General features: G+C 68.2%; 66 protein-coding genes and 1 tRNA gene (1 of these 67 only partly in view). 56 read left to right on the top strand and 11 right to left on the bottom strand.

Annotated features, from left to right (window positions below):
* Positions 1–61: 61 nt before the first annotated feature.
* From ASG73_RS14360 to ASG73_RS14350, 3 genes are read right to left on the bottom strand one after another with little or no spacing between them, the layout of a single operon-like run.
* Complete coding sequence (locus tag ASG73_RS14360) at positions 62–1,111, bottom strand: adenosine deaminase (RefSeq protein WP_055996678.1); 1,050 nt, start codon at positions 1,109–1,111, stop codon at positions 62–64.
* Entirely contained in the window at positions 1,108–1,614 is a 507-nt protein-coding gene (locus ASG73_RS14355; RefSeq protein WP_055996675.1) for a DUF5709 domain-containing protein, read from the bottom strand. Before ASG73_RS14355 ends, ASG73_RS14360 begins: the two co-directional genes overlap by 4 nt.
* 2 nt (positions 1,615–1,616) lie before the next feature.
* Positions 1,617–2,921: an aminotransferase class I/II-fold pyridoxal phosphate-dependent enzyme gene (locus ASG73_RS14350; RefSeq protein WP_055996672.1), complete on the bottom strand. Its 1,305-nt coding sequence runs from the start codon at positions 2,919–2,921 to the stop codon at positions 1,617–1,619.
* A gap of 157 nt (positions 2,922–3,078) precedes the next feature.
* Between ASG73_RS14350 and ASG73_RS14345 the strand changes: the two genes are divergently transcribed.
* The 7 genes from ASG73_RS14345 to rplL all read left to right on the top strand — a co-directional run bounded on the left by ASG73_RS14345 (position 3,079) and on the right by rplL (position 7,146).
* A tRNA-Trp gene (locus ASG73_RS14345) sits at positions 3,079–3,151 on the top strand.
* Positions 3,152–3,204: 53 nt separating this feature from the next.
* On the top strand, positions 3,205–3,462 hold the full coding sequence (gene secE / locus ASG73_RS14340) for a preprotein translocase subunit SecE (RefSeq protein WP_082567270.1): 258 nt from the start codon (positions 3,205–3,207) through the stop codon (positions 3,460–3,462).
* Positions 3,463–3,532: 70 nt separating this feature from the next.
* Complete coding sequence (gene nusG / locus ASG73_RS14335; protein WP_055996666.1) at positions 3,533–4,417, top strand: transcription termination/antitermination protein NusG; 885 nt, start codon at positions 3,533–3,535, stop codon at positions 4,415–4,417.
* Between the two features lie 86 nt (positions 4,418–4,503).
* Positions 4,504–4,941 carry a 50S ribosomal protein L11 gene (gene rplK / locus ASG73_RS14330; protein ID WP_055996663.1) on the top strand — a complete coding sequence of 146 codons (438 nt, stop codon included), beginning with the start codon at positions 4,504–4,506 and terminating at the stop codon, positions 4,939–4,941.
* A 71-nt stretch (positions 4,942–5,012) separates the two neighbouring features.
* A complete protein-coding gene (rplA, locus tag ASG73_RS14325) occupies positions 5,013–5,753 on the top strand; it encodes a 50S ribosomal protein L1 (RefSeq protein WP_055996660.1) in 741 nt (246 codons plus the stop codon).
* Between the two features lie 333 nt (positions 5,754–6,086).
* Complete coding sequence (rplJ, locus tag ASG73_RS14320; RefSeq protein ID WP_055996657.1) at positions 6,087–6,692, top strand: 50S ribosomal protein L10; 606 nt, start codon at positions 6,087–6,089, stop codon at positions 6,690–6,692.
* 70 nt (positions 6,693–6,762) lie between these two features.
* Positions 6,763–7,146 (top strand): 50S ribosomal protein L7/L12, encoded by a 384-nt coding sequence (gene rplL, locus ASG73_RS14315; protein ID WP_055996654.1) that lies wholly within the window; start codon positions 6,763–6,765, stop codon positions 7,144–7,146.
* Positions 7,147–7,235: 89 nt separating this feature from the next.
* On the opposite strand, the gene ASG73_RS14310 is transcribed toward rplL, so the two are convergent.
* Positions 7,236–8,492, bottom strand: a complete 1,257-nt coding sequence (locus ASG73_RS14310) for a phospholipase D-like domain-containing protein (protein ID WP_055996651.1) — start codon at positions 8,490–8,492, stop codon at positions 7,236–7,238.
* Positions 8,493–8,853: 361 nt separating this feature from the next.
* On the opposite strand from ASG73_RS14310, the gene rpoB reads away from it, so the two are divergent.
* The 9 genes from rpoB to tuf all read left to right on the top strand — a co-directional run bounded on the left by rpoB (position 8,854) and on the right by tuf (position 22,447).
* On the top strand, positions 8,854–12,336 hold the full coding sequence (gene rpoB, locus ASG73_RS14305) for a DNA-directed RNA polymerase subunit beta (RefSeq protein ID WP_055996648.1): 3,483 nt from the start codon (positions 8,854–8,856) through the stop codon (positions 12,334–12,336).
* A gap of 139 nt (positions 12,337–12,475) precedes the next feature.
* A complete protein-coding gene (locus tag ASG73_RS14300) occupies positions 12,476–16,354 on the top strand; it encodes a DNA-directed RNA polymerase subunit beta' (protein WP_055996645.1) in 3,879 nt (1,292 codons plus the stop codon).
* Positions 16,355–16,592: 238 nt separating this feature from the next.
* A complete protein-coding gene (locus ASG73_RS14295; RefSeq protein WP_055996642.1) occupies positions 16,593–16,868 on the top strand; it encodes an HU family DNA-binding protein in 276 nt (91 codons plus the stop codon).
* 96 nt (positions 16,869–16,964) lie between these two features.
* Positions 16,965–17,246, top strand: a complete 282-nt coding sequence (locus ASG73_RS14290) for a hypothetical protein (protein WP_055996640.1) — start codon at positions 16,965–16,967, stop codon at positions 17,244–17,246.
* Positions 17,246–17,776: a GNAT family N-acetyltransferase gene (locus ASG73_RS14285; protein WP_055996638.1), complete on the top strand. Its 531-nt coding sequence runs from the start codon at positions 17,246–17,248 to the stop codon at positions 17,774–17,776. The genes ASG73_RS14290 and ASG73_RS14285 overlap by 1 nt, the downstream gene beginning before the upstream one ends.
* 312 nt (positions 17,777–18,088) lie before the next feature.
* Positions 18,089–18,463, top strand: coding sequence for a 30S ribosomal protein S12 (gene rpsL, locus ASG73_RS14280; protein ID WP_007930014.1), 375 nt, complete (start codon positions 18,089–18,091; stop codon positions 18,461–18,463).
* Complete coding sequence (gene rpsG / locus ASG73_RS14275) at positions 18,463–18,933, top strand: 30S ribosomal protein S7 (RefSeq protein ID WP_055996635.1); 471 nt, start codon at positions 18,463–18,465, stop codon at positions 18,931–18,933. Before rpsL ends, rpsG begins: the two co-directional genes overlap by 1 nt.
* Before the next feature lie 88 nt (positions 18,934–19,021).
* On the top strand, positions 19,022–21,139 hold the full coding sequence (fusA, locus tag ASG73_RS14270; RefSeq protein WP_055996632.1) for an elongation factor G: 2,118 nt from the start codon (positions 19,022–19,024) through the stop codon (positions 21,137–21,139).
* 111 nt (positions 21,140–21,250) lie between these two features.
* Positions 21,251–22,447, top strand: a complete 1,197-nt coding sequence (gene tuf, locus ASG73_RS14265) for an elongation factor Tu (protein WP_055996629.1) — start codon at positions 21,251–21,253, stop codon at positions 22,445–22,447.
* Positions 22,448–22,691: 244 nt separating this feature from the next.
* Here the strand turns inward: tuf and ASG73_RS14260 are convergent, their stop codons facing one another.
* Entirely contained in the window at positions 22,692–23,354 is a 663-nt protein-coding gene (locus tag ASG73_RS14260) for a helix-turn-helix transcriptional regulator (protein ID WP_055996624.1), read from the bottom strand.
* Positions 23,355–23,370: 16 nt separating this feature from the next.
* Between ASG73_RS14260 and ASG73_RS14255 the strand changes: the two genes are divergently transcribed.
* On the top strand, positions 23,371–23,949 hold the full coding sequence (locus tag ASG73_RS14255) for a LuxR C-terminal-related transcriptional regulator (protein ID WP_055996621.1): 579 nt from the start codon (positions 23,371–23,373) through the stop codon (positions 23,947–23,949).
* 177 nt (positions 23,950–24,126) lie between these two features.
* The gene (locus tag ASG73_RS14250) at positions 24,127–24,675 is read left to right on the top strand and encodes a hypothetical protein (RefSeq protein WP_055996618.1); all 549 of its coding nucleotides are present in this window, start codon (positions 24,127–24,129) and stop codon (positions 24,673–24,675) included.
* Positions 24,676–24,706: 31 nt separating this feature from the next.
* On the opposite strand, the gene ASG73_RS14245 is transcribed toward ASG73_RS14250, so the two are convergent.
* Positions 24,707–25,150 (bottom strand): hypothetical protein, encoded by a 444-nt coding sequence (locus tag ASG73_RS14245; RefSeq protein ID WP_055996617.1) that lies wholly within the window; start codon positions 25,148–25,150, stop codon positions 24,707–24,709.
* 105 nt (positions 25,151–25,255) lie between these two features.
* On the opposite strand from ASG73_RS14245, the gene ASG73_RS14240 reads away from it, so the two are divergent.
* The 28 genes from ASG73_RS14240 to meaB all read left to right on the top strand — a co-directional run bounded on the left by ASG73_RS14240 (position 25,256) and on the right by meaB (position 44,564).
* Complete coding sequence (locus ASG73_RS14240) at positions 25,256–26,347, top strand: YihY/virulence factor BrkB family protein (RefSeq protein ID WP_055996614.1); 1,092 nt, start codon at positions 25,256–25,258, stop codon at positions 26,345–26,347.
* Between the two features lie 377 nt (positions 26,348–26,724).
* Positions 26,725–27,033 (top strand): 30S ribosomal protein S10, encoded by a 309-nt coding sequence (gene rpsJ, locus ASG73_RS14235; RefSeq protein ID WP_007924661.1) that lies wholly within the window; start codon positions 26,725–26,727, stop codon positions 27,031–27,033.
* 11 nt (positions 27,034–27,044) lie between these two features.
* The gene (rplC, locus tag ASG73_RS14230; RefSeq protein ID WP_055996610.1) at positions 27,045–27,701 is read left to right on the top strand and encodes a 50S ribosomal protein L3; all 657 of its coding nucleotides are present in this window, start codon (positions 27,045–27,047) and stop codon (positions 27,699–27,701) included.
* A gap of 1 nt (position 27,702) precedes the next feature.
* On the top strand, positions 27,703–28,356 hold the full coding sequence (gene rplD, locus ASG73_RS14225) for a 50S ribosomal protein L4 (RefSeq protein WP_055996607.1): 654 nt from the start codon (positions 27,703–27,705) through the stop codon (positions 28,354–28,356).
* A gap of 8 nt (positions 28,357–28,364) precedes the next feature.
* Complete coding sequence (gene rplW, locus ASG73_RS14220; protein ID WP_055997580.1) at positions 28,365–28,670, top strand: 50S ribosomal protein L23; 306 nt, start codon at positions 28,365–28,367, stop codon at positions 28,668–28,670.
* Positions 28,671–28,692: 22 nt separating this feature from the next.
* Positions 28,693–29,529 carry a 50S ribosomal protein L2 gene (gene rplB / locus ASG73_RS14215; protein WP_055996604.1) on the top strand — a complete coding sequence of 279 codons (837 nt, stop codon included), beginning with the start codon at positions 28,693–28,695 and terminating at the stop codon, positions 29,527–29,529.
* A gap of 14 nt (positions 29,530–29,543) precedes the next feature.
* On the top strand, positions 29,544–29,825 hold the full coding sequence (rpsS, locus tag ASG73_RS14210) for a 30S ribosomal protein S19 (protein WP_055996601.1): 282 nt from the start codon (positions 29,544–29,546) through the stop codon (positions 29,823–29,825).
* Positions 29,825–30,235 carry a 50S ribosomal protein L22 gene (rplV, locus tag ASG73_RS14205; RefSeq protein WP_082567269.1) on the top strand — a complete coding sequence of 137 codons (411 nt, stop codon included), beginning with the start codon at positions 29,825–29,827 and terminating at the stop codon, positions 30,233–30,235. Before rpsS ends, rplV begins: the two co-directional genes overlap by 1 nt.
* On the top strand, positions 30,235–31,062 hold the full coding sequence (gene rpsC, locus ASG73_RS14200; protein ID WP_055996598.1) for a 30S ribosomal protein S3: 828 nt from the start codon (positions 30,235–30,237) through the stop codon (positions 31,060–31,062). Before rplV ends, rpsC begins: the two co-directional genes overlap by 1 nt.
* 1 nt (position 31,063) lies before the next feature.
* Positions 31,064–31,483, top strand: a complete 420-nt coding sequence (gene rplP, locus ASG73_RS14195; protein WP_055996595.1) for a 50S ribosomal protein L16 — start codon at positions 31,064–31,066, stop codon at positions 31,481–31,483.
* Positions 31,483–31,710 (top strand): 50S ribosomal protein L29, encoded by a 228-nt coding sequence (rpmC, locus tag ASG73_RS14190; protein ID WP_055996592.1) that lies wholly within the window; start codon positions 31,483–31,485, stop codon positions 31,708–31,710. The genes rplP and rpmC overlap by 1 nt, the downstream gene beginning before the upstream one ends.
* A complete protein-coding gene (gene rpsQ, locus ASG73_RS14185) occupies positions 31,707–31,991 on the top strand; it encodes a 30S ribosomal protein S17 (RefSeq protein WP_055996589.1) in 285 nt (94 codons plus the stop codon). Before rpmC ends, rpsQ begins: the two co-directional genes overlap by 4 nt.
* 108 nt (positions 31,992–32,099) lie before the next feature.
* The gene (gene rplN / locus ASG73_RS14180; protein ID WP_055996586.1) at positions 32,100–32,468 is read left to right on the top strand and encodes a 50S ribosomal protein L14; all 369 of its coding nucleotides are present in this window, start codon (positions 32,100–32,102) and stop codon (positions 32,466–32,468) included.
* A 3-nt stretch (positions 32,469–32,471) separates the two neighbouring features.
* A complete protein-coding gene (rplX, locus tag ASG73_RS14175) occupies positions 32,472–32,810 on the top strand; it encodes a 50S ribosomal protein L24 (protein ID WP_055996582.1) in 339 nt (112 codons plus the stop codon).
* Position 32,811: 1 nt separating this feature from the next.
* Positions 32,812–33,387, top strand: a complete 576-nt coding sequence (gene rplE / locus ASG73_RS14170; protein WP_055996579.1) for a 50S ribosomal protein L5 — start codon at positions 32,812–32,814, stop codon at positions 33,385–33,387.
* Position 33,388: 1 nt separating this feature from the next.
* Entirely contained in the window at positions 33,389–33,574 is a 186-nt protein-coding gene (locus ASG73_RS14165; RefSeq protein ID WP_007924699.1) for a type Z 30S ribosomal protein S14, read from the top strand.
* A 130-nt stretch (positions 33,575–33,704) separates the two neighbouring features.
* On the top strand, positions 33,705–34,103 hold the full coding sequence (gene rpsH, locus ASG73_RS14160) for a 30S ribosomal protein S8 (protein ID WP_055996576.1): 399 nt from the start codon (positions 33,705–33,707) through the stop codon (positions 34,101–34,103).
* A gap of 12 nt (positions 34,104–34,115) precedes the next feature.
* Entirely contained in the window at positions 34,116–34,652 is a 537-nt protein-coding gene (gene rplF, locus ASG73_RS14155) for a 50S ribosomal protein L6 (RefSeq protein ID WP_055996573.1), read from the top strand.
* A 3-nt stretch (positions 34,653–34,655) separates the two neighbouring features.
* Positions 34,656–35,030, top strand: coding sequence for a 50S ribosomal protein L18 (rplR, locus tag ASG73_RS14150; RefSeq protein ID WP_055996570.1), 375 nt, complete (start codon positions 34,656–34,658; stop codon positions 35,028–35,030).
* A gap of 34 nt (positions 35,031–35,064) precedes the next feature.
* Complete coding sequence (gene rpsE, locus ASG73_RS14145) at positions 35,065–35,730, top strand: 30S ribosomal protein S5 (RefSeq protein ID WP_055996567.1); 666 nt, start codon at positions 35,065–35,067, stop codon at positions 35,728–35,730.
* Entirely contained in the window at positions 35,730–35,912 is a 183-nt protein-coding gene (rpmD, locus tag ASG73_RS14140; RefSeq protein ID WP_055996564.1) for a 50S ribosomal protein L30, read from the top strand. Before rpsE ends, rpmD begins: the two co-directional genes overlap by 1 nt.
* A 2-nt stretch (positions 35,913–35,914) precedes the next feature.
* Complete coding sequence (gene rplO / locus ASG73_RS14135) at positions 35,915–36,394, top strand: 50S ribosomal protein L15 (protein ID WP_055996561.1); 480 nt, start codon at positions 35,915–35,917, stop codon at positions 36,392–36,394.
* Positions 36,395–36,595: 201 nt separating this feature from the next.
* Positions 36,596–37,918 (top strand): preprotein translocase subunit SecY, encoded by a 1,323-nt coding sequence (gene secY, locus ASG73_RS14130; RefSeq protein ID WP_055996558.1) that lies wholly within the window; start codon positions 36,596–36,598, stop codon positions 37,916–37,918.
* Entirely contained in the window at positions 37,918–38,481 is a 564-nt protein-coding gene (locus ASG73_RS14125) for an adenylate kinase (protein WP_055996555.1), read from the top strand. The genes secY and ASG73_RS14125 overlap by 1 nt, the downstream gene beginning before the upstream one ends.
* 5 nt (positions 38,482–38,486) lie before the next feature.
* A complete protein-coding gene (gene map, locus ASG73_RS14120) occupies positions 38,487–39,335 on the top strand; it encodes a type I methionyl aminopeptidase (protein ID WP_082567268.1) in 849 nt (282 codons plus the stop codon).
* Positions 39,336–39,500: 165 nt separating this feature from the next.
* Positions 39,501–41,363 (top strand): methylmalonyl-CoA mutase subunit beta, encoded by a 1,863-nt coding sequence (locus ASG73_RS14115; protein WP_235499466.1) that lies wholly within the window; start codon positions 39,501–39,503, stop codon positions 41,361–41,363.
* On the top strand, positions 41,360–43,570 hold the full coding sequence (gene scpA, locus ASG73_RS14110) for a methylmalonyl-CoA mutase (RefSeq protein WP_055996552.1): 2,211 nt from the start codon (positions 41,360–41,362) through the stop codon (positions 43,568–43,570). Before ASG73_RS14115 ends, scpA begins: the two co-directional genes overlap by 4 nt.
* Positions 43,563–44,564 (top strand): methylmalonyl Co-A mutase-associated GTPase MeaB, encoded by a 1,002-nt coding sequence (meaB, locus tag ASG73_RS14105; protein WP_055996549.1) that lies wholly within the window; start codon positions 43,563–43,565, stop codon positions 44,562–44,564. The genes scpA and meaB overlap by 8 nt, the downstream gene beginning before the upstream one ends.
* A 33-nt stretch (positions 44,565–44,597) precedes the next feature.
* On the opposite strand, the gene ASG73_RS14100 is transcribed toward meaB, so the two are convergent.
* Both ASG73_RS14100 and ASG73_RS14095 read right to left on the bottom strand, forming a co-directional pair.
* The gene (locus ASG73_RS14100; protein WP_055996546.1) at positions 44,598–45,548 is read right to left on the bottom strand and encodes a hypothetical protein; all 951 of its coding nucleotides are present in this window, start codon (positions 45,546–45,548) and stop codon (positions 44,598–44,600) included.
* Between the two features lie 143 nt (positions 45,549–45,691).
* Positions 45,692–47,125: a CPBP family intramembrane glutamic endopeptidase gene (locus ASG73_RS14095; protein ID WP_055996543.1), complete on the bottom strand. Its 1,434-nt coding sequence runs from the start codon at positions 47,123–47,125 to the stop codon at positions 45,692–45,694.
* A gap of 166 nt (positions 47,126–47,291) precedes the next feature.
* Here ASG73_RS14095 and infA point away from each other — a divergent pair, with 166 nt between their 5' ends.
* The 8 genes from infA (at position 47,292) to truA (ending at position 52,374) form a co-directional block, all read left to right on the top strand.
* The gene (infA, locus tag ASG73_RS14090; RefSeq protein ID WP_055996541.1) at positions 47,292–47,513 is read left to right on the top strand and encodes a translation initiation factor IF-1; all 222 of its coding nucleotides are present in this window, start codon (positions 47,292–47,294) and stop codon (positions 47,511–47,513) included.
* Positions 47,514–47,618: 105 nt separating this feature from the next.
* On the top strand, positions 47,619–47,732 hold the full coding sequence (rpmJ, locus tag ASG73_RS14085) for a 50S ribosomal protein L36 (RefSeq protein WP_006592630.1): 114 nt from the start codon (positions 47,619–47,621) through the stop codon (positions 47,730–47,732).
* Between the two features lie 229 nt (positions 47,733–47,961).
* Positions 47,962–48,333 (top strand): 30S ribosomal protein S13, encoded by a 372-nt coding sequence (gene rpsM, locus ASG73_RS14080; RefSeq protein WP_055996539.1) that lies wholly within the window; start codon positions 47,962–47,964, stop codon positions 48,331–48,333.
* Positions 48,334–48,407: 74 nt separating this feature from the next.
* Positions 48,408–48,806, top strand: a complete 399-nt coding sequence (rpsK, locus tag ASG73_RS14075; protein WP_055996537.1) for a 30S ribosomal protein S11 — start codon at positions 48,408–48,410, stop codon at positions 48,804–48,806.
* A 29-nt stretch (positions 48,807–48,835) separates the two neighbouring features.
* Complete coding sequence (gene rpsD, locus ASG73_RS14070; protein WP_055996534.1) at positions 48,836–49,444, top strand: 30S ribosomal protein S4; 609 nt, start codon at positions 48,836–48,838, stop codon at positions 49,442–49,444.
* A 117-nt stretch (positions 49,445–49,561) separates the two neighbouring features.
* Positions 49,562–50,596 (top strand): DNA-directed RNA polymerase subunit alpha, encoded by a 1,035-nt coding sequence (locus tag ASG73_RS14065; protein WP_055996531.1) that lies wholly within the window; start codon positions 49,562–49,564, stop codon positions 50,594–50,596.
* A 60-nt stretch (positions 50,597–50,656) separates the two neighbouring features.
* A complete protein-coding gene (gene rplQ, locus ASG73_RS14060) occupies positions 50,657–51,388 on the top strand; it encodes a 50S ribosomal protein L17, sunset domain variant (protein ID WP_055996528.1) in 732 nt (243 codons plus the stop codon).
* Positions 51,389–51,540: 152 nt separating this feature from the next.
* The gene (truA, locus tag ASG73_RS14055) at positions 51,541–52,374 is read left to right on the top strand and encodes a tRNA pseudouridine(38-40) synthase TruA (protein WP_055996525.1); all 834 of its coding nucleotides are present in this window, start codon (positions 51,541–51,543) and stop codon (positions 52,372–52,374) included.
* On the opposite strand, the gene lepB is transcribed toward truA, so the two are convergent.
* Positions 52,375–53,073, bottom strand: coding sequence for a signal peptidase I (lepB, locus tag ASG73_RS14050; protein ID WP_082567322.1), 699 nt, complete (start codon positions 53,071–53,073; stop codon positions 52,375–52,377).
* 28 nt (positions 53,074–53,101) lie between these two features.
* Positions 53,102–53,671: an ArsR/SmtB family transcription factor gene (locus ASG73_RS14045; RefSeq protein ID WP_055996522.1), complete on the bottom strand. Its 570-nt coding sequence runs from the start codon at positions 53,669–53,671 to the stop codon at positions 53,102–53,104.
* A 236-nt stretch (positions 53,672–53,907) separates the two neighbouring features.
* Between ASG73_RS14045 and rplM the strand changes: the two genes are divergently transcribed.
* The gene (rplM, locus tag ASG73_RS14040; RefSeq protein ID WP_055996519.1) at positions 53,908–54,351 is read left to right on the top strand and encodes a 50S ribosomal protein L13; all 444 of its coding nucleotides are present in this window, start codon (positions 53,908–53,910) and stop codon (positions 54,349–54,351) included.
* Positions 54,352–54,380: 29 nt separating this feature from the next.
* Positions 54,381–54,896: a 30S ribosomal protein S9 gene (gene rpsI / locus ASG73_RS14035; protein WP_055996516.1), complete on the top strand. Its 516-nt coding sequence runs from the start codon at positions 54,381–54,383 to the stop codon at positions 54,894–54,896.
* Positions 54,897–55,107: 211 nt separating this feature from the next.
* Here the strand turns inward: rpsI and ASG73_RS14030 are convergent, their stop codons facing one another.
* Positions 55,108–55,263 carry the final stretch of a glutamate--cysteine ligase gene (locus tag ASG73_RS14030; protein ID WP_156466307.1) on the bottom strand. It continues 984 nt past the right edge of the window, so 156 of the gene's 1,140 nt are visible here — the last part of the coding sequence; its start codon lies beyond the right edge, outside the window; the stop codon is at positions 55,108–55,110.

The raw sequence follows: 55,263 nt of genomic DNA, 5'->3' as shown, positions 1-55,263 counted from the left end.
GCCCCGCAGGATGAACGCCACACAATCTGCGGTCTTGCCGCTCGCACGCCGGATGGGCGGGTCAGGCGGGGGCGGCCAGCCACGCGTCGATGTCCGCCATCGCCGCGTCCACGACGACCTGCGGTGCCCGGCTCGCCCGGAAGGAATCACGTGCCAGCCTCGCGATCTCGGCGTCGTCGAGACCGTGGACCGTGCGTGCCGTCTCGTACTGGTCGAGCAGCCGCGAGTCGAAGAGGAGGGGGTCGTCGGCACCGAGCGCGATGGTCGCGCCTGCCTCGACGAGGGTGCGCAGCGGCACGTCGGGTGCCTCGCGGTAGACGCCGAGGGAGACATTGGACCCGGGGCAGACCTCGAGAGCGACCCCGGCCTCGACGATCGCGTCCAGCACGCGCGGGTCCTCCACACTGCGTACGCCGTGGCCGAGGCGGTCGGGTCGGAGCACCTCGAGCGTCTCGGCGACGGAGTCGGGACCGAGGAGCTCCCCGGAGTGGGGGACGAGTGCCAGCCCGGCTCGCTCCGCGATGCGGAAGGCCTGCGCGAAGTCCGGTGTGAAGCCGCGCCGCTCGTCATTGGACAAACCGAAGCCCAGGACGCCCTCCGGGCCGCGCCCGGCGTGCTGGGCCGCCAACCGGGCGAGCGTGCGGGCCTCGAGCGGGTGGCGGATGCGGCTGGCGGCCATGAGGACGCCAACACGGGCCGAGCCGGTCTCGTCCGCGGTCGCGTTCACCGAGCGCGCCTCGTCGAGCACGATCTCCATCGCGGGCGTGATCCCCCCGACGAAGGGGGCGTACGACGTCGGGTCGACCTGGATCTCCAGCCAGCGCGACCCCTCGGCGCCGTCGTCCAGCGCCGCCTCACGCACGATGCGCCGCATGTCGGCCTCACCGCGCACGCAGTGTCGTGCGGCGTCGTAGAGACGCTGGAAGCGGAACCATCCGCGTTCGTCAGCGGCGGACAGCCGTGGGGGATAGGCGCCGCGAAGGGAGTCCGGCAGCCGCATCCCGTGGCCGAGTGCCATGTCGCGCACGGTCTCGACCCGCATGGACCCCGTGAAGTGCAGGTGCAGGTGCGCCTTGGGCAGTGCCCTCAGGTCCCGGGCCGCGGCGCTCAGGCGGAGTCCCCGTTGTCGTCGTTGCCGATGATGTGGACGGCCGCCTCCTCGGCGGAGGCGGCGCCGCCGTCGACACCCACGTCGCGGCCCCAGGCCTGGTCATCGCGGTCCTCGTGGCTGCCCTCGTCGGGGCTGACGAGCCGCCCTGCGCGGGCGTCGCCGACCTCGCTGTCGCCGATCCAGTCGTCCTCGGCCGCGATGGAGTCGGGGTCGTCGCCGCCGACCCGGTCGGAGCCGCGACGCCCCGGGTCCTCCTCGTCGGTCGCGGGGTCGGGCTGCTCCTGCTTCAGGCGCTCGTCGATCGACTCGTTGACCTGCTGCTCTGCTGCTGTCACGCCATGGGCGTAGGACCCCCGGGCGGAGTCCGGCGGTGAGTACCCGGCGTCGAGCGCGTCCTCCTGCCCGGTCCCGTCCCCCATGAGGCTGTCGCCGGGCTGCAGCTGGTCCTCGTCGTCGAGGCTGTAGCTCGTCAGGTCGGTGTCAAGGTCTTCGCGCTCGGACATGGTCACTCCTTCGTCGGGCTTCCGCCCAGCTTTTCGGCCGCGGCGATCAGGACGCAGGCGGCGACCGTCTCCATGGCCTCGGTGAGCTCGGACATCGGCGGCATGGTCGGCGCCAGCCGGATGTTGGTGTCCTGCGGGTCGTCGCCGTGGGGGAAGGAGGCCCCGGCGGGCGTCAGCGAGAGGCCGGCCTCCTTGGCCAGCGCGACGACGCGCGAGGCGGTGCCGGGCAGGACGTCGAGGTTGACGAAGTAGCCGCCGGTCGGTCGGTTCCACGTCGCGATGCCCAGACCGCCCAGACGCTCGGTGAGCACGCGGTCCACCTCGGCGAACTTGGGGGCGATGATCCCGGCGTGCCGCCGCATGTGGGCCCGCACGCCCTCGGCGTCACCGAAGAACTCCACGTGGCGCAGCTGGTTGACCTTGTCCGGGCCGATCGAGCCCTTGCCGAGGTGCTCCAGGTACCAGGCGACCTGCTCCACGGAGGAGGCCAGGAAGGCCACGCCCGCGCCGGCCCAGGTGATCTTGGAGGTCGAGGCGAACATGATCGCGCGGTGCGGGTGGCCGGCTGCGGAGGCGAGGCTGATGACGTCCGCGCTCTTGGTCTCGTCCTCGGTGAGGTGGTGGACCGCGTAGGCGTTGTCCCAGAAGATCTTGAAGTCGGGGGCGGCGGTCTCCATCGCGGCCAGACGGCTGGCGATCTCCTGGGTGACGACGGAGCCGGTCGGGTTGGCGTAGGTCGGGACGACCCACATGCCCTTGATCGACGGGTCGGAGGCCGCGAGTCGGGCGACCTCCTCGGCGTCGGGGCCCTCGTCGGTCATGGGGACGGTGATCATGGTGATCCCGAGGTCCTCGAGGAGCCCGAAGTGGCGGTCGTAGCCGGGGACGGGGCAGATGAAGGTGACCTTCTCCTCCTTCGCCCACGGGCGAAGGGAGTCGATCGCGCCGAAGAGGAGCAGGTCGACGAGGACGTCACGCATCATCGTCAGCGAGGAGTTGCCGCCCGCGACGATCTGGTCGGGCTCGACCCAGAGCAGCTCGGCGAAGATCTCGCGCAGCTCGGCCAGACCGGACAGGCCGCCGTAGTTGCGCACGTCGGTACCGGCCCGGTCCTTCGTCGCAGAGGGAAGGGAGAGCATCGCGTCGGCGAGGTCGAGCTGGGCCGCGCTCGGCTTGCCGCGCGTGACATCGAGCTTGGTGCCCTTGGCGGCCTGCGCCGCGTGGGCCTCACGTTGGGTCGACGCGAGGGCGTCGAGCTCCTCCGCGCTGAGGTCGGACAGGGGGCGAGCTGCGTTCGTCGAAGTCACGGGCACAGTCTTCCACCTTCGGCTGGTTCGCGGTGTGGGCCCTTCGTGACGTAGTGTTGCTCCTCGGTTGACTTCGACCAGACTCTCCGTCATGCCCGCATGTAGGAGACGAAGGGTGAAGTCGGCCCGGGAAGCCGCCCCGACCAGGGCTTCCCGAAGGGCAGTGGCTCAATTGGTAGAGCACCGGTCTCCAAAACCGGCGGTTGGGGGTTCGAGTCCCTCCTGCCCTGCGTTGCACGACACCCGTTGCGCAGCCAGGTGATCCCGGATGAGAAGAGATGACGTGAGCCAGCTCGGAGCGCAGCCGACCAACGCGCGGCGCGGGCCGAAGGGCGGCAACCCGATCTCTCGCTTCTTCGGGTCGATCGGCCTCTTCATGGCCCAGGTGCTCGACGAGCTCCGCAAGGTCGTCCGACCGACGCGGTCCGAGCTGGTCAACTACACGCTCGTCGTCATCGTCTTCGTGGCCGTGATGATGCTCATCGTCGCTGGCCTGGACGCCGTGTTCACCCGTGGCGTGCTCTGGGTGTTCGGCGGCTGACGCCGCTGTACCAACCGCAGTCCGGGCGCGCACCTGCGCCGTCGTAGTAGTCGAAGTGAGGAATCAGGTCATGTCCGAGCAGGCCCAGACCCCCGAGCCCCAGGAAAATGAGGGCACCTCGAGCGTCGCCGCCGCCGAGCAGGCCGAGTACGCCGCGCAGCCGCCGGCAGACCTCCCTTCTGCCCAGGAGGCCGACGACGCCCGCGCCGCCGACGAGGCCCTCGAGGAGGCGGCTGCCGAGCAGGTCGCTGACGAGGACGCCCCCGAGGCCGACGCAGACGCAGACGTCGAGGCCCAGTCCGACATGGACGAGGACGGCGACATCCTGCCCGAGGACGCCGAGGACCCGGTCAAGGCCTTCAAGGACGACCTGGCCACCAAGTTCGGCGACTGGTACGTCATCCACACCTACGCGGGCTACGAGAACCGCGTGAAGCACAATCTCGAGACCCGTGTCGCGAACCTCGACATGGAGGACTACATCTTCGAGGTGGCCGTCACCATCGACGAGGTCACCGAGATCAAGGCCGGCCAGAAGAAGGTGCGCAAGCAGCCGCGCATGCCCGGGTACGTCCTCGTGCGCATGGACCTGACCGACGAGTCCTGGGGCGCCGTGCGTCACACCCCCGGCGTCACCGGCTTCGTCGGCAACGCCCACGACCCGGTGCCGCTGAGCCTCGACGAGGTCTTCACGATGATCAAGCCCGCCGATCTCGAGAAGCCCGCCGCTGCCACTGCCGGTGGCGCACCCGCCCAGGGCGGTTCGTCCGCTGCCGCGATGGACGTCGACTTCGAGATCGGCGAGTCGGTCACGGTCATGGACGGCCCCTTCGAGACGATGCCCGCCTCGATCTCCGAGATCATCCCGGAGAGCCAGAAGTTGAAGGTCCTCGTCTCCATCTTCGGCCGGGAGACCCCGGTCGAGCTCGGCTTCCACCAGGTCGCCAAGATCTGATGGTCGGTGCCGCCGATCGGCGGCACCTCATGCAACCGGGTCATCGCCCAAGGCGTCGGCCCACCAACAGGAAGTAGGAACACCGCATGCCCCCGAAGAGCAAGAAGGTCTCCGGCTACATCAAGCTCCAGATCCAGGCAGGTGCCGCCACCCCGGCCCCGCCCGTCGGCCCGGCCCTCGGCCAGCACGGCGTCAACATCATGGAGTTCGTCAAGGCGTACAACGACGCCACGGCGGACATGCGCGGCAATGTCGTGCCGGTCGAGATCACGGTCTACGAAGACCGCTCGTTCACCTTCATCACCAAGACCCCGCCGGCCGCTGAGCTCATCAAGAAGGCGGCTGGGGTCAAGAAGGCCTCGGGCGAGCCGCACAAGACCAAGGTCGGCTCGCTGACCAAGGACCAGGTCAAGGAAATCGCCGAGACCAAGATGCCTGACCTCAACGCCCACGACATCGACGCCGCGATGAAGATCATCGCCGGCACCGCTCGTCAGATGGGTATCGAGACGCCGGGCATCTGACCCGACGCACCACCCGTGGGAGGGCCAGCGCTGGCCCCGACCACATCTCCACCACCACCAAGGAGCAGCACATGAAGCGCAGCAAGAGCTACCGCGCCGCGGCAGAGAAGATCGACGCCGACCTGGCCTACGCCCCCCTCGAGGCCATCCGCCTCGCCAAGGACAGCGCCAAGACGTCCTACGACGAGACCGTCGAGGTCGTCTTCCGCCTCGGCATCGACCCCCGCAAGGCCGACCAGATGGTCCGCGGCACGGTCAACCTGCCGCACGGCACGGGCAAGACCGCCCGCGTCCTCGTCTTCGCCAACGGCGACAAGGCCGACGCCGCCCGTGAGGCCGGCGCCGACTACGTGGGTTCGGACGACCTGCTCGAGAAGATCCAGGGCGGGTGGATGGACTTCGACGCCGTCGTCGCCACCCCGGACCTCATGGGCAAGGTCGGTCGTCTCGGCAAGGTCCTCGGCCCCCGCGGCCTCATGCCGAACCCCAAGACCGGCACCGTCACGATGGACACGGCCAAGGCCGTCACGGACATCAAGGGCGGCAAGATCGAGTTCCGCAACGACAAGCACGCCAACCTGCACTTCATCATCGGCAAGGCGAGCTTCGACGAGACCAAGCTGGTCGAGAACTACCAGAGCGCGCTCGAGGAGATCCTTCGCCTCAAGCCCTCCGCCTCCAAGGGCCGCTACATCACCAAGGCCGTGCTGAGCACGACCATGGGCCCGGGCATCCAGCTCGACAGCACGCGCGTCAAGAACCTGCTCGACGAGGCCACCCCGGTGGCCGTCGACTCGGTCACCGGCGCCTGATCTGACGATCACCCAGCACCACGCTGGCTGAGGAGCTTGCGAAGCAAGCGTCTCGAAGCCGAGGGGGCTGCTTCCCGCGAGGGAGGCAGCCCCCTTCGTCGTCCACGATTTGGTCGGTGCGGCGCTGCTGCCGTACGCTGACCAACGACCATTGACCGCCGGTTGTCATCGCTGCTCGCAGAGATGACCCAAGGTTCCGCGAATGCGGGCGACCAGCGCAGGACACTGACACCGACGCCTCCTTCGTGGAGTGCGTCCTGGAGTCCCGTGCCTGCGCGGGGCTCCTTTTTTCGTCTCGGGCCCCGGTGGCACCACATGAGAAGGGAGGCCCGCATGGCGAACGCCGAGAAGGACGCCGTCATTGCCGACATGGCGGACAAGTTCCGCACGTCGACCGCGGCCGTGATCACGGAGTACCGCGGTCTGACCGTGGCGCAGCTCGGAGAGCTGCGAAGCAAGCTCCGTGGCAACGCCACCTACTCCGTGGTGAAGAACACGCTGACCGAACGCGCTGCCAAGGAGGCGGGCGTCGAGTCCGCCTTCGAGGGCCAGCTCGTCGGCCCCAACGCGATCGCCTTCGTCGAGGGCGACCCCGTCGAGGCCGCGAAGGGTCTGCGTGACTTCGCCAAGGACAACCCCCTCCTGGTGATCAAGGGTGGGCTCCTGGACGGGAACCCGCTCACGCCGGAGGACATCGAGAAGCTCGCGAAGCTTGAGTCGCGCGAGGTTCTCCTGGGCAAGCTTGCTGGGGCCATGAAGGCTCAGCTCACCCAGGCCGCATACCTCTTCAACGCGCCGCTGTCGCAGACCGCTCGGGTCGTCGACGCACTGCGCGCGAAGGTCGAGGAGCAGGGCCCGGTCTCGACCGACGCCCCGGAGGACGCAGCCGAGGCCGCGTCCACCACCGAGTCCACCCCCGAGGGTGGCGACGAGGCCTGAGGCAGTCCGCCTCAGACCGCAGTACACACACGCCACTCACGGCACAACGTTTGCAGAAAGGACGCCCATCATGGCGAAGCTCAGCACCGACGAGCTCCTTGAGGCCTTCAAGGAAATGACCCTCATCGAGCTCTCCGAGTTCGTGAAGCAGTTCGAGGAGACCTTCGAGGTCACCGCCGCGGCCCCGGTTGCCGCTGCTGCCCCCGCCGCCGCTGGTGGCGAGGCCGCCGCCGAGGAGGAGCAGGACGAGTTCGACGTCATCCTGACCGCCGCCGGCGACAAGAAGATCCAGGTCATCAAGGAGGTCCGCGCGCTCACGAGCCTCGGTCTCAAGGAGGCCAAGGACCTCGTTGACGGCGCCCCCAAGCCCGTCCTCGAGAAGGTCGACAAGGACGCTGCCGCGAAGGCCAAGGAGGCCCTCGAGGGCGCCGGCGCCTCCGTCGAGCTCAAGTGATCCTCGCCCGTCTCTGACGGGCACTGATCTGCCGAAGGGCGGGTCGCACCTCACGGTGCGACCCGCCCTTCGTCGTCGTGCCGCTCCCGTCAGAGCAGCGGACGCCAGGGGGAGAGGATGCCCTCGGAGACGCGAGCGGCCAGCGGACGCCGAGTCCACTCGTCGAGCGTCAGCTCGGTGCAGTTGCCGGAGTCGAGGTCGAAGATCTCCTCCATGCGCCGTGCGACGGCGGCGTCCAGGATCTCCATGTTGACCTCGTAGTTGCCCGCGAGGCTCAGCCGGTCGATGTTGGCCGTGCCGATCGTCGACCAGATGCCGTCGATCGTGGCGGTCTTGGCGTGCACCATGGCGTTCTCGAAGCGCAGCAGCCGCACGCCCCCCTTCAGCAGGCGCTCGTAGGTCACCCGGCTGAGCCAGTCGGCCACGATGTGGTTGCTGAAGTGGGGGACGATCAGGCGTACGTCGACCCCGCGCTGGGCGGCCTGCACGAGGCTGCGGACGAAGGCGTCGTCGGGGATCAGGTAGGCCGTCGTGAGCCAGACGCGCGTGTCGGCCCGGTCGATCGCCTCCAGGTACATGTTGCGGATCGGGTAGACCATGTCGGCCGGCAGGTTGCGGTGCACCCGCATCTCGCGGCTCCAGGTGCGCCGAGCCGGCTGGGGGAGGGCTGGCCGGCCGCCGTAGTGGTTCCAGTAGTCGACGAAGGTGTTCTCCAGCTCGACCACCATGTCGCCGCTGTAGCGCGCGTGGGTGTCTCGCCAGCGGTTGGCGTAGTCCTGGCCGATGTTGTAGCCACCGAGGTAGGCCGCCGTCTGGTCGACGACGAGCAGCTTGCGGTGGTTGCGGCCCCAGTGGCTCGGGAAGAGGAACTTCGCGCCGCCGGTGACGAGAGGATGGCGCTTGACGTGGATGCCCGTCGGGAGGCCCGCGTAGAAGTCCTTGGGGACGACGAGGTTGGCGAAGGTGTCGAAGACGATGTAGACCTCGACACCGCGCTCGTGGGCATCGATCAGGGCCTGACGGAAGCGGCGTCCGACGGCATCGCCCTTCCAGATGTAGGTCTCGAAGTAGACCCGATCGGTTGCCGCCCGGATGTCCGCGAGCATGTCCTCGAAGAGGTGCTCGCCGAAGGTGTAGATGCGCACGTCGCCCCCGTCGACCGGCACGGGCTCGCCATGACGGTGGGGGAACTCCTGGTCGGGGCGGTCCTTGCGTCGCACGCTGTCGAAGACGAGCAGTCCTGCGACAGTGGCCAGCTGGGTGGTCAGGGCGCCGACTGCAACCCGACGCACCACGCGACGGGCGTCGCGGCGACGACGACGGCGGCGGACGGCGCGGATCTCCATGGCCACACCCTAGGGCGAGACGAAGGGAGGTCCCATCGGGTGGGGTGAGGTTGCGACCCGCCGAGCAGGGGCCTTGACGTCGCCGCTCTCGTGATCCATTCTCATGGCGTCGAATGATCCGGCGCCGTCACCGTCTGTGGCAAGAGCGCCGTTGACCACCCGTCGCGCCGCTGGCCCGACCGGGTTGGACACTCGTGCGTGTCTGCGACTATGCTGTCGCTTTGCGCTGCCTTAGTCCTGCCGTGACTCCGTCTGAACGCTCGAATCCCCTCAGTGCCGAGGTGTGTTGAGTACCTGACGGAGTTCGACCGGGAGCCCCGCAGCGCCGCCCGACCCTCAAGGCCCGTGGAAGGATCCATCCTTGGCTGCCTCGCGCACCGCTTCCCCGATGTCCACCGCACGGACGGCTTCAGGCCGTCTGTCCTTCGCGAAGATCCGCGAGCCTCTGGAGGTCCCCGACCTCCTGGCCTTGCAGACCGAGAGCTTTGACTGGCTCCTCGGAAACGAGAAGTGGCAGGAGCGCGTTGCCGCTGCTCTGGATGCCGGTCGACGTGACGTCCCCGAGCGTCCTGGACTGGAGGAGATCTTCGAGGAGATCTCCCCGATCGAGGACTTCTCCGGCTCGATGAGCCTCTCCTTCAGGGAGAGCCGCTTCGAAGAGCCCAAGTACACCGTCGACGAGTGCAAGGAGCGGGACCAGACCTACTCCGCACCCCTGTTCGTCACGGCCGAGTTCATGAACGCCGAGACCGGCGAGATCAAGAGCCAGACGGTCTTCATGGGCGACTTCCCGCTCATGACCCCGCGGGGCACCTTCATCATCAACGGCACCGAGCGCGTCGTCGTCTCGCAGCTCGTCCGCAGCCCGGGCGTCTACTTCGAGCGCAGCGCCGACAAGACGTCCGACAAGGACATCTACTCGACCAAGATCATCCCGAGCCGGGGTGCCTGGCTCGAGTTCGAGGTCGACAAGCGCGACCTCGTCGGCGTGCGCGTCGACCGCAAGCGCAAGCAGTCGGTCACCGTGCTGCTCAAGGCCCTGGGCATGACCACCGCCGAGATCCTCGAGGAGTTCGGCGAGTTCGACTCGATGCGCGCCACCCTCGAGAAGGACACGGTCGAAGAGCAGGACGCCGCGCTGCTCGACATCTACCGCAAGCTGCGCCCCGGCGAGCCGCCGACCCGTGAGGCCGCGCAGAACCTGCTCGACAACCTCTACTTCAACCCCAAGCGCTATGACCTGGCCAAGGTTGGTCGTTACAAGATCAACCGCAAGCTGGGTCTCGAGGCCGAGCTCAGCTCGTCCGTGCTCACGCTCGAGGACATCGTCGCGACCCTGAAGTACCTGGTCGCGCTGCACGCGGACCAGCGCACCCTGCCGGGTGTGCGTGACGGTGAGCCCTTCGAGGTGCCGGTCGAGACCGACGACATCGACCACTTCGGCAACCGCCGGGTGCGCAATGTCGGCGAGCTCATCCAGAACCAGGTTCGTACGGGTCTCTCCCGCATGGAGCGGGTCGTCCGCGAGCGGATGACCACCCAGGACGTCGAGGCCATCACGCCGCAGACCCTGATCAACATCCGGCCGGTCGTCGCCTCCATCAAGGAGTTCTTCGGGACCAGCCAGCTGTCGCAGTTCATGGACCAGAACAACCCCCTGTCCGGGCTGACGCACAAGCGTCGCCTCAACGCGCTGGGCCCGGGTGGTATCTCCCGTGACCGCGCGCAGATGGAGGTCCGTGACGTCCACCCGTCGCACTACGGCCGCATGTGCCCGATCGAGACCCCTGAGGGTCCCAACATCGGTCTGATCGGCTCGCTCGCGTCCTACGGGCGGATCAACCCCTTCGGCTTCATCGAGACCCCGTACCGCAAGGTCGTGGACGGTCGCGTCACTGACGACATCGACTACATCTCCGCGGACGAGGAGGACAAGGTCGTGGTCGCCCAGGCCAACGCCGTCCTGCTCGACGACGGCAACTTCGCCGAGGAGCGCGTCCTCGCCCGCACCAAGGGTGGCGAGGTCGACCAGATCCCCGCCGAGGACGTCGACTACATGGACGTCTCGCCGCGCCAGATGGTCTCGGCCGCGACTGCGATGATCCCCTTCCTCGAGCACGACGATGCCAACCGTGCGCTCATGGGCGCCAACATGCAGCGTCAGGCCGTCCCGTTGGTCCAGGCCGAGGCTCCCTACGTGGGCACCGGCATGGAGTACCGCGCCGCGCTCGACTCGGGTGACGTGGTCCGTGCCGAGAAGGCCGGCGTCGTCACCGAGGTCTCTGCTGAGCTCGTCACCGTCACCCAGGACGAGGGCGGCAGCAAGACCTACAAGATGATGAAGTTCAGCCGGTCCAACCAGGGCAACAGCTACAACCAGCGCGTCATGGTCTCCGAGGGACAGCGCGTCGAGGTCGGTCAGCTCATCGCCGATGGTCCCGCCACCGATGGTGGCGAGATGGCGCTGGGTCGCAACCTGCTCGTCGCGTTCATGCCCTGGGAGGGCTACAACTACGAGGACGCGATCATCCTCAGCCAGCGTCTGGTGCAGGACGACGTCCTCTCCTCGATCCACATCGAGGAGCACGAGGTCGACGCCCGCGACACCAAGCTCGGCCCGGAGGAGATCACCCGGGACATCCCCAATGTCTCCGAGGAGGTCCTCGCCGACCTCGACGAGCGCGGGATCATCCGCATCGGCGCCGAGGTCCGCGACGGCGACCTGCTCGTCGGCAAGGTCACGCCCAAGGGTGAGACCGAGCTGACCCCGGAGGAGCGCCTCCTGCGCGCCATCTTCGGTGAGAAGGCCCGCGAGGTCCGCGACACGTCGATGAAGGTGCCTCACGGCGAGACCGGGACCGTCATCGCGGTCAAGGTCTTCGACAAGGACGAGGGCGATGAGCTGCCCCCGGGCGTCAACCAGCTCGTCCGCGTCTACGTGGCCAACAAGCGCAAGATCACCGACGGTGACAAGCTTGCCGGCCGCCACGGCAACAAGGGCGTCATCTCCAAGATCCTCCCGGTCGAGGACATGCCCTTCATGGAGGACGGCACGCCGGTCGACGTCATCCTCAACCCGCTCGGTGTCCCCGGTCGAATGAACATCGGCCAGATCATGGAGCTGCACCTGGGCTGGGCCGCCAGCCGCGGGTGGAAGATCGACGGCAACCCTGACTGGGCGAAGATGATCCCGCAGGATGCGCGTGAGGCTCCGGCCGACACCCGTGTCGCCAGCCCCGTCTTCGACGGTGCCGACGAGCACGAGATCGCGGGTCTGCTCGACTCGACGACGCCCACGCGTGACGGCGTTCGCCTGATCGACCGCTCCGGCAAGGCCAACCTGTTCGACGGCCGCACCGGTGACCCGTACCCGGCCCCGGTGTCCGTCGGGTACATGTACATCCTGAAGCTGCACCACCTCGTGGACGACAAGATCCACGCGCGCAGCACCGGGCCGTACTCGATGATCACCCAGCAGCCGCTCGGTGGTAAGGCCCAGTTCGGTGGTCAGCGCTTCGGCGAGATGGAGGTGTGGGCCCTCGAGGCCTACGGCGCCTCCTACGCGCTCCAGGAGCTCCTGACGATCAAGTCCGACGACGTGACCGGTCGCGTCAAGGTCTACGAGGCCATCGTCAAGGGCGAGAACATCCCGGAGCCCGGGATCCCGGAGTCCTTCAAGGTGCTCATCAAGGAGATGCAGTCCCTCTGCCTCAACGTGGAGGTCCTCAACTCCGAGGGCGGCACCATCGAGATGCGCGACAGCGAAGACGATGTCTTCCGCGCTGCGGAAGAGCTCGGCATCGACCTGTCCCGGCGCGAGCCGAGCAGCGTCGAGGAGGTCTAACGGTCCGGGGTCCCCGCGGACACTGCTTCGCGGGACCCCGGTCCGCTCCTCCCCATAGTCCGTGCTGGTGGCACATCGCCACTGCACGGACAACAGAACTTATCGAGTCATCCTCGAGAACGAGAGAAGGAAGCACATCGTGCTGGACGTCAACTTCTTCGACGAGTTGCGCATCGGCCTGGCCTCCGCGGAAGACATCCGCAACTGGAGCCACGGCGAGGTAAAGAAGCCTGAGACCATCAACTACCGCACCCTGAAGCCCGAGAAGGAGGGCCTCTTCTGCGAGCGGATCTTCGGCCCCACCCGGGACTGGGAGTGCTCCTGCGGCAAGTACAAGCGTGTCCGCTTCAAGGGCATCATCTGCGAGCGCTGCGGCGTCGAGGTCACCCGCGCCGGCGTTCGCCGTGAGCGCATGGGGCACATCGAGCTGGCTGCGCCCGTCACCCACATCTGGTACTTCAAGGGCGTGCCGTCTCGCCTGGGGTACCTGCTCGACCTGGCGCCGAAGGACCTCGAGAAGGTCATCTACTTCGCCGCCTACATGATCACCAGCGTCGACGTGGACCAGCGTCACACCGACTTGCCCTCGCTCGAGGCCCAGATCGACGCGGAGAAGAAGGAGCTCGAGAACCGCCGCGACGCGGACGTCGAGACCCGCGCGCAGAAGCTAGAGAAGGACATCGCCGAGCTCGAGGCCGAGGGCGCCAAGTCCGACGCCAAGCGCAAGGTCCGCGACTCCGCCGAGCGCGAGATGAACCAGATCCGCAAGCGGGCCGACCAGCAGGTCGAGCGCCTCTCGCAGGTCTGGGACCGCTTCAAGAACCTCAAGGTCCAGGACCTCGAGGGCGACGAGGTCCTCTACCGCGAGATGCGTGACCGCTTCGGTCTGTACTTCGAGGGTGGCATGGGTGCCGCGGCGATCCAGAAGCGTCTGGAGACCTTCGACCTGCAGGCGGAGTCGGAGAAGCTGCGCGAGATCATCGCGACCGGCAAGGGGCAGAAGAAGACCCGTGCGCTCAAGCGCCTCAAGGTCGTCACCGCCTTCCTCACCACCGACAACAAGCCCGCGGGCATGGTCCTGGACGCCGTCCCGGTCATCCCGCCGGACCTGCGCCCGATGGTCCAGCTGGACGGTGGCCGCTTCGCGACCTCCGACCTCAACGACCTGTACCGCCGCGTCATCAACCGCAACAACCGCCTCAAGCGACTGCTTGACCTCGGCGCCCCCGAGATCATCGTCAACAACGAGAAGCGGATGCTGCAGGAGGCCGTCGACAACCTCTTCGACAACGGTCGTCGTGGTCGTGCGGTCACCGGACCGGGCAACCGTCCGCTGAAGTCGCTCTCCGACATGCTCAAGGGCAAGCAGGGACGCTTCCGTCAGAACCTCCTCGGCAAGCGCGTCGACTACTCCGGCCGTTCGGTCATCGTCGTCGGCCCGCAGCTGAAGCTGCACCAGTGTGGTCTGCCCAAGGCCATGGCGCTCGAGCTCTTCAAGCCCTTCGTCATGAAGCGGCTCGTCGACCTCGACCACGCGCAGAACATCAAGTCGGCCAAGCGCATGGTCGAGCGTCACCGGTCCGTGGTGTGGGACGTCCTCGAAGAGGTCATCACCGAGCACCCGGTCCTGCTCAACCGTGCGCCCACGCTGCACCGTCTGGGCATCCAGGCCTTCGAGCCGCAGCTCATCGAGGGCAAGGCCATCCAGATCCACCCGCTCGTGTGCACCGCGTTCAACGCGGACTTCGACGGTGACCAGATGGCCGTGCACCTGCCGCTCAGCGCGGAGGCGCAGGCCGAGGCCCGGATCCTGATGCTCTCGAGCAACAACATCCTCAAGCCGGCCGACGGTCGTCCCGTCACCATGCCGACCCAGGACATGATCATCGGCCTCTTCCACCTCACCTCCGAGGTGGCTCTCGAGACCGAGCACACGCGCGCCTTCTCCTCGACGTCCGAGGCCCGCATGGCCTACGACGCCGGCGAGATCAAGATCGGCACGCCGATCCGGGTCCGCCTGGAGGACGTCGTCCCGCCCGCAGGTCAGCTGCCCGAGGGCGCCGAGACGGACGAGCAGGGTCGGATCAAGACCTGGACTGCCGAGACGACCCTGGGTCGTGCGGTGTTCAACGGCACGCTGCCGGAGGACTACCCCTTCGTCAACGAAGAGGTCGACCGCAAGCGTCTGTCGACGATCGTCAACGACCTCGCCGAGCGCTACACCAAGGTGCAGGTCGCCGCTTCCCTGGACGCCCTGAAGGAGGCCGGTTTCCACTGGGCCTCCCGCTCGGGCACCACGGTCGCGCTCTCCGACGTCGTGACCCCGCCCCGCAAGCCGGAGATCCTCGCGGTCTACGAGGAGAAGGCGACCAAGGTCCAGAAGCAGTACGAGCGCGGTCTGATCACCGACGACGAGCGTCGTCAGGAGCAGATCGAGATCTGGACCCAGGCCACCAACGAGGTCTCCGCAGAGATGCAGGAGAACTTCCCGAAGGACAACCCCATCTACCGGATGGTCAGCTCGGGTGCTCGTGGTAACTGGTTCCAGCTGCGCCAGATCGCCGGTATGCGTGGCCTCATGGCCAACCCGAAGGGCGAGATCATCCCTCGCCCGATCCGCACGAACTTCCGTGAGGGTCTGTCCGTCGTCGAGTTCTTCATCTCGACGCACGGTGCGCGCAAGGGACTGGCCGACACCGCCCTTCGTACCGCCGACTCCGGCTACCTGACGCGTCGTCTCGTCGACGTCTCCCAGGACGTCATCGTCCGCGAGGACGACTGCGGGACCGAGCGTGGTCTGACCATGCCCATCGCGCAGCACGACGAGCTGACCGGCACCCGCCGCCTCCACGACGAGGTCGAGTTCACCGTCTACGGCCGCTGCGTCGCCGCTGCTGTGGAGCACGAGGGCACCGTCCTGGCCGAGGCCAGGTCCGACCTCGGTGACGTCGTCATCGACCGGCTGTACCAGGCCGGCGTCGACGAGGTGAAGATCCGCTCGGTGCTCACCTGTGAGTCCAAGGTCGGCACCTGCGCCAAGTGCTACGGGCGCAGCCTGGCCACCGGTCAGCTCGTCGACATCGGCGAGGCCGTGGGCATCATCGCGGCCCAGTCGATCGGTGAGCCCGGTACCCAGCTGACGATGCGTACCTTCCACACCGGTGGTGTGGCCGGTGACGACATCACGCAGGGTCTGCCGCGTGTCGTCGAGCTCTTCGAGGCGCGTACCCCCAAGGGCGTCGCCCCGATCGCCGAGGCCGACGGCCGCGTCACGATCGAGGAGACCGACAAGGGTCGTCGCCTGCTGCTCGTCGCCGACCGCGACGGCGAGGAGCACGCCTACCCCGTGAGCAAGCGTTCGCGCCTGCTCATCGAGGACGGCGAGCGCGTCACCGTCGGTACCCAGCTGACCCAGGGCGCCATCGACCCCAAGCAGGTCCTGCGCATCCTCGGCCCGCGTCACGCCCAGAAGCACCTCGTCGACGAGGTGCAGAAGGTCTACCGCCAGCAGGGTGTGTCGATCCACGACAAGCACATCGAGATCATCGTGCGGCAGATGCTGCGCCGGATCACGATCCTCGAGGCAGGAGACACCGGTCTGCTGCCGGGCATGCTCGCCGAGCGCGCCCGCTTCGAGATCGAGAACCGCCGCGTCGTGTCCGAGGGCGGTCGCCCGGCTTCGGGTCGTCCGGAGCTCATGGGTATCACCAAGGCCTCGCTGGCCACGGACTCCTGGCTCTCCGCCGCCTCCTTCCAGGAGACGACTCGCGTCCTCACCGAGGCCGCGATGGAGGGTCGTTCGGACCCGCTGCTGGGTCTGAAGGAGAACGTCATCCTCGGAAAGCTCATCCCCGCCGGTACGGGCCTGCCCCGGTACAACAACGTGGATGTCGAGCCCACCGAGGAGGCCAAGGCGGCGATGTACTCGCTGCCCAACTACGACGAGTACGCGTACCCGGTCTTCGGTCCGGGGTCCGGTGAGGCCATCCGCCTCGACGACCTCGACCTGGACGTCTGAGCCGACTCCTCCACGAGCGAAGGGGGGTGCCACCGCGACTGCGGTGGCACCCCCCTTCGTCATGTGGTGACATCCCGAGGGTGGGGCCAACGGGACGGATGTGGTCGCTCTGAGGGCGACACGCCGAAGATCGCCGGAAAATCAAGGGAAACACGCCGGGGATCAAGTCGACGGGGGCCCCGTGTTCGTGGTTGATTGGCCTTGTTCGACCTACGAACTTCACAGATGGAGATCCCACATGAACAAGTCTGAGCTCGCCAGCGCCGTCGCCGAGAAGGCCGGTGTGTCCGCCTCCGCGGCTTCCGAGGTCATCACCGCCCTCCAGGCGGTCCTGTCCGAGAACGTCGCCAAGGGCGAGAAGGTCACCGTCCCCGGTTTCTTCAGCCTCGAGCGCGTCGAGCGTGCCGAGCGCAAGGGCCGCAACCCGCAGACCGGCGCCGAGATGACCATCCCCGGTGGCTACGCCGCCAAGCTGTCCGCCGGCAGCGCCCTCAAGGCCGCGGCCAAGGGCTGATTGTCCGTACCAGCACGAAGGGGGTCGGTCGCCGTCATGGCGACCGACCCCCTTCGTCGTGCACGGACCAGAGTGTCGATGAGGGAGGATGTGCCCATGACCGGGGACGAACGTGACCAGCCGATGTCGGTGCGGGCCACCGCGGCGCGCTGGACGCTCGGCGCGGTCCTCGCCGTCGGTGCACTCGTGCTGCTGCTCAAGCCCGGGGGTGTGTCCAAGCTGCTGGCGCTGGTCCTCGCGGCTGCCGCGGTGACCACCTTCGCCCGCCGCTCCCGCAGCGACGCGACCATCGTGACCGTCGTCCTGCTCATCGTGGCCGCCGTCTACCTCGGGGCCTTCCTGAGCGGCAACAGCCACTGGATCACGGACAGGTACTGATGCGCGACGACCTCATCATCCGCCGGGAGAGCCCGCACGACGCCCTCCCGACGCAGGAGCTCCACGACGCCGCCTTCGGCATCCCACAGGGACGAAGGGAGTCCGTCGAGCGTGAGCTGCTGCGCGGCCTGCGCACCGATGGCTCGGTCATCGACGGGCTGACCTTCGTCGCCGAGCTGGACGGCGAGGTCGTCGGCCACGTGGTCTGCAGCCGCGCGAGCATCGACGGTGCGCCGTCGGTGGGGCTCGGTCCGATCTCGGTGCGACCCGACCACCAGCAGCAGGGCATCGGTGCGGCGCTCGTCATGTCCGTCGTCGCCAGCGCCGAGCAGGCCGCAGAGCCTGCCGTGGTGCTCCTCGGTGACCCGGAGTACTACGGGTTCTTCGGCTTCGTCCCGGCGTCGAGCCTGGGCATCAGCTCCCCGGGGGAGTGGGAGGATCGCTACTTCCAGGCCCTGACGCTGCGGGCCTGGCGGCCCGAGATGGCCGGCGACTTCAGGTACGCCGACGCCTTCGACCGCCTCGTCTGAGGGCAGGTCACGCCGCCGCGCCGAGGGCGGACAGGGATACCGATTTGTGACGCTGCGGGGGACGCCGGTATCGTTGATCAGCGTGCGTGGCATGGCTGTGCCGTGACGCGCGTCGAAGAGGGTCAGTGATGACCTCCTTCGCACCTCTCGCCGGGCGCCCTGGCGTGATCCGAGTCGATCACGCAGGGGAGTGCAGGGGGGAGCACCATCAGCGACACACCCGAGTGCGGGGGTCGCGGATGGCATCCAAGGAGTATCGGTCGGGTCCACCCGCCCGGTGCAGACAACATCAACGACGTACGGAGACACAGGTTGCCTACCATCAACCAGCTGGTGCGCAAGGGCCGGCAGGACAAGCCGTCCAAGGCCGCCACGCCTGCCCTCAAGGGCTCGCCGCAGCGCCGTGGAGTGTGCACTCGCGTGTACACGACCACGCCCAAGAAGCCGAACTCTGCCCTTCGTAAGGTCGCCCGCGTGCGCCTGACGAGTGGCATCGAGGTCACCGCCTACATCCCGGGCGTCGGTCACAACCTGCAGGAGCACTCCATCGTGCTCGTGCGTGGTGGCCGAGTGAAGGACCTCCCCGGTGTCCGTTACAAGATCGTCCGCGGGTCCCTCGACACCCAGGGTGTCAAGGGTCGTCAGCAGGCCCGCAGCCGCTACGGCGCCAAGAAGGAGAAGAAGTAATGCCTCGCAAGGGTCCCGCCCCGAAGCGGCCTCTCGTCATCGACCCGGTCTACCAGTCCCCTCTGGTGACCCAGCTGGTCAACAAGATTCTCCTCGATGGCAAGAAGTCCATCGCCGAGGCCATCGTCTACGACGCGCTCGAGGGCGTTCGTGAGAAGACCGGCACCGACCCCGTCCAGACGCTCAAGCGCGCCCTGGACAACGTCCGTCCGTCCCTGGAGGTCAAGTCCCGCCGCGTCGGTGGTGCGACCTACCAGGTGCCGATCGAGGTCAAGCCCGGCCGCGCGACGACCCTGTCGCTGCGTTGGCTCGTCGGGTACTCGCGTCAGCGTCGTGAGAAGACGATGACCGAGCGCCTCATGAACGAGATCCTCGACGCGAGCAACGGCCTGGGTGCCGCGGTCAAGCGTCGCGAGGACACGCACAAGATGGCCGAGTCCAACAAGGCCTTCGCGCACTACCGCTGGTGACAGCAGGTCGGGGCCGCCACCCTTGGTGGCCCCGACCCCACCGCCCTCCCGGGCAGACACGACCGCAACGAGCGAGATGAGATAACGAGTGGCACAGGACGTCCTGACGGACCTGACCAAGGTCCGCAACATCGGCATCATGGCGCACATCGACGCCGGCAAGACGACGACGACTGAGCGCATCCTTTTCTACACCGGCGTCAACCACAAGCTGGGCGAGACGCACGACGGTGCCTCCACGACCGACTGGATGGAGCAGGAGAAGGAGCGCGGCATCACGATCACGTCCGCCGCGGTCACCTCCTTCTGGGATGACACCCAGATCAACATCATCGACACCCCCGGGCACGTCGACTTCACGGTCGAGGTCGAGCGGTCCCTGCGCGTCCTCGACGGCGCAGTCGCCGTCTTCGACGGCAAGGAGGGCGTCGAGCCCCAGTCCGAGACGGTCTGGCGTCAGGCGGACAAGTACGACGTCCCCCGCATCGCCTTCGTCAACAAGATGGACAAGCTGGGCGCCGACTTCTACTTCACCATCGACACGATCAAGGACCGCCTCGGCGCGGAGCCGCTGGTCATGCAGCTGCCGATCGGTGCCGAGAACGACTTCGTCGGGGTCGTCGACCTCATCCAGATGAAGGCGCTCGTGTGGCCCGGTGACTCCAAGGGTGACGTCACCCTGGGAGCCTCCTACGAGACCCACGAGATCCCCGAGGACCTGCAGGCCAAGGCTGCGGACTACCGCAACCGCATCGTCGAGCGCGTCGCCGAGTCCGACGACGAGCTCATGGAGAAGTACCTCGGTGGCGAGGAGCTGACCAACGAAGAGCTGAAGGCGGGCATCCGCAAGCTCACGGTCAACTCCGAGCTCTACCCGATCTTCTGTGGTTCCGCCTTCAAGAACCGTGGCGTCCAGCCCGTGCTCGACGCGGTGCGCGACTACCTGCCCAGCCCGCTCGACGTCGCTGCCATGGAGGGCCACGCGCCCGGCAACGAGGACGAGGTCGTGCTGCGCAAGCCGAGCACCGACGAGCCCTTCTCGGCTCTGGCGTTCAAGATCGCGTCGCACCCCTTCTTCGGGACGCTGACCTTCATCCGCGTCTACTCCGGTCGTCTCGACCCGGGTACCCAGGTCCTGAACTCGACCAAGGGCAAGAAGGAGCGCATCGGCAAGCTCTTCCAGATGCACGCCAACAAGGAGAACCCGGTCGGTGAGGCCATGGCCGGTCACATCTACGCGGTCATCGGCCTCAAGGAGACCACCACGGGTGACACCCTGTGTGACGTCGCCAACCCGGTCATCCTCGAGTCGATGTCCTTCCCCGCCCCGGTCATCCAGGTCGCCATCGAGCCCAAGACCAAGGGCGACCAGGAAAAGCTGGGTGGCGCCATCCAGCGTCTCGTCGCCGAGGACCCGACCTTCCAGGTCTCCCTCGACGAGGAGACCGGTCAGACGATCATCGCCGGCATGGGCGAGCTCCACCTGGACGTCTTCGTCGACCGGATGAAGCGTGAGTTCAAGGTCGAGGCCAACATCGGCAAGCCGCAGGTGGCCTACCGCGAGACGATCCGCAAGACCGTCGACAAGCTCGACTACACGCACAAGAAGCAGACCGGTGGTTCCGGTCAGTTCGCCAAGGTGCAGCTGCGCTTCGAGCCGATGCCCGAGAACGAAGACGGCGAGATGTACGAGTTCAAGAACGCCGTCACCGGTGGTCGCATCCCGCGTGAGTACATCCCCAGCGTCGACGCGGGCATCAAGGACGCCATGCAGTACGGCGTGCTGGCCGGCTACCCCGTCGTTGGCGTCAAGGCGACGCTGCTCGATGGCGCCTACCACGACGTCGACTCCTCGGAGATGGCGTTCAAGATCGCCGGCTCGATGGCCTTCAAGGAGGCCGCCCGCAAGGCCGACCCGGTGCTCATGGAGCCGATGATGAAGGTCGAGGTGCGTACCCCCGAGGACTACATGGGCGACGTCATCGGCGACATCAACTCGCGTCGTGGCCAGATCCAGTCCATGGAGGACGTCAGCGGAGCCAAGGTCGTCACCGGCCTCGTCCCGCTGTCCGAGATGTTCGGCTACGTCGGCGACCTGCGGTCGAAGACCCAGGGCCGTGCGAACTACTCCATGGAGTTCGACTCCTATGCAGAGGTCCCCAAGGCTGTCGCCGAGGAGATCATCAAGAAGATCCGGGGCGAGTGACCGGTAGCATTACCGTCGGTCCCGACGCGGAACATCCCAACAACCCAAGAATCGACGCCACCCTGCCGGGATAAGGCGTAACGAAGATGACGTCCTGAGGAGGACACAACAGTGGCGAAGGCAAAGTTCGAGCGGAGCAAGCCGCACGTCAACATCGGCACCATCGGTCACATCGACCATGGCAAGACGACGCTGACTGCCGCGATCTCCCGCGTGCTGCACGACAAGCTCCCCGACCTCAACGAGGCCTCGGCGTTCGACACGATCGACAAGGCTCCCGAAGAGAAGGCTCGTGGGATCACGATCTCGATCTCGCACATCGAGTACCAGACGGAGTCGCGTCACTACGCGCACGTCGACTGCCCCGGTCACGCTGACTACGTGAAGAACATGATCACCGGTGCGGCTCAGATGGACGGCGCGATCCTCGTGGTCGCCGCCACCGACGGCCCCATGCCGCAGACCAAGGAGCACGTGCTCCTGGCCCGCCAGGTCGGCGTCCCCTTCATCGTCGTTGCCCTCAACAAGGCCGACATGGTGGACGACGAGGAGATCATGGAGCTCGTCGAGATGGAGGTCCGCGAACTGCTGTCCTCCTACGAGTTCCCGGGCGACGACGTCCCCGTGGTCAAGGTCTCGGCGCTCAAGGCGCTCGAGGGCGACGCCAAGTGGGGCGAGTCGATCATGGAGCTCATGGACGCTGTCGACTCGTACATCCCCGAGCCGGTGCGCGACCTGGACAAGCCGTTCATGATGCCCGTCGAGGACGTCTTCACGATCACCGGTCGTGGAACCGTCGTCACCGGTCGTATCGAGCGCGGCATCCTCAACGTCAACGAGGACATCGAGATCGTCGGCATCCACGAGGGTCCCGCGACCAAGACCACCGTCACGGGCATCGAGATGTTCCGCAAGCTGCTCGACGAGGGTCGCGCCGGTGAGAACGTCGGTCTGCTGCTTCGTGGCACCAAGCGCGAGGACGTCGAGCGCGGGCAGGTCATCTGCAAGCCGGGCTCGATCACCCCGCACACCGAGTTCGACGCGCAGGTCTACATCCTGTCGAAGGAGGAGGGTGGCCGTCACACGCCGTTCTACGACTCCTACCGTCCGCAGTTCTACTTCCGGACCACCGACGTCACCGGCGTCGTCACGCTGCCCGAGGGCACCGAGATGGTCATGCCCGGCGACAACACCGACATGAAGGTCTCGCTCATCCAGCCGATCGCCATGGAAGAGGGCCTGAAGTTCAACATCCGCGAGGGTGGCCGCACCGTCGGCGCCGGTCGCGTCACCAAGATCCTCAAGTGATCCTGGGCTGACCTCGGTCAGCAACCACGAAGGGCCCGTCTCCCCGTCAGGGGAGGCGGGCCCTTCGTCGTGTCCGCTCCCCGAGGAGGCGCGCCAGCGCCGTCCTCACGCTCCCTGAGGAGCTTGCGCCGTCTCCACGCTCCCCGAGGAGGCGCGCCAGCGCCGTCTCCACGCTCCCTGAGGAGCTTGCGCCGTCTCCACGCTCCCTGAGGAGCTTGCGCAGCAAGCGTCTCGAAGGGTGTCCTCAGGGCCGCCCCGCGTCGATCCACACCTGCTGCTCGAGCGCCCAGCCGTCGACGACCAACGCGCGGCGCAGCGCAGCGCGGTTGTTGGTCGGGACCCCCGCGGCCCGGTAGCGCGCTCGTCCCCGCTCCAGGTGGCTGCGGATCGTCTCGGTGCGAAGGGAGAGCACCTGCCCCAGGTGCGCGGGGGTGTGGCCGCGGGCGGTGACGTAGAGGGCGAGCACCTGCAGCTCGCGGTCGGTGAGGTGGGCCAGTGGAGGGTCGGCGGGCTCGATGCGCGTGTCTGGTGGTGGGCTGCCCAGCGCGATCTGGCGGATCGCCTCGGCGGTGGCGGCGAGGCCGGCCGTCGGCTCGATCCAGGCCACGGCCCCCTCGGCGCCACAGCGGCGCGCGGACGGGGTGGGCCGGCCCGGCCCGAGGACGACTGTGTGCGAGCCCAAGCGGGTGAGGGCGCGCACCTTGAGGGGGAGCGGTACGTGGTCGTCGAGCAGGGCGTCCAGCACGACGACGTCACCGGCGAAGTCCCACTCCCGTTGGAAGTCCGACCATGCGTGGACGCTCGTCGTGACGTGGACGGGCCGTGGTCCAGAGCTCAGCGCGTGGCGCAGCGCCGTGGACACCACCGGGGAGGTGTGCACGAGGTCCAGACGCAGGCGGGTGCTCATCGGGCACGATGCTCCCATGCCCTCATCGCCCGCCGTCGCCGTGTGGTCACCGTGGTGCCTGCACGCCGACGCCGTGGCCGGGGTGCTGGCCGAGTACGGCATCTCGGCCGAGGTCGTCGACGACCCGGCGGCGGCGCAGGGCCTGCTCGTGGCAGAGCTGGTGGGGGCGGACGACCTCCACGTGCTCGAGGCGAGGCGAAGGGGGGAGCTGCCCACCATCGTCTGGGGCGGGACCCTGCCCGTGCCGCGCGTGGCGGCGCTGCGTGATGCGGGGGCGTCGGCGTACGTCACCCTGCTCCACGCGCCTCGCGAGCTGGTGGCCGTGGTCCGCCAGGTGCAGGACGGTCAGCGGGTTGCGTGGCCGGGGTGCGAGGCGCCGGTGGGGGCCCTGACCGGCCGGGAGCGCGAGGTGGCGCAGGCGTATCTGGTGCAGTGGGCTGATGGGACCCGGGCCGAGGTGGCGACGCGGCTCGGGATGAGCGAACGGACGCTCAAGGTGCACATCGCCAACATCCGGGCGAAGGCCGGCCACCGGGGGACAGGGACGCGTGACGGTCTGCTGCGGACGCTCACCGTGCGCGGGTGGGTCGGCTGATGGTCACGAGCGCCTAGTCCTTTTGCAGGCATTTGGTCGTGGTCTGTTCAGGAAACTCTAAGGTCGCTCGTGGCGGGTTCGACAGGGAGACCGCCACCGGGGAGGACCCGTCATCGCGCCGTCGCGACCGAGTGCGGCGCACCGTCTGCAGCGCCTGTCCGCAGAAAGAACCGTCACGTGACGAAGGATCTCACCGCCTCGGGCCCGTCCCGCCGCTCCATCGCGAAGGGGGCCGCCTGGGCCGTCCCCGCCGTCTCCGTCGCCGCTGCCGCTCCGGCTCTCGCCGCCTCGCCGATCGCGGTGTGCGCGCCGGGCACCCTCGTCGTGACGGCGAACTGTCCCCCCGTGATCCAGCTGCCGACGGCGGATGCCCAGCAGTTGACGTTCACCGTCACCAACCCGGCTGGTAGCGGCTGCACCGTCCCGACGGACACGACCTTCACGGTGGACCGCGGCGGTCTCGCTGGAGTCTTCGTGACCCCGCTGAACGACCTCAACGCCAGCGTCGGCGTCCTCTTCGACACCGCGACCACCGGCCACCTGACCGCGCCCCTCGTGGAGGGGCAGAGCGTCACCATTCAGGTGTTCCCGCGCAACCTCGCGAACGTCGCCGTCGCCCAGGACGCCACCTTCACGATCGATGGGTCCTCTGCCACCCAGGCGTACACCATCATCTCGGCGACCCTGCCGGTCCTCGGGACGACATCGGTCGCGCTCTGCGCCTGATAGTCCGAACGTGTCGAATGGCCCGGAGTCCTCACGGACTCCGGGCCGTTCGTCGTCTGGGCTGCACCTCGGAGATCACCACCCGCGCCAGCCTCCACCCGGCAAGCGCCGCACCAGCAACGAGCACGACCACCGCAGCAACCACCGCGAACCACGTGGCGGGATGCGCGTCCAGCCCCATCGCCGCGTGCGTGACGCTCCCGCCGTACGCCCGGGCTGACAGGTACTGAGCCGGCCTCAGGGCCGTGGTGAGCAGCGCCTCCCAGGCGAGCCAGTGGAGCAGGCAGCCGGTGACGCTGCGATTCACCCCGATCGCGAGCAGCGTGACGGCCCGGTCCAGGCCACCGCAGAGATCGTCCGCGCCCACCACGCCGGTGATGCCCGGACTGATCTCGAGGGAAAGCTCGTCGAGCGCCGTCACGCCGGAGTGTTGCTTGGTCAGTCGCTCGGTCGCGACCACCTGCCCGTCTGCCACGTCGTTCCCCCCGCTCGTACCCACGTGTTTGCGCCACGCACGAGGGGGGTGCTGGCCTAGGGTGTGGACGACCGCCGCAGCCGACCACGGGGGAGAGCCCGCAGCATGGCCACCGACGACACCACGCAGATCGACGCCGCCCCGGAACGCGCGGGGCTCGACGAGGAGGTCAAGCCCTCCCTTCGTCAGCTCAAGCGGCGCAGCTGGACCTTCGCCTTCAAGCGGGCGATCAAGGAGTTCAGCGCGGACGGCTGCACCGACCTCGCCGCCGCGCTCACCTACTTCTCCGTCCTGTCGATCTTCCCGGCACTGCTCGCCCTCGTCTCCATCCTCGGCCTGGTGGGAGACCCGGAGAGGACCAAGTCGACGATCCTCGACGTGCTCGACCAGCTCGGGACAGGCAGCGTCGGCTCGACGCTGGAGGGCCCGCTGGACCAGATGGTCAACTCGCCGGCCGCGGGTGTCGGTCTCGTCGTCGGTCTCGCCGGCGCCCTGTGGTCGGCGTCCGGGTACGTCGGGGCATTCGGCCGCGCGCTCAACAAGATCTACGAGGTGCCCGAGGGTCGCGGCTTCATCAAGCTGCGCCCGATGCAGCTGGTGGTCACCGCGATCCTGCTCGTCCTGGCCGCGGCCATCATCCTGTCGGTCGCCGTCAGCGGTGAGCTGGCTCGTGCCATCGGTGACGCGATCGGTCTCGGCGACGCGGCCGTCATGACCTGGAACCTCGCCAAGTGGCCGGTCATCCTGCTCGTCGTCATCTTCATGGTCGGACTGCTCTACTGGGCGACGCCCAACGTGCGCCAGCCGAAGTTCCGCTGGCTGACGCCCGGTGCGGCGATCGCGATCCTCGTCGCGATCCTCGCCTCGGTGGCCTTCGGCTTCTACGTCTCCAACTTCAGCTCGTACAACAAGACCTACGGCTCGCTCGCCGGCGTCATCGTCTTCCTCCTGTGGCTGTGGATCCTCAACAACGTGCTGCTGCTCGGCGCCGAGGTCGACTCCGAGATCGAGCGCTCCCGCCAGCTGCAGGCCGGCATGGCCGCGGAGGAGGACCTGCTGCTGCCCCTGCGCGACACGACGAAGTCCGATGCTGCCGCCGAGGCCCAGGACGAGGTCCGTGAAGAGGCCCGCTCGCTGCGGATCAAGGGGCTGCAGGACCAGGGCAGGTCCACGGCGGAGCTCGCTGACCGCGACTGACGACAACCGAGGGACGAAGGGGGGAGCCTCCCCCCTTCGTCCTCGTGTCAAGCACCGCCGCCCCCGATTTGGACTGGGGCGCCAGCCTCTGGCACACTGTTCAGGTTGCTTGTTGAGCGGTGACGCGACGGTCGGTTTTGCCCCGGTCGCTCGCGTTTTCGCCATCCCGATGACAACGCACCGAACCGCTTCAGGCGGGGCGACACATCGGAACCACAGCACGATCCGGTCGATCCGGGTCGACGACCAGACCGACGACCTGCCATATGGCGCGTCGTCGGGCCGCGGAGCGGGTGCGACACACCCGACCGCGTGGGTCGGAGACCAGGCACTCGACACAGACCAGGCAAGACGGCGAGAGAGAGACGGACACACAGATGGCGGGACAGAAGATCCGCATCCGGTTGAAGTCGTATGACCATGAGGTCATCGACAACTCGGCGCGAAAGATCGTCGACACCGTGACCCGTGCCGGCGCGACGGTGGTCGGCCCAGTGCCGCTGCCTACGGAGAAGAACGTGTTCTGCGTCATCCGGTCGCCGCACAAGTACAAGGACAGCCGCGAGCACTTCGAGATGCGCACCCACAAGCGCCTCATCGACATCATCGACCCGACGCCCAAGGCCGTCGACTCGCTGATGCGTCTCGACCTCCCGGCTGACGTCAACATCGAGATCAAGCTCTGAGGCGCATCGAGATGACTACTACTGCCACCAAGACCGTCAAGGGCGTTCTCGGCGAAAAGCTCGGTATGACGCAGGTCTGGGACGCGGAGAACCGCCTCGTCCCCGTCACCGTCATCCAGGCTGGCCCGTGCGTCGTCACCCAGGTCCGCAATGTCGAGACCGATGGGTACGACGCCGTGCAGATCGCTTACGGCGCCATCGACCCCCGCAAGGTGAACCAGCCCAAGGGCGGTCACTTCGCCAAGGCCGGTGCCACCCCGCGTCGCCACCTCGTCGAGCTCCGCACCGCGGACGCCTCCGAGTACTCCCTGGGCCAGGAGGTGACGGTCGAGCTGTTCGAGAACGGACAGGAGATCGACGTCACCGGCACCACCAAGGGCAAGGGCTTCGCCGGCGTCATGAAGCGTCACGGCTTCCACGGCGTGGGCGCCTCCCACGGTGCCCACCGCAACCACCGCAAGCCTGGCTCGATCGGTGGCTGCGCCACCCCGGGTCGCGTTTTCAAGGGGATGCGCATGGCCGGCCGCATGGGCGGCGTGCGCCAGACCACCCAGAACCTCACGATCCACGCGGTCGATGCTGACAAGGGCCTTCTGCTCGTCAAGGGTGCCGTTCCCGGCCCCCGCGGCGGCGTCGTCCTCGTCCGCTCCGCGGTGAAGGGAGCCTGACGTGCCGACCATCGACATCCTCAGCCCTCAGGGCACTGCCTCCGGCAGTGTCGAGCTGCCCGCCGAGATCTTCGACGTGGCAGTCAACGTCCCGTTGATCCACCAGGTCGTCGTCGCCCAGCTCGCCGCCGCGCGGCAGGGTACGCACTCGACCAAGACCCGCGCCGAGGTGCGTGGCGGTGGGCGCAAGCCTTACCGCCAGAAGGGCACCGGCCGCGCTCGTCAGGGCTCGACCCGTGCACCGCAGTTCGCCGGCGGTGGCGTCGTCCACGGCCCGCAGCCGCGTGACTACGCCCAGCGCACCCCCAAGAAGATGAAGGCCGCCGCCCTGCGCGGTGCCCTGTCGGACCGGGCGCGCAACGGTCGCATCCACGTGCTCACCGCACTCGTCGAGGGGGACACCCCGTCGACCAAGAACGTCGCCACCGTCCTCGGTGGGATCAGCGAGCGCAAGAACCTGCTCATCGTGATCGAGCGCGACAACGACTCCGCGTGGAAGTCGGTGCGTAACCTCGCCGACGTGCACGTGCTCGCTGCCGACCAGCTCAACACGTACGACGTGCTGTGCTCGGACGACATCGTCTTCACCCAGGCGGCTCTCGAGGCTTTCCTCGCCGGGCCCAAGCCCAAGACCACTGAGGAGACGGGCAAGTGAACAAGTCCATTTCAAGTGCGTCCCAGCTCAAGGACCCGCGCGACATCCTGATTCGTCCCGTCGTGTCCGAGAAGTCGTACGGCCTGCTCGACGAGGGTAAGTACACCTTCATCGTCGACCCGCGGGCCAACAAGACGGAGATCAAGATCGCCGTCGAGCAGGTCTTCGGCGTCAAGGTCGACTCCGTCCACACCATGAACCGTGTCGGCAAGACCCGACGCACGCGGTTCGGCACCGGTAAGCGCAAGGACACGAAGCGCGCGATCGTCTCTCTCCGCGAGGGCACGATCGACATCTTCGGCGGCCAGGGCTGACGGAGAGGACAAGGAAGAACCAATGGGTATCCGTAAGTACAAGCCGACAACCCCGGGTCGTCGCGGCAGCTCTGTCGCAGACTTCGTCGAGGTCACGCGCTCCACGCCTGAGAAGTCGCTGGTCCGCCCGCTGACCAAGTCTGGTGGCCGCAACTCCACCGGTCGTATCACCACCCGTCACATCGGTGGTGGCCACAAGCGTGCCTACCGCGTCATCGACTTCCGTCGCCACGACAAGGACGGCGTTCCGGCCAAGGTCGCTCACATCGAGTACGACCCCAACCGCACCGCCCGCATCGCGCTGCTGCACTACGCAGACGGCGAGAAGCGCTACATCCTGGCGCCGAACAAGCTCGCGCAGGGCACCGTGATCGAGAACGGCCCGTCCGCCGACATCAAGGTGGGCAACAACCTGCCGCTGCGCAACATCCCCAACGGCACGACGATCCACGCTGTGGAGCTTCGTCCCGGTGGTGGCGCCAAGATGGCCCGCTCTGCCGGTGCCAGCATCCAGCTGCTCGCCAAGGAGGGTCCTCACGCCACGCTGCGTATGCCCTCCGGTGAGGTCCGTCGCGTCGACGTGCGCTGCCGCGCCACGATCGGCGAGGTCGGCAACGCCGAGCAGTCGAACATCAACTGGGGCAAGGCCGGCCGCATGCGCTGGAAGGGCAAGCGCCCGACCGTCCGTGGTGTCGTCATGAACCCGGTCGACCACCCGCACGGTGGTGGCGAGGGCCGGACTTCCGGTGGCCGTCACCCCGTCTCCCCCTGGGGTAAGCCCGAGGGTCGTACCCGGCGTCCCGGGAAGGCGAGCGACAAGCTCATCGTCCGTCGCCGCCGCACCGGCAAGAAGCGCTGATAGGAGCCTAGGACATGCCTCGTAGTTTGAAGAAGGGCCCCTTCATCGACGACCACCTTCAGAAGAAGGTCGACGTCCAGAACGAAGCGGGCACCAAGAACGTCATCAAGACCTGGTCGCGTCGTTCGGTGGTCTCACCGGACATGCTCGGCCACACCTTCGCCGTCCACGACGGCCGCAAGCACGTCCCGGTGTTCGTCACCGAGGCGATGGTCGGCCACAAGTTCGGCGAGTTCGCACCGACCCGCACCTTCCGCGGTCACGTGAAGGACGACAAGAAGGGACGTCGTCGCTGATGCCTGCAACCGAGATCACCGAGCAGGAGCAGTTGGCTGCCCGCGCCTCGGCGCGCAACCTGCGCGTCACGCCCCAGAAGGCGCGTCGTGTCGTCAACATGATCCGTGGCAAGGACACGCAGACCGCGATCGCGACTCTGCAGTTCGCGCCCCAGGGGGCGGCTGAGCCGGTCCTGAAGGTCGTGCACAGCGCCATCGCCAACCTGCGGGTCAAGGCCGATGAGGCCGGGGAGCCCTTTGACGAGCGCAACCTCGTCATCTCCACGGCTTTCGTCGACGAGGGTCCGACGATGAAGCGTTTCCGTCCGCGGGCCCAGGGCCGCGCCGGCCGGATCAACAAGCGCACCAGCCACATCACCGTCCTCGTGACGAGCAAGCCTGAGAAGGCCGCGAAGGGAGGGACCCGCTGATGGGTCAGAAAATCAACCCGCACGGCTTCCGTCTGGGCATCACCACCGACCACAAGAGCCGCTGGTTCGCCGACTCCAACAAGGAGGGTCAGCGCTACCGCGACTACGTCAAGGAAGACGTCGCGATCCGCAAGCTCATGTCCACGGGCATGGAGCGCGCCGGTATCGCTCGCGTCGAGATCGAGCGGACCCGTGACCGCGTGCGTGTGGACATCCACACCGCGCGTCCCGGGATCGTCATCGGTCGCCGTGGCGCCGAGGCCGACCGCATCCGCGGCGAGCTCGAGAAGCTCACGGGCAAGCAGGTGCAGCTGAACATCCTCGAGGTCAAGAACCCCGAGATCGAGGCTCAGCTGGTCGCCCAGGGCATCGCCGAGCAGCTTGCTGCTCGAGTCACCTTCCGTCGCGCCATGCGCAAGGGGATGCAGTCCTCCCTTCGCGCTGGTGCCAAGGGCATCCGGATCCAGTGCTCCGGCCGCCTCGGTGGTGCCGAGATGTCCCGGTCCGAGTTCTACCGCGAGGGTCGCGTTCCGCTGCACACCCTCCGCGCGAACATCGACTACGGCTTCTACGAGGCCCGCACGACCTTCGGTCGCATCGGCGTCAAGGTCTGGATCTACAAGGGCGACATGACCGAGAAGGAGTTCGCGGCCCAGCAGGCGACCGCAGCTCCCCGCGGCCGTGGTGGCCCGCGTCGCGACCGCGACGACCGTCCCGCCCGCGCCCGTCGTGGTGGCGACCGCAACGAGGCTCCGGCTTCGGCCGCGGCCCCCGCTGCGGAGGCTCCCGCTGCTTCGGCGCCGGCCAAGACCGAGGGAGAGTCCTGAGATGTTGATCCCCCGACGGGTCAAGCACCGTAAGCAGCACCACCCCAAGCGTTCCGGTATGGCCAAGGGCGGCACGACCGTCGCCTTCGGTGACTACGGCCTCCAGGCACTTTCGCCGGCCTACGTCACCAACCGCCAGATCGAGGCCGCTCGTATCGCCATGACGCGCTTCATGAAGCGTGGTGGCAAGGTCTGGATCAACATCTACCCGGACCGTCCGCTCACCAAGAAGCCGGCTGAGACCCGTATGGGTTCCGGTAAGGGTTCGCCCGAGTGGTGGGTGGCCAACGTCAAGCCCGGCCGGATCATGTTCGAGATCTCCGGCGTGGACGAGGAGACCGCTCGCGAGGCCATGCGCCTGGCGATGCACAAGCTGCCGATGAAGTGCCGCTTCGTCGTGCGTGAGGGTGGTGGCAACTGATGGCAGTCGGATCCAAGGACCTGGCTCCGGTCGAGCTGCGTGAGTTGACCGACGAGCGTCTGGTCGACGAGCTGCGCAAGGGCAAGGAGGAGCTGTTCAACCTCCGGTTCCAGTCGGCCACCGGGCAGCTCGAGAACCACGGCCGCCTCCGTGCGGTCCGCAAGGACATCGCCCGGATCTACACCGAGATGCGCGAGCGCGAGCTCGGGATCGGGGAGTCCAAGTGAGCGAGAACGTGAAGGAAGACACCGTGACCACCCGTAACGACCGCAAGTCGCGCCGCGGCTACGTCGTCAGCGACAAGATGGACAAGACTGTTGTCGTCGAGGTCGAGGACCGCGTCAAGCACGCGCTGTACGGCAAGGTCATCCGCAAGACCTCCAAGGTCAAGGCGCACGACGAGGACAACGCTGCCGGTATCGGCGACCACGTTGTCATCATGGAGACCCGACCGCTGTCTGCCAGCAAGCGCTGGCGCATCGTCGAGATCCTCGAAAAGGCCAAGTAAGGCCAACCCCGGAGCGAAGGGGGCACACGCCCCCTTCGCCCGTGTAGACCACATCAGTTCGGCCAGGCTCGCCCTGAGCGAGAACCAGCACGACGACAGGAGTGAGAAGTGATCCAGCAGGAGTCGCGACTGCGCGTCGCCGACAACACCGGTGCCAAGGAGATCCTGTGCATCCGTGTGCTTGGCGGCTCCGGCCGCCGGTACGCCGGCGTTGGCGACACGATCGTCGCCACCGTCAAGGACGCCATCCCCGGTGGCAATGTCAAGAAGGGTGACGTCGTCAAGGCGGTCATCGTTCGTACCAAGAAGGAGCGTCGTCGTAACGACGGTTCCTACATCAAGTTCGACGAGAACGCTGCCGTCATCCTCAAGGCTGACGGCGAGCCTCGCGGGACCCGCATCTTCGGCCCGGTCGGTCGCGAGCTGCGCGACAAGAAGTTCATGAAGATCGTCTCGCTCGCACCGGAGGTGATCTGATCCATGGCTAAGCTCAAGATCAAGAAGGGCGACCTCGTCCAGGTCCTGTCCGGCAAGGACAAGGGACTGCAGGGCAAGGTCATCTCGGTCAACACCGAGACCCAGCGCGTCGTGGTCGAGGGTGTCCAGCGGGTCACCCGCCACACCAAGGCCGGCTTTGGCGGGCAGGCCGGCGGCCTGGTCGTCTCCGAGGCGCCGATCCACGTGAGCAACGTGGCCATCGTCGACCCTGAGGACAACAAGCCGACCCGTATCCGGACCCGTGTCGAGACCGTCGAGCGTGACGGTCGCACCAAGGCGAGCCGCACCCGCGTCGCGGGCCGCTCGGGCAAGGACCTCTGAAGTGACTGACACCATCGAGACCCCCGCCGTCGAGGCCCCGCGCCTCAAGGCCAAGTACGCCGACGAGATCGTTCCTGCTCTCAAGGAGCAGTTCGCCTTCGCCAACGCGATGCAGGTTCCCCGCGTCGTCAAGGTCGTCGTCAACATGGGCGTCGGTGACGCCGCCAAGGACAGCAAGCTGATCGAGGGCGCCATCCGCGACCTGACCGCCATCACCGGTCAGAAGCCGCAGGTGACCAAGGCCCGCAAGTCCATCGCTCAGTTCAAGCTGCGCGAGGGCATGCCGATCGGTTGCCACGTCACCCTGCGCAATGCGCGCATGTGGGAGTTCCTCGACCGGCTCACGTCGGTCGCGCTGCCCCGCATCCGCGACTTCCGCGGCCTGAGCCCGAAGCAGTTCGACGGCAACGGCAACTACACCTTCGGTCTGAACGAGCAGTCGATGTTCCACGAGATCGACCAGGACAAGATCGATCGCGTCCGAGGTATGGACATCACCGTGGTCACGACCGCGAAGAATGACGACGAGGGCCGCGCGCTGCTGAAGCAGCTGGGCTTCCCCTTCAAGGAGAACTGACATGGCGAAGACCGCCCTGATCAACAAGGCGAACAAGAAGCCGAAGTTCAAGGTCCGCGGTTACACGCGGTGCCAGCGTTGCGGCCGGCCCCACTCGGTCTACCGCAAGTTCGGCCTGTGCCGTGTGTGCCTTCGCGAGATGGCCCACCGCGGCGAGCTTCCCGGCGTGACCAAGTCCTCCTGGTAAGCACCCGGAGCACGAGCTCGACCCGCTCACGCAGACTCGTCTGCTCCGAGCAGCAGCAGAACTCAAGTTTCAACACCACGACACCGAAGGTCCTGATGGAAACCGCGGTGAGAAGGGGCAGGCAGAGCCCATGACCATGACCGACCCGATTGCGGACATGCTGACCCGCGTCCGGAACGCCAACTCGGCGCACCACGACGAGGTCTCCATGCCGTACTCCAAGCTCAAGTCGCACATCGCGGACATCCTCCAGGCGGAGGGTTTCATCGCGGGGTGGGAGGTCGCTGAGGCGACCGTTGGCCAGACGCTGACGATCAACCTCAAGTACGGCCCCAACCGTGAGCGTTCCATCGCGGGCGTGCGCCGGGTGTCCAAGCCCGGTCTGCGCGTGTACGCGAAGTCCACCAACCTTCCGAAGGTTCTCGGCGGCCTCGGCGTGGCGATCATCTCCACGTCCTCTGGCCTCCTGACCGACCGGCAGGCCGCAACCAAGGGTGTGGGTGGGGAAGTCCTCGCCTACGTCTGGTAAGGGGAAGCAGACATGTCGCGTATTGGACGACTCCCGGTCGCCATCCCCAGCGGTGTCGACATCGCCATCGAGGGCCAGACCGTCAAGGTCAAGGGTCCCAAGGGCGAGCTGCAGGTCATCGTGACCGAGCCGATCACGGTCGCCAAGACCGAGAGCGGCGTTGAGGTCTCCCGCCCCAACGACGCGCGCGAGTCGCGGTCGCTGCACGGGCTGACCCGCAGCCTCATCAACAACATGGTCGTCGGTGTCACCGAGGGCTACGAGAAGAAGCTCGAGATCCACGGCACCGGTTACCGGGTGCAGAACAAGGGCGGCTCCCTGGAGTTCGCTCTCGGGTACAGCCACCCGATCGTGATCGAGGCCCCTGAGGGGATCAGCTTCAATGTCGAGAACCCGACGCGCCTGAGCGTGGCGGGGATCGACAAGCAGCTCGTCGGCGAGACGGCTGCCAACATCCGCAAGCTCCGCCGGCCCGACCCGTACAAGGGCAAGGGTGTCCGGTACGAGGGCGAGCAGATCCGTCGCAAGGTCGGAAAGGCTGGTAAGTAAGCCATGGCCAAGATCATCAAGCGTGCCAAGGGCAAGAGCGCAGCGCGCGGTCGTCGCCACCTGCGTCTTCGCAAGAAGGTCAGCGGGACCGCGGTGCGGCCCCGTCTGGTCGTCAGCCGCAGCAGCCGCCACGTCTTCGTCCAGGTCGTCGACGACACGGTCGGCAAGACCGTTGCGTCCGCGTCGACCATGGAGGTCGATGTGCGTGCCCTCGACGGTGACAAGACCGCTCGGGCCAAGAAGGTCGGTGAGCTCATCGCTGAGCGCGCCAAGGCCACTGGCGTCGAGGCCGTCGTCTTCGACCGCGGTGGCAACCGCTACCACGGTCGCGTCGCTGCCATTGCGGACGGCGCTCGTGAAGGGGGCCTGACCCTGTGATGCAGGCCCAGAACATCGAGAAGAGGAACATCTGATGCCCGGACCCCAGCGTCGAGGCGCAGCCGGTGCCGCAGGCACCAACGAGCGCTCCAGCAACAAGAGCGGTGACAACCGCGGTGGTCGTGACAACCGTGGCGGTGGCCGCGACCGCAACGAGAGCCAGTTCATCGAGCGCGTCGTGACCATCAACCGTGTCTCCAAGGTCGTCAAGGGTGGTCGTCGCTTCAGCTTCACCGCCCTGGTCGTCGTCGGTGACGGTGACGGCACCGTGGGTGTCGGTTACGGCAAGGCCAAGGAGGTGCCCGCGGCGATCGCCAAGGGTGTCGAGGAGGCGAAGAAGAACTTCTTCACCGTCCCCCGCATCCAGGGCACCATCCCGCACCCCATCCAGGGTGAGGCCGCCGCCGGCGTCGTCATGCTCCGTCCGGCCTCGCCGGGTACCGGTGTCATTGCCGGTGGTCCGGTGCGCGCCGTCCTGGAGGCTGCTGGCATCCACGACGTGCTGTCCAAGAGCCTCGGCTCGGACAACGCGATCAACATCGTCCACGCGGCAGTCGCGGCCCTTCAGGGTCTCGAGCGTCCGGAGCAGGTTGCGGCTCGCCGCGGTCTGCCCCTGGACCAGGTCGCCCCGGCAGCCATGCTGCGCGCCCAGGCTGCTGGTCGCGCAGAGGCCGCCGAGAAGGCAAAGGCGGGTGCATGATGGCTCGACTCAAGGTGATCCAGACCCGTTCCGAGATCGGCGGCAAGCAGAACCAGCGGGACACGCTGCGCAGCCTCGGTCTGAAGCGCATCGGCGACGTCGTCGTCAAGGAGGACCGCCCGGAGATCCGTGGCATGGTCCAGACGGTTCGCCACCTGGTGACCGTCGAGGAGGTTGACTGATCATGGCTGACTCCAAGGCCAACACCAACGAGGAGCACACCCACGCTCTCAAGGTGCACCACCTGCGTCCCGCCCCGGGTGCCAAGACCGCGAAGACCCGTGTGGGTCGCGGTGAGGGTTCCAAGGGCAAGACTGCCGGTCGCGGTACCAAGGGCACCAAGGCCCGTTACCAGGTGCCTGAGCGCTTCGAGGGTGGTCAGACGCCGCTGCACATGCGTCTGCCCAAGCTCCGCGGCTTCAAGAACCCGTTCAAGACCGAGTACCAGGTCGTGAACCTCGACCGCATCGCCTCCCTCTTCCCCGAGGGTGGCGCCGTGGGCGTCGAGGAGCTCGTGGCCAAGGGAGCCGTCCGCGACGGCCACCTGGTCAAGGTGCTCGGTTCCGGCGAGATCACGGTCAAGGTGGACCTCACGGTCGATGCCTTCTCCGCGAGCGCCAAGGACAAGGTCGAAGCGGCCGGCGGCAGCATCTCTGCTCGCTGACCCTTTGGTCACACTGCCTCGAGGCCGTCCCGTTCACGGGGCGGCCTCGAGGCGTCTGAGGACTCGTCATCCTGAAGGGGATGCGGGTCGCGTCGCGACGATGGCGTCGCGGCAGGTATCGTCAATCAGGTTGTGCCGCCAGCAGGCGGCCCCTGCCAGCAGCTCACATCTGCACCCCGGCACCGTCCTGGAGGAACCCACGTGCTGACCGTCTTCACCCGGGCGTTCAAGACGCCCGATCTGCGGCGCAAGCTGCTCTTCACGTTGGGCATCATCGTGCTCTTCCGTCTCGGCTCTCACGTGCCGACACCGAATGTGAACTACACGGCGGTGCAGGCCTGTATCGCCGGTGCCAGACAGGACGGCGGCAACAACTTCCTGGGCATGGCCAACCTCTTCAGTGGTGGCGCGCTGCTCCAGCTGTCGATCTTCGCGCTGGGCATCATGCCGTACATCACGGCGAGCATCATCGTGCAGCTCCTCACGGTCGTGATCCCTCGCTTCGAGGCGCTGAAGAAGGAGGGGCAGACCGGTCAGGCCAAGATGACGCAGTACACGCGCTATCTGACGATCGCCCTGGCCGTCCTCCAGTCCGCCACCTTCATCACCTTCGCGCGCAACCCCGCGGCGCTGTTCAACAACGCCGACTGCGGGCCGATCCTCTACCGCGAGTCGATGTTCTCCATCGTCTTGATGGTCCTGACGATGACGGCCGGCACCGGCCTGATCATGTGGCTCGGTGAGCTGGTCACGGACAAGGGTGTCGGCAACGGCATGTCCCTGCTGATCTTCACCTCGATCACCGCGACCTTCCCCGGCTCGCTGTGGGCCATCCAGCAGCGCGACGGCCGCTGGGACCTCTTCTTCCTGGTCATCGCGATCGGATTCCTCATCATCGCGGCCGTCGTCTTCGTCGAGCAGAGCCAGCGACGAGTGCCGGTGCAGTACGCCAAGAAGATGGTCGGTCGTCAGATGTACGGCGGGACGTCCACGTACATCCCGATCAAGGTCAACATGGCCAACGTGATCCCGATCATCTTCGCCAGCTCGATGCTTGCCCTGCCGCAGATGCTGGCGCAGTTCCAGTCCGACCCCTCGGGCAACAACCCGGCCTGGGTCGACTGGATCAACACCTACCTGGTGCGAGGTGACCACCCCATCTACATGGCGGTCTTCACCATCATGATCCTGTTCTTCACCTTCTTCTACGTCTCGATCACCTTCAACCCCACGGAGGTCGCTGACAACATGAAGAAGTACGGGGGATTCATCCCCGGTATCCGCGCCGGGCGACCCACGGCCGAGTACCTCCAGTACGTGCTCACCCGCATCACCGTGCCGGGAGCCATCTACCTCGCTCTGATCTCGTTGATCCCGCTCATCGCATTCGTGTGGATCGGGGCCAACCGGGACTTCCCGTTCGGCGGTGCGTCTATCCTCATCATGGTGGGCGTCGGTCTGGAGACGGTGAAGCAGATCGAGTCCCAGCTCCAGCAACGCCACTACGAAGGATTCCTCCGCTGATGCGTCTCATCATCTTGGGCCCCCCCGGGGCCGGCAAGGGCACCCAGGCCACTCGGATCGCCGAGCACTACGGCATTCCCGCTGTGTCGACCGGTGACATCTTCCGCGCGAACATCAAGAACGAGACCGAGCTCGGGCTCCAGGTCAAGGAGATCCTCGCCTCCGGCGGGTATGTCTCCGACGACATCACCAACGCGATCGTCGAGTCCCGGCTCGACGAGGACGACGCCACGTCCGGCTTCCTGCTCGACGGGTACCCGCGCACGACCGCTCAGGTCACCGCGCTGGACGCGATGCTCGCGAAGAGCGACCACTCGATCGACAAGGTGCTGGAGCTCGTCGTCGACGACGAGGTCGTCGTGCAGCGGCTGCTCAAGCGAGCCGAGCTCGAGGGCCGCGCGGACGACACCGAGGAGGTCATCCGCGAGCGGATGGCCATCTACCACCGCGAGACCCAGCCGCTGTCAGCCGCATACGACCAGCGCGGGCTGCTCGTCAAGGTCGACGGCGAGGGCCAGGTCGACGAGGTCGCCGAGCGGATCGTCGCCGCGCTGGGCGCCTGACCCACGTGTCATTCTTCGGCCGCGAGCGGGTCCGCCCGCGCACCCCGGACCAGCTCCGGGCGATGCGCGTGGCGGGCCTTCTCGTCGGTCACACCCTGGACATGTTGAGCACGCAGGTGCGGGCCGGCATGACCACCGGTCAGCTGGACGCCCTGGCGGAGGACTTCATCCGAAGCGGGGGTGGCATCCCCAACTTCCAGCTCGTCCCCGGGTACAGCCACACCCTGTGCACGTCCGTCGGCGACGAGATCGTCCACGGGATCCCGGGGGAGCGGGTGCTCCGCGAGGGTGACCTGCTGAGCATCGACTGCGGTGCCGAGGTCGAGGGGTGGAACGGCGACTCCGCCGTCACCCTCGTCGTCGGTGGCGACGAGGCGGGAGACCCGGCCGCGGTCCGCCTGTCCGAGGTCACCCGGCGCTCCCTGTGGGCGGGGCTTGCTGCCCTGCGCCCCGGAGGGGACCTCAACGACATCGGTGGTGCGGTCGAGGACTCGATCCGCGCGGACGGTCGAGTCGACGGCGTCGCCTACGGCATCGTCGAGGACTACACCGGGCACGGCATCGGCGAGCACATGCATCTGCCACCCAATGTCCCCAACTACCGGGTGCGCGGCCGTGTCCCGCAGACCCCGACCGGCGCCACCTTGGCCATCGAGCCGATGGTGACGCTCGGCGACCAGGCCAACCACGTCCTCGATGACGACTGGACCGTCGTCACGGACGACGGCGCCCCCGCGGCTCACTGGGAGCACTCCGTGGCCCTCACGGAGCACGGGATCTGGGTGCTCACCGCACTCGACGGCGGCGAGGCCGAGCTGACCGCTCGGGGCGCCCCCTTCGGCCCCCTGGTCTGACCCCGGCTGCCGCGCACCCTGCATTGCCCTAGGGCAATGCAGATCTGGGTGTGGCGCACGCGACGTGGACACCCCCTTCTCCTGCCGTGGACGGTCGGTAGGGTGCGAAGTCAGTCATGCCGTCGGCCCGTGCCGGCGTCCGGGTCGATGAGGAGCGCTACGAGGATGACCCTTCCCCCTGTCGAGCACGAGACCATGGGACTGGCTGCGGGTTTCCCGCGGACGAGCCCCGACGAGTGGGCGCAGCTGGCCGCTGGTGTGGTCAACAAGTCCCGGCCCGATGACCGCAAGGTCGACGCTGAGGGAGCTCGTGAGGCCCTGACCAGCCACCTGCCCGGGGGCGTCGACATCGACCCGATCTACTGGCCGCAGCCGGGGGCAGCGCTCGGCCTGCCGGGCGCGATGCCCTTCACCCGTGGCCGCGGCCCGCGCAACCCGGACCTGCCCTGGGACCTGCGCCAGCTGCACGACGACCCGGATGCCGCAGTGAGCCGCAAGGCGGTCCTCGACGACCTCGAGCGGGGCGTCAGCTCGGTCTGGCTGCACGTCGGCGCCGACGGCATCGCCGCAACCGACGTCGCCGGTGTCCTCACCGACGTCCAGGTCGACCTGGCCCCGGTCGTCGTCAGCTCCGTCGACGACCAGCCCGCAGCCGCCGCAGCACTCGTCGCGGCCTGGGAGGCGAAGGGGGTCGACCCCGCAGTCGTCCGCGGCAGCCTCGGCCACGACCCCATCGGTCAGGTCGCCGCTCGTGGCGGCTCGCCCGACCTCACCACTCTCGCGGATGCCGTCGCCACGTGTCGCGACCGCTTCACCGGCGTGCGGGCCATCACCGTCGACTCGCGCGTGCACCACGATGCCGGGGCGAGCGACCAGGACGAGATCGCACTGGCCCTGGCCACCGCTCTGGAGTACGTCCGTCACCTGTCCGAGGCGGGCGTCGAGCCGGCCGAGTCCTTCCGCCGCATCGACTTCCGCGTCGCCGCCACGGCGGACCAGTTCGCCACGATCGCCAAGCTGCGCGCGCTGCGCCGCACCTGGGCCCGGATCGGTGAGGTCCTCGACGCGCCCGAGGCCGATCGCGGCGCGTGGATCCACGCCGTGACGTCCTCGCGCATGCAGACCCGCACCGACCCGTGGGTCAACCTGCTGCGCGACACGATCGCCTGCTTCGGCGCGGCCGCCGGCGGTGCCGACGCGATCACCGTGCTGCCCTACGACCACGCACTGGGACTGCCGACCGCGTTCTCCCGCAGGGTCGCCCGCAACACCCAGTCGCTGCTTGCCTCCGAGTCCAACATCGCCCGGGTCGCTGACCCGGCCGGCGGGTCGGCCTATGTCGAGTCCCTGACCGACCAGCTGGCGCGTGCCGCCTGGACCTGGTTCGGCGAGCTCGACGCTGCCGGCGGCGCGAGCGCGGGGTTGGCCTCCGGTGTGATCGCCGAGCGCCTGGCCGCGACCCGCGCCGAGCGTGACGCAGCCCTGGCCACTCGCGCCCAGCCCATCACCGGCACCTCGACCTTCCCGCTCGCGGGGGAGACGCTGCTGGAGCGCACCGCCCGCGTCGAGCTTCCCGGCGAGGGCCTGCCGCGCCGTCGTGACTCCGAGGTCTTCGAGGCGCTGCGCGAGCGGACCGCCCATGGGGACATCAGCGTCCCCGTCCTGGCACTCGGCGCGGCCCGTGAGCACACCGCTCGGCTGAGCTTCGTCAGCAACCTCCTCGGTGTCGCCGGTGTCCGGCCCGACGTCGTCGAGGCCACTGATGCCGACTCGATCCCCACGCAGAGCGGCCCGGTCGCGATCATCGCCTCCTCCCCGAAGGGGTACCAGGCCCTCGCCGAGGCGAGCGTCTCCTCCCTTCGTGCTGCGGGCGTGGAGCGGATCATCGTCGCTGGCTCCGGCAAGGAGCTCGGCGACACCGCTGTCGACGGGGAGGCACGCGAGGGCATGGACGTCGTCGCCTTCCTCGACGACCTCCTCGATCTCCTCGCACCCCCCGTCGCTCACAAGGCAGGAGCCCAGGCATGAGCACGCAGATCCCCACCTTCGACACGGTCGACCTCGGCGAGGGCGCGCCCTCCGCCGACGGGGCCAACCTCTGGCAGGAGGCCCTCGAGGGCACCCCCGGCGCCGGCGACGGCTGGCAGACGCCCGAGGGCATCGAGGTCGCACCGGTCTACACCGAGGCCGACACCGACGACCTGGACTTCCTCGAGACGGCGCCCGGGGCGGCTCCCTTCCTGCGTGGTCCGTACCCGACCATGTACGTCAACCAGCCGTGGACGATCCGGCAGTACGCGGGCTTCTCCACCGCTGAGGAGTCCAACGCCTTCTACCGGCGCAACCTCACGGCCGGGCAGAAGGGTCTCTCGGTCGCCTTCGACCTGGCGACGCACCGCGGCTACGACAGCGACCACCCGCGCGTCTCCGGTGACGTCGGCATGGCCGGTGTCGCCATCGACTCGATCTACGACATGCGCACGCTCTTCGGCGGCATCCCGCTGGACCGGATGAGCGTGTCCATGACCATGAACGGCGCCGTACTGCCGATCCTCGCCCTCTACGTCGTCGCGGCCGAGGAGCAGGGGGTGAGCCCGGAGCAGCTGAGCGGAACCATCCAGAACGACATCCTCAAGGAGTTCATGGTCCGCAACACCTACATCTACCCGCCGACCCCGTCGATGCGGATCATCTCCGACATCTTCGCCTTCACCAGCCAGAAGATGCCGCGCTTCAACTCCATCTCGATCTCCGGCTATCACATGCAGGAGGCCGGGGCGACGCAGGACCTCGAGCTCGCGTACACGCTCGCCGACGGCATCGAGTACATCCGGGCGGGCAAGGAGGCCGGCATGGACGTCGACTCCTTCGCGCCGCGACTGTCCTTCTTCTGGGCCATCGGGATGAACTTCTACATGGAGGTCGCCAAGCTCCGCGCAGCGCGCCTGCTGTGGGCCCGGCTCGTCAAGGAGAACTTCGAGCCGGAGAACCCCAAGTCGCTCTCCCTGCGCACCCACTCGCAGACCTCTGGCTGGTCGCTGACCGCGCAGGACGTCTACAACAACGTCTCGCGCACCTGCATCGAGGCGATGGCCTCGACCCAGGGCCACACGCAGAGCCTGCACACCAATGCCCTCGACGAGGCCATCGCGCTGCCGACCGACTTCTCCGCCCGCATCGCCCGCAACACCCAGCTGGTGCTGCAGCAGGAGTCCGGCACGACGCGCGTCATCGACCCGTGGGGCGGCAGCGCCTATGTCGAGCGGCTGACCCACGACCTCGCGCAGCGGGCCTGGGCCCACATCGAAGAGGTCGAGAAGGCCGGCGGCATGGCCAAGGCCATCGAGGCGGGCATCCCCAAGATGCGCATCGAGGAGGCCGCCGCCCGCACCCAGGCGCGCATCGACTCCGGGCAGCAGCCCGTCATCGGCGTCAACACCTACCCGGTCACCGAGAGCACGGTCGACGAGGCCATCGAGATCCTCAAGGTCGACAACGCCGCGGTCCGCGCCTCGCAGATCGCCCAGCTCGAGCGGCTGCGTTCCGAGCGGGACGAAGGGGAGGTCCGCGCGGCCCTCGCAGCCCTCACCGAGGCGGCCCGGGCCGAGGGTGGCTCCATGGAGACCAACCTCCTCGCGCTCGCGATCGATGCCGGCCGGGCCAAGGCGACGGTCGGGGAGATCTCCTCGGCACTCGAGGAGGTCTACGGCCGCTACACCGCACAGATCCGTACGATCTCAGGTGTGTACCGGGAAGAGGCAGGCAAGGGCGGGGCCGTGGACGAGGTCCTGGCCAAGGTCGAGGACTTCGAGCAGACCGAAGGGCGTCGCCCCCGCATCCTCGTGGCCAAGATGGGTCAGGACGGGCACGACCGTGGGCAGAAGGTCATCTCGACCGCCTTCGCCGACCTCGGCTTCGATGTCGACGTGGGTCCGCTCTTCCAGACCCCCGGCGAGGTCGCTCGGCAGGCCGTCGAGGGCGATGTGCACGTCGTCGGGGTGTCGTCGTTGGCCGCTGGACACCTGACCCTGGTGCCGGCGCTGCGCGCCGAGCTCGATGCCCTCGGGCGCGAGGACCTCATGATCGTCGTGGGCGGGGTCATCCCCGACCAGGACTTCGAGGAGCTGCGCGCCGCGGGTGCCGACGACATCTACCCGCCGGGCACCGTCATCGCCACGGCGGCCGGTCGTCTCGTCGACCGCTTGCGGGAGCGGGCTGCCGGCTCCGATGGCTGAGTCGGTCGCCGACCTCGCGCAGGGGATCCGTGATCGCTCGCGGGCACACATCGCCCGAGCGATCACGCTCGTCGAGTCCTCGCGCCCGGACCACCGGGAGCGGGCTCGCGAGCTGCTGGCGATCATCGCCCCTGACACGGGTCACGGACTGCGGGTCGGCATCTCGGGCATCCCGGGGGCCGGCAAGTCGACCTTCATCGACGCGCTCGGCACGCGGCTGATCGAGCGCGGTCACCGGGTGGCCGTCGTCGCCGTCGACCCGAGCAGCTCGCGCACCGGCGGGTCGGTCCTGGGGGATCGCACCCGCATGGCGCAGCTGACGGCCAGCGAGGACGCCTTCGTGCGTCCCTCGCCGTCGGGCGCGCACCTCGGAGGGGTCGCTCGCGCGACCCGTGAGGGCATGCTCGTCCTGGAGGCTGCGGGCCACGACGTCGTGCTCGTCGAGACGGTCGGTGTCGGTCAGTCCGAGGTCGCCGTCGCCGAGATGGTCGACACCTTCCTGCTGCTCGCCCTCGCCCGAGGTGGCGACCAGCTGCAGGGGATCAAGCGCGGCATCCTCGAGATGGCCGACGTCATCGCGGTCAACAAGGCCGACGGCGAGCACGCGGGTGATGCCCGGGTCGCGGCCCGAGAGCTCTCCGGGGCCATGCGCCTGATGAACTCCGACCCCGATGCCCGCCGACCACCGGTCCTCACCTGCAGCGCCTACACGGGCGATGGTCTGGACGACGTGTGGACCGCGGTCCTCGAGCACCGCGCCTGGCTCGAGGAGCAGGGCTCGCTGCACGGCCGCCGGGCCGAGCAGCAGCGTGAGTGGATGTGGGCGATGGTCGACTCCGAGCTGCGCGACGCCGTGCGCCGCTCGCCGCGCGTGCGCGAGCTGCTCGGCGGACTGACCCCCGGCGTCCGCGCTGGCGAGGTCAGCGCCGTCGACGGCGCGGCCCGGATCATCCAGGCCTTCTCCGTCGACCTGAGCGAGCAGCTGAGCGACTGACCGGGCGCTCTGGTCAGTCGCTCAGCCGGTCAGTCAGTCCTGTCGACGCGGACGCAGCACGAGGAACCCGGCGAGTGCAGCGAGCCCGCCCAGGGCCAGTGGGCCGACGGGGGAGTGCTGGGCGGGGCCGTCCGTCTGCACGACCGCAGGGATCACGGGAGTCGTCGTCGGTGCGGGGGCGGGAGCGGGGGGCGTCGTGCCCTCGGGCTCGGGGACGGTGCAGGCAGCCACCTCGACGAAGCCGTCGCCCAGGCCCGGGGCCAGGATGAGGTCGAAGAGCTCGGCCGTGGCGATGAGGTCCTCACGGTCCTGCTCGGTCGCGACGGCGTCCGGCGTCGTGGCTCCACGGGTGGCCCACGCGGCCTCGTCCTCGTCGTCGGCGATCGCGGCGTCCATCGCGAACCACGCGATGCTGCCCGCTGCCGCGTCGACCGTGCGCTGGCTGCCGGCGGGCACGCGCAGCTCCTCCGGCTCGTCGGACTCCTCGTCGCCCCAGTAGACGAGCGCCTCCGGGTTGCCCGCGGGGTTGGCGAAGGTGATCTGCCCGCACGAGGTCGTCGCGGTGACGGGCGAGTGATCGGATGCGCACGGCGCGGAGGAGAGGGTGATGTCGAAGCTCGTGACGGCGTCGCCGGCGAGCTCGTACCCGTCGAGGGCCTCGGCGGTGATCGTCGCCCGCGCATCGGGCAGGGTCAGGTCGCTCTCCTCGTCGAGGGGGGCCTCCTCGTCGGCGATCTCGTCCCAGGGGAGGAAGGCGACGCCGGCGTAGTCGCCGGCGGTCAGCTGCACGACGGTGCCCTCGATCTCGACGAGGTACTGCACGCCGGTGATGTCGGGGATGGTCACCCGGTCCTGACCGAGACCGCACTGGTCGACGACGGTGGGGGCCGTGGGGGTGACGGGCGCACCGGCGGCGTGCGTGGGCAGTGCCGTGGCGAGGCCGAGGGCGGTGGACAGGCAGAGGGCGCTGAGGGTGCGACGCACGGTGGGCTCCGAGGGTGCAGGGCGGGCTTGGCCACGCCGGCTGACGGGGGTCCGGGCTCGAGTGGCGGAGCGTCTGCAGTCAGACCTCGGTACCGGTTGCTCGGATCATAGGGGGGTGCGGTCGTCTTGACCACACGCGTCCCTCACCGCTGCGCCGCGGGCGCCTCGGCGGAGAGCGCCGGGGCCCCGAAGGCCCTGGGTGCGATGCCCGAGCGCCGCGCCAGCCACAGCAGGACCGCCGTCATGATCGCGGTCGCGAGGACGCTCAGTCCGGCCGTGCCCACCGTGCTCGTCGTCTGGTCGGTGACATAGGCGTCCTGGATCCCACCGAGGAGCGTCAGCCCGATGGTGATGACCATGTTGTTGACGATGTGCAGGACGATCGCTGCCTCGAGCCCGCCGGTGCGCCAGGTGAGGTAGCAGCAGGCGGCGGCCATGCCGGCGAGGTCGAGCAGCACCCACGGGTCGAGCGAGGTGTGCGCCAGGGCGAAGGTGGCTGCCGACAGCACGGTGCTCACGACGAGCGCGAGGACCGGCCGCGAGATCCACGCGCCGACGCCCTGCATGATCCCGCCGCGGAAGGCGACCTCTTCGCCCGCGGCCTGCAGGGGAGTGGTGAGCACGGTGATGAGGAGCAGCCAGCCCCAGTGATCAGGACGGGCGGTCGGCTGCTCACCTGACAGCACCCACGCCAGGGCGAGATAGGTGCCCCACAGCAGGGTGGTCACGAGGCTCGCCCGAGTGAGCCAGCCCCAGCGGATGCGGCCCGCCACCGACCAGACCTTGCCCATCGGTCGCCAGTGCCCGATCCGGGTGGCCACGAGAGTGGCGGGGATGAGCGCGGCGAGCATGAGGTTGCTGATGAGCATCGTCACCGGCTCGGCGGGGTCGATGTCGGCCGTCGAGGTCGACTCCAACGTCGACGGGTCCAGCACGAACCACAGGAGGCTGAGCATGAGCATGAGGGTGACGAAGGTGCCGATCCCCGCCACCAGCGCCAGCACCGGCCGCCACCAGCGATACCGGGCGGTGCGCATCTGGTGGACGTAGCTGCGCGGCAGGTCGTCGGCGAAGGGGGCGAGGGTGCCACCCGTCGCGATGGCCGGGGTGTGACGCCTGCCCGCGTGGTGACGCGCCGCCTCGACGAAACCGACGGCCGCGGGGTGGATGCCGGCCTCGGCCGCCAGCGGCAGCACCGACAGGACGGCGAAGGGGGAGCCCCCGGACCGGATCGTCGTGTCGCCGGCGGTGCCGGCCGGGCGGTCGCTCGACCACGTCGTCCCCGCTGCGGTGAGGAAGTCGCGGGCCGGGCGGGCACCCCCTTCGTCATCGGCGAGCGGCCCGACCACCGGAAGGCCGTGGTGGAGGGCCCAGGAGATCGTCGGGTCGTGCACGGAGCCCGGGTGGCCGGCAGGGGCTCGCAGGATCCAGACCCCGTCGAGGTCGGCGGTGGGCACCGCGCCATGGGGCAGCTCGATGATGTGTGCGTCGGGGGCCAGAGCGGCGAGGGCTCGTCGGGCGTGGTGGACGTCCGAGAGGTCTGGAGCTCCGACGAGTGCGATCCTCAGGCCGGTCATGGGGCGAGCCTACGAGCCGGGGGCGATTTCCCTCCGAGCGGGCCGGAGCGGTATCGTTGATCGTCGGTCACGTGTGTGCTGCCTTCCCGGTTTCCGGGGAGGCGACTTCGCGTGCCGCCCACGGTGGCTTCCATCCAGGAGGCGACCACCAACGGATTGAGAGGGTATGGCCAAGAAGGACGGTGTCATCGAGGTCGAGGGCACGATCGTCGAAGCGCTCCCGAACGCAATGTTCCGGGTTGAGCTGACCAACGGTCACAGGGTTCTCGCCCACATCTCGGGCAAGATGCGGCAGCACTACATCCGGATCCTCCCCGAGGACAAGGTTGTCGTGGAGCTCAGCCCGTACGACCTGACCCGCGGCCGGATCGTCTTCCGTTACCGCTGATCGAGGAGGTCGTCGCAGGTCGGCGACCGACGAGAGAAGCACTCACAGCACGACTCGTCGCCCACATCCGGGTGGCGGGACAGATCGAGAAGATGCGAGACGGCAATGAAGGTTCAGCCGAGCGTCAAGAAGATCTGCGACAAGTGCAAGGTGATCCGCCGTAACGGTCGGGTCATGGTGATCTGCGAAAACCTGCGCCACAAGCAGCGCCAGGGCTGATTCGCGGGCCATCACGGCCACGTACGGCGGGGACCGGGTTTTGTCGCCCAGATCCTCGAGCAACGCCAGCAGACGAAGTACGCACCACCCGGCCCTTGCCCCCTTCGGGGAGCAGGACGTCACCCCCGGCTCGGAGGCCGGGGACCGAGCGGCCCGTTCACATGAGCGGGAACACCCGTCGGACCGGTGGTGCACCAGACCTCCGAGTACATGAAGAGGAAGCCAGCACATGGCACGACTTGTTGGAGTCGACCTGCCGCGCGAGAAGCGCGTCGAGGTCGCCCTGACCTACATCTTCGGTGTGGGACGCACGACCGCACAGAAGGCTCTCGCAGCCACCGACATCGACGCGAGTGTTCGCGTGAAGGACCTGAGCGACGAGCAGCTCGTCGCCCTTCGCGACCACCTCGAGGCCAATGTCCAGCTCGAGGGTGACCTCCGCCGCGAGGTCGCTGCCGACATCCGCCGCAAGGTCGAGATCGGCACCTACGAGGGCCTGCGGCACCGCCGTGGTCTCCCGGTTCGCGGTCAGCGCACCAAGACCAACGCACGGACCCGCAAGGGCCCCAAGCGCACCGTCGCAGGCAAGAAGAAGGCCTGAGACACCTCGGCATCGCACGCGTGTCGCATCACGCGCAGTGATCACCACACACCGAAGCACTTCGTAGGAGAAACATGCCCCCCAAGACCCGCACCGGCGCCAAGGTGCGCCGCAAGGTCAAGAAGAATGTTGCTGTGGGCCAGGCCCACATCAAGAGCACGTTCAACAACACGATCATCTCGATCACCGACCCCACCGGGGCCGTCATCGCCTGGGCCTCCGCCGGCCAGGTCGGCTTCAAGGGTTCGCGCAAGTCCACCCCGTACGCCGCGCAGATGGCTGCCGAGGCTGCGGCCCGCCGCGCCATGGAGCACGGCATGAAGAAGGTCGACGTCTTCGTCAAGGGCCCGGGTTCCGGTCGCGAGACCGCCATCCGTTCCCTGACCGCCGCTGGCCTCGAGGTCGGCGCCATCCAGGACGTCACGCCCAGCCCGCACAACGGTGTCCGCCCGCCCAAGCGCCGTCGCGTCTGAGCAGCAGAGATACGGGAGACAGATAACACATGGCTCGTTACACCGGCCCCATCACCAAGAAGTCCCGCCGCCTCAAGCTCGACCTCGTCGGCGGCGACAAGAACTTCGAGCTCCGTCCCTTCCCGCCCGGCCAGCACGGCCGTCGGCGGATCCAGGAGAAGGAGTACCTCACCCAGCTGCAGGAGAAGCAGAAGGCCCGCTTCACCTACGGCGTCATGGAGAAGCAGTTCGTCCGGTACTACAAGGAGGCGGCCAACCGCCCCGGCCAGACCGGTCACAACCTGCTGATCATCCTTGAGTCGCGCCTCGACAACGTGATCTACCGTGCCGGGCTCGCCCGCACGCGTCGTCAGGCTCGTCAGCTCGTCACGCACGGTCACTTCGAGCTCAACGGCGTGCGCATCGACGTGCCCAGCGCCCGCGTCTCGCAGTACGACATCATCACCGTGCGCAAGCAGTCGGTCGAGGCCTTCCCGATCCAGGTCGCTCGCGAGTCCTTCGGTGACCGCGTCGTCCCGGCCTGGCTGCACGTCATCCCGGGCAGCCTGAAGGTCCTCGTGCACCAGCTGCCGACCAAGGAGCAGATCGACAGCCCGCTCAGCATGCAGCTGATCGTCGAGCTCTACTCCAAGAACTGATCCAGTTCTTCACCAGGGTGGCTCCCGCGGACCGATGCGGGAGCCACCGTCGGGGTCACACCCCGACACCTTCACGAGGCGTCATATAGCGGTCGCCCGTGGGAAGGAAGAATCACCGTGCTCATCGCACAGCGTCCCAACCTCAGCGAAGAGGTCCTCGCCGACAACCGTTCGCGGTTCGTCATCGAGCCCCTCGAGCCTGGCTTCGGTTACACCATCGGCAACTCCCTGCGTCGCACCCTGCTCTCGAGCATCCCGGGCGCCTCGCTCACCTCGATCCGGATCGACGGGGTGCTCCACGAGTTCTCCACGGTCCCCGGGGTCAAGGAGGACGTCACCGAGATCATCCTCAACATCAAGTCCCTCGTCGTCTCCAGCGAGAACGACGAGCCGGTCGTGATGTACCTGCGCAAGTCGGGCGCCGGCCCGGTCACCGCTGCTGACATCAACCCCCCGGCCGGTGTCGAGGTCCACAACCCGGACCTGCACATCGCGACCCTCAACGACAAGGGCTCCATCGAGATGGAGCTGACGGTCGAGCGTGGCCGTGGCTACGTCTCCGCCCAGCAGAACAAGTCCGGTGACCAGGAGATCGGCCGCATCCCGGTCGACTCCATCTACTCGCCCGTGCTGGCCGTGACCTACAAGGTCGAGGCCACCCGTGTCGAGCAGCGCACCGACTTCGACCGCCTCGTCGTCGACGTCGAGACCAAGAACTCGATGCCCCCCCGCGACGCGCTGGCCTCGGCCGGCAAGACGCTCGTCGAGCTCTTCGGCCTGGCCCGTGAGCTCAATGTCGAGGCCGAGGGCATCGACATGGGCCCGTCGCCGACCGACGCCGCCATCGCGGCCGACCTGGCGCTGCCGATCGAGGACCTCGACCTCACGGTCCGTTCCTACAACTGCCTCAAGCGCGAGGGCATCCACACCGTGGGTGAGCTCGTCGGTCGCAGCGAGGCGGACCTGCTCGACATCCGCAACTTCGGTGCGAAGTCGATCGACGAGGTCAAGGCCAAGCTGCACGAGATGGACCTGGCCCTGAAGGACAGCCCCCCCGGGTTCGACCCGACGGCCATCCCCGGCTACGGCGAGGACGACTACGACGAGTCCGGCGACGAGGATGCCTCGTTCGCCGAGGACGAGCAGCTCTGACCCACCGCTTCACGACCTGACCGCTGACGCGGTGAGGTCAGAACTTCCAAGGAGAACACCATGCCCACCCCCACCAAGGGACCCCGTATCGGTGGCGGCCCGGCTCACGAGCGCCTCATCCTCGCGAACCTGGCCACCGCGCTCTTCGAGCACGACCAGATCACGACGACGCAGGCCAAGGCCAAGCGTCTGCGTCCGCTGGCCGAGCGCCTGATCACCTTCGCCAAGCGGGGTGACCTGCACGCTCGTCGCAAGGTCATGACGACCATCCTCGACAAGGGTGTCGTCCACCGTCTCTTCGTCGAGATCGCGCCCGACGTGGCCGACCGTCAGGGCGGTTACACCCGGATCACGAAGATCGCGCCGCGCAAGGGCGACAACGCCCCCATGTGCGTCATCGAGCTCGTGCGTGAGCCGGTCAACGCCAAGCCCAAGCGCGCCGTCGTCGCCGAGGCGGAGGCCGCTGCCAAGCGTTCCGCCAAGGACGAGGAGGCCGCGGCTGCCGCCGAGACCACCGAGACCGAGACCACCGAGACCGAGACCGCTGCTCCGGCCGCGGTCGCCGACCTGCCCGAGGGTGGTGTCGCTCCTCTCGAGGACGGCGCCGCGCCGAGCGAGGACTACACGGTCAAGGGCAACCTCGACTCGAACAAGTACCACGTCGCTGGTTCGCAGTGGTTCGACCAGACCGTCGCCGAGGTCTGGTTCCAGACCGCTGACGCTGCCAAGGCTGCCGGCTTCGAGCCGGCCGGTGGCGAGGCCAAGCAGCAGGAGCCGGGCGACGACGCCTGAGTCACTGCACCGCCGAAGGGCGCCGCTCCCCAACGGGGGCGGCGCCCTTCGTCATGCGGATGGCTGAGGGAAGTGCCGGGCGAGCGGGTCATGCCGAGCACGAGGAGAGCCGTCAGGGCGCGGCTGATGACGCGTCGCCTACGCTGGCCGGCATGCGGCTGCGCCTCGATCTCGCCTACGACGGAACCGACTTCCACGGGTGGGCGATGCAGCCGAACGGCCTGCGGACCGTCGAGGGCGAGCTGAGTGCGGCGGTCGCGACCGTCCTGCGGCTGGACGAGCCCGCCAGGCTGACCGTGGCCGGCCGCACCGACGCCGGGGTGCACGCGATGGGCCAGGTCGTCCACGTCGACCTCGAGCCCGAGGACCTCGCCGCGGCGAGGGGGCGCTCCGACCGGACGCCGGTGCAGGCCCTGCTCACCCGACTGCGCGGCGTGCTGCCGCCCGACGTGCTCCTGCACCGACTCGCCGAGGCGCCCGACGGCTTCGACGCGCGCTTCTCCGCGCTCAGCCGGCGCTATCGCTACCTGATCAGTGACGACCCGGAGCGTCTGGACCCGCTTCGTCGCCGTGAGGTCGTCACCCTGCGCACGCCCCTGGACGTCGAGGCGATGGATGCTGCCGCCGAGCAGCTGCTCGGGCTGCGCAACTTCGCCGCCTTCTGCAAGAAGCGGGAGGGGGCGAGCACCACGCGCACGCTGCTGCGCTACGACTGGCGCCGCCGCGACGACGGGCTGCTCGAGGCGACGGTCCTGGCGGACGCCTTCTGCCACTCGATGGTCCGCGCGCTCATCGGGGCGCTCGTGCCCGTGGGGGAGGGGCGGCAGGGGGCCGACTTCCCGCGCGAGGTCCTCACCGCACGCTCGCGGGATCCCCGGGTCAAGGTCATGCCGGCCCACGGGCTCTGCCTCGTGGAGGTGACCTATCCGCAGGCCGAGGCGTTGGCCGCCCGGGCGGTGGAGGCCCGCGCTCGTCGCGAGGAGTGATCAGCTCCGCTCGGCGCTGCCGGGCGGGAGCGGCCACCAGCGCCAGCCGAGCGTCCCGACCACCTGGTCGAAGCGGACGAAGCGGGGTTCGCAGGTCGGTCCGGCCGCACCACGGCACCCGGCCACCGAGTCGGCGCTGTTGGCGCGGTTGTCGCCCAGGACGAGGTAGGAACCGGCAGGCACGGTGATCTCGTCGAAGCAACGGGCGCTCGGCGTGCTGCTGTCGCACTCGGAGCCGGTCGCCATGGGCAGGTTGTTCTTGACATAGGGCTCGTCCAGCGGCTTGCCGTCCACGAGCAGACGACCCCGGGTGTCGCAGCACGAGACCTTCTCGCCGGGTAGCCCGATGACCCGCTTGACCGTGTGCGAGCGGTGGCTGGGGCCGGTGCCGAGCACGTCGCCCACGTGGCGCAGGGCATCGGCGACGGGGTCGGGCTCGTCGAGCGTCGCGTCGGCCCACGTGGCTCCATGCCCGAAGACGACGATGTCGCCGCGCCGGAGCTGGTCGCCGTCGACGCCGACGATCTTGGCGAAGACCCGGTCGCCGGTCATCAGCGTGGGCTCCATCGACCCCGACGGGATGACGAAGGGGCGCACGAGCGTGTGCGTGATGAGGGCCAGGAGGGCGAAGGCGATGAGGACCCGGGCGATGATCCCCAGGATCCAGTGGCGCTCGGGGCGCCTGTCGGAAGAGCTCACGGGCACAGCCTAGGTCCGTGGTGAGGACCTACGACCGCCGAGGAAGGGGGGTGAGCGCCACGACCGCGGTCACGCGCCGTGCTCCGGGTGTGCCCGCCCCGCGTCGCCGGTACCGGTCGAGCACCGCGCCCAGCTCCGTGCGCAGGGCCGCCAGCTGCGTCTCGTCGACGAGCACCTCGCGGTCGTCGATCCCGCACTCCTCCTGCCACACCAGCGGCCAGGCGACCTGGGCATCGATCCAGCTGTGCTGGCGCTGCGCGTGGTGGTCGACCACGTCATGGGCCAGCCAGAGCGCGTCGGCGAGCTCGTCGGCGTCGTCGATGGCGCTGACGGCGACCGAGGTGTCCACGCCGTCCCGCTCGTCCGCCTGGGCCGCGGCCCACACGCGTGAGCGCCCGTCACCCAGGCCGGTGTCCTCGACCAGTCCCGCCTGCGCGAGGACGCGCGCGTGGTAGCTCGTGGCGCCGGTGTTGGTGCCCAACGCGCGGGCGAGCTCCGCGGCGGTCGAGCCCCCGTGCAGGCGCAGGTGGGCCAGGATGCGGGAGCGAAGGGGGTGGGCCAGCAGCCGCCAGGTCGCCGTCTGGGGGGTCTCGGTCACCCGCCCACGATTGCACAAGTATTGTGCAATCGCCACGACTGCCGATGGGAGGGCGTGGCCGGGCCGCCGCTGATCCCCGGATTGTCAACGGTTGTGGGGGCTCTTGGCCGATTTCTGTGACCTCTGCGGTCTTCCGTAGAATGGATCCCAGCGGCGCCCCGTCCACGAGGACGAGCGGCGCCACCTCTTCGCTCCCGAAGGGGTCAGTCATCACGACGAGCAGTAAGGCTTCACACATGCGTACGTACACCCCCAAGGGCGGTGACATCACCCGTCAGTGGCACATCATCGACGCCACGGACGTCGTGCTCGGCCGCCTTGCGAGCCAGACCGCCATCCTGCTGCGCGGCAAGCACAAGACGACCTTCGCCCCCCACGTGGACATGGGTGACTTCGTCATCATCATCAACGCGGACAAGATTGCGCTCACCGGCTCCAAGGCCACCAAGAAGCTCTCTTACCGTCACTCGGGCTTCCCGGGCGGTCTGTCCTCGATGAACTACACCGAGATGCTGGCCAAGCACCCGACCCGCGCGGTCGAGAAGGCCATCCAGGGCATGCTCCCGCGCAACACCCTCGGTCGCCAGCAGCTGAGCAAGCTGAAGGTCTACGTCGGCACCGAGCACCCGCACGCAGCTCAGCAGCCCACCCCCTACACGATCTCGCAGGTCGCGCAGTAAGCGCGGCGAGAAGAAACTGAGGCAATATCGTGGCTGACACCACCGACAACACTGAGGTCCTCGAGGGCGACGAGCCCGAGCTGAGCTCCTACACCTCCGAGTCCGACGGCCCCGTCGCCGACTCCACCGACGAGCCCGTGCGTCGCCCCTCGGCCTCCGCCCCCGGCGCAGCCACCGGCCGCCGCAAGCAGGCCATCGCCCGCGTCCGGATCGTCCCGGGCACCGGCGAGTGGAAGGTCAACGGCCGCACGCTCGAGGAGTACTTCCCGAACAAGGTCCACCAGCAGATCGTCAACGAGCCCTTCACCGTGCTCGAGCTCGACGGTGCCTACGACGTGCTCGTGCGCGTCCACGGCGGTGGCCCCTCCGGTCAGGCCGGCGCAGTGCGCCTCGGCGTGGCTCGTTCGCTCAACGGAGTCGACGAGGAGCTGAACCGCGCCACGCTGAAGAAGGCCGGCTTCCTCACCCGTGACGCCCGCGTCCCGGAGCGCAAGAAGGCTGGTCTCAAGAAGGCCCGCAAGGCGCCGCAGTACAGCAAGCGCTGATCTCAGCCACACGCTGGTCTGGGTCCCACGTTCGCGTGGGCGGAGCTTGCGCAGCAAGCGTCTCGAGAACACGAAGGGCGGTGCTCACCTCACGGTGGGTACCGCCCTTCGTCATGTCCGGACGCTGCGCCCTCCCGGGTGGAAGGGGGCTCGCTGAGCAATCGTCCGCGGGTTCACCTCCACCCCGGAGGGGTCAGGCGCGGGAGAGGGGTCAGGCTCGGGGGAGGGGGCGCCCGGCGCGCATCTCGGCGACGAGCGAGCGGGTCACCTCGACCAGGTCGCCACCGTGCGCTGCGGCCACGGCCTCCTGACGCTGATAGCTCGCGCCCGCCGAGATGATGTCCGCGACGGCAGCCAGCTCGTCGCT

Source organism: Janibacter sp. Soil728 (assembly GCF_001428305.1).
Lineage (GTDB): Bacteria > Actinomycetota > Actinomycetes > Actinomycetales > Dermatophilaceae > Janibacter.
The sequence above is the reverse complement of the archived record's forward strand: the minus strand, read 5'-3'. Positions and strand labels throughout refer to the sequence as shown.

Coding starts and splice junctions, on each gene's coding strand:
- rplF (WP_055996573.1), top strand. CDS start 34,116: ATGTCGCGTATTGGACGACTCCCGGTCGCCATCCCCAGCGGTGTCGAC.
- rplJ (WP_055996657.1), top strand. CDS start 6,087: ATGGCGAACGCCGAGAAGGACGCCGTCATTGCCGACATGGCGGACAAG.
- ASG73_RS14295 (WP_055996642.1), top strand. CDS start 16,593: ATGAACAAGTCTGAGCTCGCCAGCGCCGTCGCCGAGAAGGCCGGTGTG.
- meaB (WP_055996549.1), top strand. CDS start 43,563: ATGGCTGAGTCGGTCGCCGACCTCGCGCAGGGGATCCGTGATCGCTCG.
- ASG73_RS14290 (WP_055996640.1), top strand. CDS start 16,965: ATGACCGGGGACGAACGTGACCAGCCGATGTCGGTGCGGGCCACCGCG.
- rpsH (WP_055996576.1), top strand. CDS start 33,705: ATGACCATGACCGACCCGATTGCGGACATGCTGACCCGCGTCCGGAAC.
- infA (WP_055996541.1), top strand. CDS start 47,292: ATGGCCAAGAAGGACGGTGTCATCGAGGTCGAGGGCACGATCGTCGAA.
- ASG73_RS14125 (WP_055996555.1), top strand. CDS start 37,918: ATGCGTCTCATCATCTTGGGCCCCCCCGGGGCCGGCAAGGGCACCCAG.
- ASG73_RS14310 (WP_055996651.1), bottom strand. CDS start 8,492: ATGGAGATCCGCGCCGTCCGCCGCCGTCGTCGTCGCCGCGACGCCCGT.
- ASG73_RS14355 (WP_055996675.1), bottom strand. CDS start 1,614: ATGTCCGAGCGCGAAGACCTTGACACCGACCTGACGAGCTACAGCCTC.
- ASG73_RS14240 (WP_055996614.1), top strand. CDS start 25,256: ATGGCCACCGACGACACCACGCAGATCGACGCCGCCCCGGAACGCGCG.
- rpsJ (WP_007924661.1), top strand. CDS start 26,725: ATGGCGGGACAGAAGATCCGCATCCGGTTGAAGTCGTATGACCATGAG.
- rpmD (WP_055996564.1), top strand. CDS start 35,730: ATGGCTCGACTCAAGGTGATCCAGACCCGTTCCGAGATCGGCGGCAAG.
- rpsK (WP_055996537.1), top strand. CDS start 48,408: ATGCCCCCCAAGACCCGCACCGGCGCCAAGGTGCGCCGCAAGGTCAAG.
- rpsG (WP_055996635.1), top strand. CDS start 18,463: ATGCCTCGCAAGGGTCCCGCCCCGAAGCGGCCTCTCGTCATCGACCCG.
- rplR (WP_055996570.1), top strand. CDS start 34,656: ATGGCCAAGATCATCAAGCGTGCCAAGGGCAAGAGCGCAGCGCGCGGT.
- rpmJ (WP_006592630.1), top strand. CDS start 47,619: ATGAAGGTTCAGCCGAGCGTCAAGAAGATCTGCGACAAGTGCAAGGTG.
- ASG73_RS14285 (WP_055996638.1), top strand. CDS start 17,246: ATGCGCGACGACCTCATCATCCGCCGGGAGAGCCCGCACGACGCCCTC.
- rpsS (WP_055996601.1), top strand. CDS start 29,544: ATGCCTCGTAGTTTGAAGAAGGGCCCCTTCATCGACGACCACCTTCAG.
- rplQ (WP_055996528.1), top strand. CDS start 50,657: ATGCCCACCCCCACCAAGGGACCCCGTATCGGTGGCGGCCCGGCTCAC.
- rpmC (WP_055996592.1), top strand. CDS start 31,483: ATGGCAGTCGGATCCAAGGACCTGGCTCCGGTCGAGCTGCGTGAGTTG.
- nusG (WP_055996666.1), top strand. CDS start 3,533: ATGTCCGAGCAGGCCCAGACCCCCGAGCCCCAGGAAAATGAGGGCACC.
- rplA (WP_055996660.1), top strand. CDS start 5,013: ATGAAGCGCAGCAAGAGCTACCGCGCCGCGGCAGAGAAGATCGACGCC.
- rpsC (WP_055996598.1), top strand. CDS start 30,235: ATGGGTCAGAAAATCAACCCGCACGGCTTCCGTCTGGGCATCACCACC.
- rplL (WP_055996654.1), top strand. CDS start 6,763: ATGGCGAAGCTCAGCACCGACGAGCTCCTTGAGGCCTTCAAGGAAATG.
- rplC (WP_055996610.1), top strand. CDS start 27,045: ATGACTACTACTGCCACCAAGACCGTCAAGGGCGTTCTCGGCGAAAAG.
- rpsE (WP_055996567.1), top strand. CDS start 35,065: ATGCCCGGACCCCAGCGTCGAGGCGCAGCCGGTGCCGCAGGCACCAAC.
- scpA (WP_055996552.1), top strand. CDS start 41,360: ATGAGCACGCAGATCCCCACCTTCGACACGGTCGACCTCGGCGAGGGC.
- rpsM (WP_055996539.1), top strand. CDS start 47,962: ATGGCACGACTTGTTGGAGTCGACCTGCCGCGCGAGAAGCGCGTCGAG.
- ASG73_RS14255 (WP_055996621.1), top strand. CDS start 23,371: ATGCCCTCATCGCCCGCCGTCGCCGTGTGGTCACCGTGGTGCCTGCAC.
- rplM (WP_055996519.1), top strand. CDS start 53,908: ATGCGTACGTACACCCCCAAGGGCGGTGACATCACCCGTCAGTGGCAC.
- rplV (WP_082567269.1), top strand. CDS start 29,825: ATGCCTGCAACCGAGATCACCGAGCAGGAGCAGTTGGCTGCCCGCGCC.
- rplK (WP_055996663.1), top strand. CDS start 4,504: ATGCCCCCGAAGAGCAAGAAGGTCTCCGGCTACATCAAGCTCCAGATC.
- rplO (WP_055996561.1), top strand. CDS start 35,915: ATGGCTGACTCCAAGGCCAACACCAACGAGGAGCACACCCACGCTCTC.
- truA (WP_055996525.1), top strand. CDS start 51,541: ATGCGGCTGCGCCTCGATCTCGCCTACGACGGAACCGACTTCCACGGG.
- rplP (WP_055996595.1), top strand. CDS start 31,064: ATGTTGATCCCCCGACGGGTCAAGCACCGTAAGCAGCACCACCCCAAG.
- ASG73_RS14260 (WP_055996624.1), bottom strand. CDS start 23,354: ATGAGCACCCGCCTGCGTCTGGACCTCGTGCACACCTCCCCGGTGGTG.
- ASG73_RS14115 (WP_235499466.1), top strand. CDS start 39,501: ATGACCCTTCCCCCTGTCGAGCACGAGACCATGGGACTGGCTGCGGGT.
- rplB (WP_055996604.1), top strand. CDS start 28,693: ATGGGTATCCGTAAGTACAAGCCGACAACCCCGGGTCGTCGCGGCAGC.
- rpsD (WP_055996534.1), top strand. CDS start 48,836: ATGGCTCGTTACACCGGCCCCATCACCAAGAAGTCCCGCCGCCTCAAG.
- ASG73_RS14165 (WP_007924699.1), top strand. CDS start 33,389: ATGGCGAAGACCGCCCTGATCAACAAGGCGAACAAGAAGCCGAAGTTC.
- ASG73_RS14095 (WP_055996543.1), bottom strand. CDS start 47,125: ATGACCGGCCTGAGGATCGCACTCGTCGGAGCTCCAGACCTCTCGGAC.
- rplX (WP_055996582.1), top strand. CDS start 32,472: ATGGCTAAGCTCAAGATCAAGAAGGGCGACCTCGTCCAGGTCCTGTCC.